The following is a 57671-nucleotide window of genomic DNA, read 5'->3' as shown; positions in this document are numbered from 1 at the left end:
ACTCTCTACCGTAACGGGCAGGAAATCACCAAAGGTTTGGCATTCAACGACGTGGTGTTCAGCCGTGGTGCGACTGGCTCGATGATCGAGTTCGAGATTTTCGTTGATGATCAGTTTGTCTACAGCCAGCGTTCCGATGGCTTGATCGTCAGCACGCCAACCGGCTCGACGGCGTATTCGCTGGCGTCGGGCGGCCCGATTCTGCATCCGACGGTTCCTGCAATCACGCTGGTGCCGATCTGTCCACAGTCTTTATCCAATCGGCCAATTGCCATCAACGATGGTAGCGTGGTTGAATTCATCCTGACCCGTGGTCAGGATGCCCGCGTGCATTTTGACAATCAGTCACATAATGATCTGCACGAATTGGATCGGGTGGTGATCCGACGTTACCGGAATTCACTGCGTATTCTGCACCCGATGAATTACAGCTATTACGATATGCTCCGGCACAAGCTGCACTGGGGCGAAAAACTACTCTGATACCCACACTATCATGCTGCTGACGTTGCGAATTCGAGATTTTGTCATCGTTGACAAGCTGCAACTGGATTTCAAGCCGGGCTTCACGGTATTGACCGGGGAAACCGGTGCCGGGAAGTCCATTCTGATCGATGCGCTGGGGCTGGTTCTGGGCGAGCGCGCCGAGCCCGGTATGGTGCGAGCCGGGGCTGCCAAGTCTGAAATCGAGGCGGAATTCGATATTGTCCACCTCGTGCCCCTGCAGACCTGGCTGGCAGACAATGAGCTGGTGGGCGATGACCATGCATTGCTGATGCGGCGGACGGTGGATAGCAATGGTCGCTCCCGCGCGTTCATCAATGGTCGGTCGGTGACGCTGCAACAGCTGAAGGAGGCTGGCGAGCACTTGGTCGATATCCACGGCCAGCATGCCCACCAGTCGCTGCTGAAAGCCGATGCGCAGCGCCTGATGGTGGATGGCTATGGCGGATTGTTGCCATTGGCTGCAGAGGTCAAAGCAGCGTGGCAAGCTTGGCAATCCTTGCGGCGTACCCGGCTGGAGTGGGAAAAGAATGCCGCTGCCTATGCCGCAGAGCGCGAGCAATTGCAATGGCAGGTCAAGGAGCTGAGCGCGCTAGGCTTTACTGCCGACATCTGGCGGGATCTGCAGACGGAGCATGCGCGGTTGTCGAACGCAGCCAGTCTGCTGGAGGGTGCGCAGTTCGGTCTGGATCTGATCTCGGAGAATGAGCCGAGTGCAGCAGGGGTAGTGGGCAGCGTGTTGTCTCGCCTGCAGGGGTTGGCTGAGTATGACCCTGCCTTGTGTGAAACCATCGAGCTGCTGGAATCTGCGGAGGTGCAGCTTCGCGAGGTGGCCTATGGTCTGCGCCATTACCTGCAACGTGCCGATCTGGACCCGCAGCGGCTTCAGGAGGTGGAAAGCCGCTTGGACGCCATTCACGGCATGGCTCGTAAGTACCGTGTCAGCGAAGAGGTGCTGGGCGAGCTGCTGGCCACCAAGCAGGTACGGTTGGATGAGCTGGGTGGTGAGGACGCCGACGATGGTCTGCTCAAACGTGAGCAGGCTGCAGAGGCGCATTTCAGGCAGGTTGCCATGCAGCTGTCTGCGCGACGGGCTGAGGTGGCGTCTGAGCTGGGGCAGCGGGTGACCACGGAAATGCAGCAGTTGGCGATGGCCAGTGGTCGTTTCGACATCACCTTGAAGCCACAAGCTGAAGGCAGCGCACATGGCCTGGAGCAGATTGAATTCCTCGTCAGCGCCAATGCCGGTATGGCGCCCAGGCCGCTCGCCAAGGTTGCCTCCGGGGGGGAGTTGTCACGGATCAGCTTGGCATTGCAGGTAGTGGCCAGCAGCGTGGCCTCGGTGCCTGTGTTGGTGTTTGACGAGGTCGATGTCGGCATCGGTGGGCGGGTGGCCGAGATCGTCGGCCAGCTGTTGAAGCGCCTGGGCGCAGCCCATCAGGTGCTGTGTATCACGCACTTGCCGCAAGTGGCGGCGAGAGGCGACCAGCAATGGCAGGTGGCCAAGCACATGGCCGATGGCAATACCTTGTCGTCGATTCGTGAGCTGAGCGCCCAGGAGCGTGTGGCTGAGATTGCGCGCATGTTGGGCGGGGTGGCGATCACCGATACAACGCTCAAACATGCCGAGGAAATGCTGGCGGGTTAGGTGCGGTTGATCCGGAGGGCGCCTGGCGCACAAAGGATTTGTAATTTCCTGTATTCGACAGAATGACCGTTCTGGAGAAGCGCTATACTTGACTCAGCGTACTTGGCAAACAGATTGAGGGTGACGGTGACAGCTGCGGAAGACGATATCCAACACGGGCCTTTGGAGTCTTATCTGGGCTTGATCAAGACCCAGGGCGTATCGACGCGTGAAATCAATTTACGCAAGCATTTTTTGCGGCACTTGACTTCAAACCTGCAAGGTTTGCCGGTCAGTGGTGAGCTGTACCGTGAGGTGGTGGATCAGATACTACGCAAGTTTCCGGATGACGCGACCTCGCAGGATATATTCAAGACGGCGGCCCGAGAGTTCTACAACTTCTGGATCTGTGACACCAAATCCTTGTCCAAACTCACCCAGGCGGCGCTGATCGGGCAGGAGCCTATCCATATCCACATTCAAGGGGGGCTGAGTGACCTATTGAATGAAATGGACAGGGCGCGAGGGTGGGTAAGTGCCGATTGGGCCGCGATCGAGCGTTATCTGCAGCAGTTGGCCGCGCATGGCCTGTCTCAGGCAGCCATCGACGTGCGTGAAAGGCTGTTGAAGTTGTTGATGTTCGTCTCACGTGATTATCCCTCCTCTCCTCGGGTCTATCGTGCGGCAGTGGATGCCATGCTCCCCTTGTTCACCACGCCGGAGGGGCAACAGGTATTCGTCTCCCTGGCTCGGGAGTTCTATTACTTCTGGCTACAAGACCCCGCCGCAGGTGTCAAGCTGGAGGGACTGCCCGGCCAGCCCAATGGAAACAACCACCTGGCTTTTTGAGCCGCTGTCATGTCCGCCAAAGCTGTTGAGCGGTCATGGCTACTCAACAGCCGCAGGGGTGGCTTGGTGTGTTCCTTCTCTTATCAGGCATTCGATTCCGTGCTAATTTCAGGCTCTTCTTTGTTCCCTGGCCCCGCGTTGCTCGATGAATCGGTTTTGCCCCCCTCCTTGCGTATATCACCCCTGGCAGCAACATTTCCCTGCGCTGCAGATATTTGCCACCCAGTTTGACCGGGACCACTTTGATCACGAGTTATTGAATGCCTTGCCAGGTATGCTGCCCGACAGCATCCGGCGGTCGGCGGCGAAACGCCAGGCCGATTTCCTGAGTGGTCGGCTGTGTGCCTTATCGGCCATGGCTGCCTTGCAGCTGCCGCCCATGGTGCCAGGAATCGGTGAAGATCGATCGCCGCAATGGCCGGCTGGTGTGGTGGGCAGCATCACGCATGGCGCGGGGTTGGCCCTGGCCGCAGTGGCATGCGCTGCTGACTGCCTGGGGGTGGGCATCGATGTGGAAACCCTGCAAAAGCCCGACACCATGCACAGCGTGGCCGAGCAGGTACTGACCCCTCATGAGCTGCATATCCGGGCCTTGCTGCCGGATATGCAACAAGCAGATTTCATTTCGACGGTGTTCTCGCTGAAAGAGAGCTTGTATAAGGCGTTGTATCCCATTGTCGGAAAATCGTTTTATTTTCAAGATGCAGAGCTGGTGGCCTGGCAGGCCGAGACAGTCAGCCTAAGGTTGTTGACGGATTTGTCGGATGTCTGGTGTGCCAACGCGACGCTGACAGGGCATTACGTTCATATCGATGGCCGCGTGATCAGCCTGGTCGTCATCCTGCCTGATTGATGGTTGGTTATCGTCAGTGAGGCGATAAGCACGCGATATTCACCGCGTACTTGTAGAAGAAACTTCACCCGTCGCACATCAGCCATTTCGAAATAAATTGTGCGGTGACGAGTATCACTATAACTGCATATTATGAAAGGATTATTGAGAAAATAACATTGATATTTATGGGAATGACGTTGTGCTATGCTGGAACTTGCATGCAGGAGTGGAGTCGATCAATAAGGACATGTCAGAAATCGAATTTGGTCTGCATGCCCGCTATAAATCCAATTCAATGAGGAGCGCAACATGCTACAACGTCTCAGGAGTCCATTCCGGTGGTGGCTTGGCTTGGCAATGGTGATCGCCTTGCTGGGCCTTGGTGGGTGCCTGGAGGTGTCCAAACCTGCACAAGGCCGCTATCTGACCGATTCGCAGGGTAGGGCATTGATTCTACATGGATTGAATACCTCGAATGGTGCCAAGCACAGCGGTGATCACATGTCATGGGTCACGGAAAGCGATGTCGAACGAGAGGCCAATGAGTGGGGGTTCAACTTTGTCCGACTGTTGGTATTCTGGGGGGCGATCGAGCCGGAGAAAGGGGTGTACAACTACCAGTATCTGGATGAGGTCCAGAAGCGGGTGGAGTGGTATACCCGGCGTGGTATGCATGTGTTGATCGACATGCATCAAGACATGTATGGCTACGGAGTGGGTGGGAACGGCGCACCTGCCTGGGCGACTGAGACGGACGGCCACAAGCTAGGCAGCTTCAATGTTGGACAATTCTGGTGGTTGAAGAATCTGGACCCTGCTGTCATTGCGGCATTCAAGAATTTCTGGGAATACCGCGATCACCCTGAGCTGCAGGAGCACTACATTGCTGCTTTCCAGCTGGTCGCACAGCGTTTCCGCAGCAATCCAGGCGTCATCGGCTATGACTTGATGAATGAGCCGCATGGCGGGGATCTGGGCAAAGCGATAAGTGGGGACTTTCAACGTACTTGGCTGGCGGATTTCTACAAACGGCTGATCCCTAAACTGCGTGCGATCGAGCCGGATAAATACCTGTTCTTCGAGCCCCAGGCATTTGGCATCAACTTCGGCTTTCCCGCCGCACTGCCCAAGATCGAGGACACCCGTAGCGGCGACAACAAACTGGTCTATGCACCCCACCTGTACCCAGTCTTCCAGCACGAGGGGGTGAAATACAGCGATATCGATCGTAAGCAGATGCGAGATTGGTCGAAATACCGTGCACAGGAGATGGATTTGCATGGCACGCCGCTGGTGGTGGGGGAGCTAGGAGGCAGCGAGCAGATGCCCAACCTTCATCAGTATCTGGATGATGCATTGACCATGCTTGATGATATGGGTGCGGGTTGGGCCTATTGGTCGAGCGACCCAGGTGAGTGGGGGCCGGTCAATGCAGACCGGCAGGAGATGCCTAAGCTCAACCGCTTGATCCGTACCTACCCGCGTGCCATCGCTGGTGCGCCGGTGTCATTCCGGTACGTGCCGGGTGCTGCCGACTTCACCTTGGTGTTCCGTGAAAAGCCTGGCGTGACCGGCCCGACAGAGATCTTCGTGCCACGCCGTCATTACCCGGATGGATTTCAATTGAGTGTGTCGGATGCAGTAGGTACTTGGCGGTCTGAGTACGATGAGAAAACCCAGATTCTGAAATTATGGACCAATCCGGCCAATGAGGAGCATACCGTCCGCATCTTCCGCAAATTCCAGAATCTCTATCTGCCTTACTTCGCCAAGTGTGTTGCAGCACAGCCGGGCAGCCGGGCTGTTACACAGGATTGCAATGGCGAATCCAGCCAAGGTTGGGTCATTGGTAATGATCAGACATTGCGCAGCAAACTGGATGTCAATCAGTGCCTGGATGTCAGCGATGGGCTGGCCTGGAATGCCAAAACTGTTCAGCTCCATGCCTGCAATGGAACCGATGCGCAGAAATGGTACTTTGACAATGGATTGCTGCGCACAGCGCTGAACCCGACAAAGTGCCTGGATGTGGCTTATGGCGCCACCAGCGACAAGATGCAATTGTGGGATTGCACGGGTGGGCGGGCACAGCTCTTTGCCTATCGTGCCGAGGGGGCCAGTCAGGATCACTTGTTGCGTAATGAGGCGACGAACCTGTGTCTAGACGTGAAAGACGGCAAGATGGAAGATGGCAATGATGTGATTACCTACCCTTGCCATGGCCGCGCCAACCAGCGTTGGTTCTATGAACCCAGCTCGGGTTTCGTGCACAGCGTGCAGGACAGACGCTTCTGCCTGGATAACCGTGGTAAGACGGAATCGGGCAGCGCATGGGGCATCTGGACTTGCGAGAATTCTGACAATCTGCGTTTCAACTGGAGCGGTACTACCTTGCGTCCTTACCGCAATCTCGATCTGGCTATGTCGGCAGGTCGGGGGATGGTGGCTGTCACGCAGCAGGAAAACGATGGTTCAGACCCCGCCGTGAGATGGCGGATGGAGTAACCACCGTAGAATCAGCAGCCCTGCGGGTAATACCTGTAGGGCTGTTTGATTGTGCCCCCTGCGCGGTGGCGTGGCGGGCCTGGTGACTTATCGTCTGAGGTCAGCGTTGCTTGGCGCCAACGCACAGTTCACCCACGTAAATCCCCCATTTGCCATTGCCGATGTAGTCACCGTAGGCGTAGATCGTACCGGTGGCGCCAGCATATTTACCCGTACCGCCCACGATCAACGACTGCTCCGTGGCACCTGTGGTGCCCATCGCGCCAGCCTCGGCACCAAACAGATTGCCATCCGCAGTCTTGATTATTGTTCTGCCTGTGAACAACAAACGTGTTTGAGGCATGGGGCTTGGCATGGGTGGTGCTTCACGTTCATTGAGGGCGCCAGGCGTCATGGAACGCGCTTGATTCGCACCGACCATCTGTTCCAGTGTCAGGCCAGCAAAACCATCACCCAGGTTGGACAGCTTGATGGAAAAACAGCTGTTGGGCGCGCCCTGCATGCCCAAGTACAGATTGCCTGGATATTCCTGAGCGATCTTGCAGGCAGGATCAGGCAGCATCTGCACGCCACCAAACAAGGTCTGGCAACTCGGGGCGGCCTGGGCAAGATTTAGGGAAACCGCTGCAACGGCTAGCATCAGGAGTTTGATTTTCATATATCCTCGGAAGTGAAATAGATGGCCTTTCAAGCCCGCGATGTTACTGGCCTAGCGCTTGGCGCAGCAACTACATGTGATTATAAGTAAGTAATGAACCTTTCATGCGTGATGTGAATATCTCGTGCTGATACAAGCTGTTGAGCCACGCCAATTTGAACTCATGGCTACAATGGTTATTCGGATTGACTTGAAGTCTGCTCATGTTTTGCCGCCGATCATTGTCTGAGGGCGCGGCTGGCCCGGCAGCTCAGCTACCATGTCCACCAACCGCGCGCCGGTGCGGGTGCTGATGCGATGTCAATCGAGCAGATCCATGTGGGCTGAAGGCTTGGAGTGTGATGATGAAACCTGCTTTGAACGTATTGGGTTTGCCGCTGGAGTCGTGCAGCCATGCCCCGTTGACTGGCTTTTTCAGGGATGGCTGTTGCCATACCGACGAATCGGACACGGGTGAGCATGTGGTGTGTGCAGAAATGACGCTGGCCTTTTTGAATTTTTCGCAATCGAGGGGTAACGATCTGTCTACGCCACGACCGGAGTATGGGTTTCAGGGACTCAAACCGGGGGATCGTTGGTGCCTGTGTGCTGATCGTTGGATCGAGGCCCTATTGCTCGGCGCAGCCCCCAGGCTAGTCTTGGCGGCAACCCACGAGGCGATTCTCGATAAGGTGTCTCTGGAGACATTGGTGGCCTATGCAGTCGATCGGCCATTGCCCGCTACTGGGCGGTGATCTGTAGCGCCTACGGTAATTGTGCCAAGTGACCAGATCGGGTGGTTGCATGAAAAAGCCCGTGTCATTTGACACGGGCTGATGGCTGCCAGGGTGCAGGGCTTAGACCGTTGCGTCCACAACGGCCAGCGCAGTCATGTTCACCACACGGCGTGGGCTGGCTGTTGGCGTCAGGATATGCACCGGTTTGGCGGCGCCAAGCAGGATCGGGCCGATGGTGACCCCATCGGCTGCCGAGACTTTCAGCAGATTGAAGCTGATATTGGCAGCATCCAGGGTTGGCATGATCAGGATGTTGGCATCCTCTTTGAAGCGTGCATTGGGGAATACCAATTGGCGAATCGCGCCTGACAGCGCAGCATCACCATGCATTTCGCCTTCCACTTCCAGATCCGGCGAGGTCTGATTCAGAATCTCCAGCACCTGCCGCATTTTACTGGCGGAGGGGGTGTTGACCGTGCCGAAGCTGGAATGCGACAGCAGCGCCACCTTGGGGGCAATGCCGAAGCGGCGGACGGTGTCCGCTGCCATCCGGGTGATTTCCGCCAGCTGTTCCGCTGTGGGGTCCGGGTTCACATAGGTGTCAGCGATAAAGACATTGCCATGCGGCAGGATCAGGGCGTTCATCGCGCCAAAGGTCTTGACGCCGGGGCGCAGGCCGATGACCTGCTCAATGAATTCCAGATGGTTTTGGTACTGGCCATAGGTGCCGCAAATCATGGCATCGGCTTCACCGCGACGCAGCATCAGTGCGCCGATCAGTGTCGTCTTGCGGCGCACCTCGCGGCGGGCGAACTGGATGCTGACACCTTTGCGTTGCATGATTTCGTAATAGGCTTGCCAGTATTCGCCATAGCGAGGGTCGTTTTCATTGTTGACCAGCTCGAAATCGACGCCAGGCTTGATCCGCAGGCCCAGGCGTTGAATCCGCTGCTCGATGACATGAGGGCGACCGATCAGGATCGGGTAGGCCAGACCTTGATCGACGACTTCCTGAACCCCGTGCAACACACGCTCGTCTTCGCCTTCTGCATAGACAACGCGCTTCTTCGCGCTCTTGGCCAAGCTGAAGACAGGCTTCATGAATAGATTCGACTTATAGACGAACTGGGTCAGCTCATCGGTATAAGCCTGCATATCTTTGATCGGGCGGGTGGCAATGCCTGAATCCATGGCAGCCTTGGCCACGGCTGGGGCGATCTTCAGGATGAGCCGGGGGTCGAAAGGCTTGGGAATGATGTAATCTGGGCCAAAGCTCAGATTCTGACCCACATAGGCATCGGCAACGACGTCTGATTGCTCGGCCATGGCCAGATCCGCAATGGCGCGGACGCAAGCCAGCTTCATCTCTTCATTGATGGTGGTTGCGCCTACATCGAGCGCACCCCGGAAGATGAATGGGAAGCACAAAACGTTGTTGACCTGGTTGGGGAAGTCAGAGCGACCGGTACAGATGATGGCATCGGGGCGGGCTTCCTTGGCCAGCGGAGGCAGGATTTCCGGCTCGGGGTTGGCCAGCGCCAGGATCAGCGGGTGTGCCGCCATGGTCTTGACCATGTCCTGTGTGACCAGTTTTGGCCCGGACAGCCCCAAGAAGATGTCTGCGTTGACGATGGCGTCCTTCAACGCGCGAGCATCGGTTGTCTTGGCGTAGCGGCGCTTGGATTCATCAAGCTTTTCCCAGTCTTCGCGGGCGGTATGCACCACGCCTTTGGAGTCGCACATGACGATGTTGTCCATGTGTACGCCCAGTGCCACCAGCAGATCCAGGCAGGCAACAGCAGCAGCCCCCGCGCCAGAGGTGACCAGCTTGACCTTGCTGATGTCCTTGCCGACGATGCGCAAGCCATTCAGCACGGCGGCGGCGGTAATGATTGCGGTGCCATGTTGGTCATCATGGAAAACCGGAATCTTCATCTTTTCGCGCAGCTTGCGCTCGATGTAGAAGCATTCAGGGGCTTTGATGTCTTCCAGATTGATGCCGCCAAAGGTTGGCTCCAGCGAGGCGATGATATCGACCAGCTTATCGGGGTCTTTTTCGTTCACCTCGATATCGAATACATCGATACCCGCGAATTTCTTGAACAGGACGCCTTTGCCTTCCATCACCGGCTTGCCCGCCAGTGCGCCGATGTCGCCCAGGCCCAGTACAGCTGTGCCGTTGGAGATCACCGCGACCAGATTGCCGCGTGCGGTGTAGGCGTAAGCGTTGGCAGGATCTTCAACAATTGCATCACAAGCAGCGGCAACACCGGGTGAGTAGGCCAGAGCCAGATCGCGTTGGCTGGCAAGCGGTTTGGTCGGCGCAACCTGAATCTTGCCGGGTTTGGGGAACTGGTGGTAATGCAGCGCACTGCGGCGCAATTCGTCATCCATAAACGGCTCCTGCGTGGGGTTTTATTGAGGAGAGGCCGACATTATAGCGATTCGCTTCCCATGGTGGTGCTTGTGGTTTACACCTACCGGTTGTCGGGGTTTGGGTTGCTGGCAAGCGGCTGATCGGCCTGCCAGCAGACGGCAGTGTCAGGGCAGCCAAGCGGGAATCTGCGCGACCAGCGTCTGCTTCTCACTTTGTACATCGCCAAGCAGTGCAAAGCCAAGCAATTGATCACCGGCTTGGTACAACGCTTTCAAGCCGGTTGCTGTTTCCTGTATCGCCCATTCGCCAGTCGGCGCACCCATGACTGGGCAGACCGTCGTCGGGCAGGCCGGGGTCTTGACCAACACTGGCATGGCGGGATAGGCCAGCGCGGCGGTCTGGCCTGCCAGAATGGGCGCCAGTGAACGGGCTGCCTGCATGATCGGCATCACGAACGGCAGGTTGAGGCCTGCCACCTCTGCGCAATCACCTAGTGCGTAGATGGCTGGGTGACTGGTCTGCAGGTGGCGATCGACGACGATGCCTCGACTGATCGCCAGACCTGCTTGGCTTGCCAAGTCAGTGCGGGGTTGCAGCCCGATTGCGGAGAGGACGACATCGGCTTCCAATGTGTCACCCTGTGCAAGCTCAATGACAAAGCCAGTTGCGGAGCGGCTGACAGCGCGTGCGGCGTGCCCCAGCCGGAGCTGTATACCCAGGTCTTCCAGTCTGCGCTGCATAAAGCGGCCTGCCTGTTCTGGCAGCAGCCGAGATAGCGGCCAGGCTGCCGGGTCCACCAGCGTGATCTCCAGCCCTGCTTGGCTCCAGTCATTGGCAAATTCACAACCGATCAGCCCAGCACCAAGGATTGCCACACGTTTTTTCCCGATAAGGTGGGCGCGGCATTGGCGATAGTCTTCCAGATCATTGACGGTCAGGATGGCATCGGCTGCATCCCCCGCCAGATGGGGGCGGATCGGGTCTGCGCCAACGGCCAGCACGAGTTTCTCGAAATCCAGCTTGCGATCAGCGAGCTGGACTGTCTGCTGCGCTGGGTCAATGTGCGTGACCGCCTGTTGGGTATGGATCTCGGCCCCCAGCTCACTTGCCATCTGGGTGGCGGTCTTCATGGCCAGCTGGTCTGGCTGTTTGTTGCTGGCTAAGCTGCTCGACAGCAAAGGCTTGGAGTAGAACTCTCCTGCATCGCGGGTGATCAGATGTAGCGGGGTGTTTTTGTCCAGCTTGCGGAATTCGCGGGCCAGGTTATAGCCTGCCAATCCCGTACCGATGATGATGATGGGGCGTGTCATGTAGTGTTGGCTATCCGGAAAGGGAAAAAGTGACTAGGTTCTGTTGCCAGAACCTAGGTTAACGGAGCGCAGCCAATTGCGCCAGCCTGCATCGCGTCTGGCCAGGGTTGATGGGTGGCGCCGGTGGCGCAGCTGGGCAGATTTATTGGATCGGATGGGTGCCCGGTAGTTTGCAGCGCAAAATGGCCTGCTTGACGGAGTCGATTGCATCTGGTCGTGGGAAGCTCTTGCGCCAAGCCAGGACAATCCGCCTGGATGGGCTGGGCGAGCTGAACGGGCGCACGCTCAACAGGCGATCATCGGAAAATTTACCCTCGACGGATGAGGCCGGCACGACGCTGACCCCGCTGCCACTGGCGACCATATAGCGAATGGTGGCCAGCGAGCTGCCTTCCAGTGTCGAGTGCTGCCCTTGGGTGGCAAAGGCAGAGCGATTCAGGGCGGGACAGACTTGTAGCACTTGGTCACGGAAACAATTGCCGGCGCAGAGCAGCAAGACATTTTCATCACTCAGGATATTGGGATCAATCGTGTGGAACTTCTCCCACTCATGATTCACCGGCATCGCCACCCGGAATTCCTCGTCATATACCGGCTCGACAACGATGCCTGGCTCTGCGAAAGGCAGCGCCAGCACCACGACATCGACCTCACCTTGCTTGAGCAACTCCGCCAGGCGGGCAGTGTAGTTTTCCTCGATGATCAATGGCATGCCAGGTGCCAGCTCACGCATGGCGGGGATCAGATCCGGCAACAGATACGGGCCGATGGTGAAGATCACCCCCAGCCGCAAAGGGCTGGCCAATTGATCTTTGCCGTGCGCGGCAATCTGTTTGATGACGGCGGTTTCTTCCAGAACCCGCTGCGCCTGCTCGACGATGCGCCCGCCGATGGGCGTGATGGTGATGTCCCCACTGTTGCGTTCGAACAGGATGATACCCAGCTCATCCTCCAGCTTTTTGATGGCCACGGACAGTGTGGGTTGGCTGACAAAGCAGGCTTCCGCCGCGCGGCCAAAGTGTCGCTCTCTGGCAACGGCAACGATGTAGCGTAACTCGGTAAGCGTCATGATGGCTTCCTAATCCCGATTTCTATCACGATAGTCTACGGCTAATATGTGTGGCAAGTCATGTTTAGGGGCTGCTGCTATGGATAAGTCTTTTTTATCTGTCATCGTCAGATTTTTCATTGTTAAATCAATGAATTGATTTGTTGTGTTGGTAATTGGGATCTCACGATGATCGAACAGGGCATGATACTGGCCACCCCGGTATATGCGTTGGCCAGCCCGGGCCCAATAAGGTGGTCTGATGATGCCGTGCGCCGTCCGGCTTGATGCGCAGCCCTGCAGTATCGCACACGGCGCGACAGTGGCCAGTGAAAAAGCAGTCTGATGAAATACTTGGGCGATAAGTGGTGGTATTTCCAGTCAAAGGCGATCGGTCTTCGGCCGGGCCCGGTTCTCGGTTAGAATAGCGCGCTTGTCAATCCTGTCATCTGGAAGGTCAAGGCTTGCAATCGTGTGTTGGCGGGCCTGCCTGGGTTTTATGCGACGTTTTCTACTACCTGTTTTTCTGTTGGCACTGTTGAGTGCCTGTACAACCCTGCCGGACGCCACGGCGGTTGACCCCACCAAGATCAAGCCTGCGGAGCCGGTCAAGACCGCCAAGCCCTATGTGAAGCCCAAGATTGCTCTCGCCCTGGGTGGCGGGGCGGCCAAGGGGTTTGCGCATATCGGCGTGATCCGCACTCTGGAAGCCAATGGCATCGTCCCCGACATTGTGGTCGGCACCAGTGCTGGCAGCGTGGTGGGCGCGCTCTATGCAGGTGGCCTCAGTGGCAATGAGATGCTGAGCATGGTCGGCCAGGTCAATTCCGACAGCATTGCCGATTTCACGTTCTCAACCAAGGGATTCATCAAAGGCGAAGAGCTGCAGTCTTTTGTCAATCGCCTGTTGCATAACCGCCCAATTGAGAAGCTGCCTAAACCCTTTGCCGCAGTGGCAACCGACCTGAGAACCGGCAGAATGGTGACTTTCCGCCAGGGCAACACCGGTCAGGCGGTGCGGGCATCCAGTAGCGTACCGGGCGTTTTCGAGCCGGTGATCATCAGCGGTGCGGAATACGTCGATGGTGGCTTGACCTCGCCAGTACCGGTGCGTGCGGCCAAGGCCATGGGGGCGGATATCGTGATCGCCATCGACATCTCGGCCAAACCCAGCAACACCAAGGTGAATGGCATGCTGGACATCTTGTTGCAGACGGTCAACATCATGGGGCAATCCATTTCCAATTATGAGATGAATGATGCTGATGTGGTGATCCGCCCTGCGGTGGGGCGCATTGGCGGCGCCGATTTCGACTCGAAGTATGAGGCGGTGAGCGCGGGTGAAAAGGCTGCGGTTGCCGCGTTGCCGTACATCCGGCAGAAAATCGGCAACTGGAAGGGCTGAGTGGTTGCCTGCGCCGAGCAGGCCATATCCACTACCTATGACGGGGGCAGTTGCCCCCGTTTTTCATGATATTGGCGTCATGGCAAGGGCGCGGCGGTGGTCTTGTCAGTGGAGACTGCCTGGATGTCGGTGATCACCAACCTGGCCCCTTCCTGGGTTACCGTGAACTTGACCAGATCACCTGGCTTGATCCGGTCAAGCAGCGTAGCGTCTTTTACCCCAAACACCATGGTCATGCCTGGCATGTTCAGATGAGGGATGTTGCCATGTTTGATGGTGATCTTGCCCTGTTCCGGGTTGATCTTCTTCACTTCGCCATCCACCTGATTGGCGGCGGCAGTGGCCTGCGCTGGTTGCTCTGTGGCCGTGGCCGCATGGGCGGGCAGGCCGCTGATGATGGCCAGGGTCATGGCTGTCAACAGACGTGATAGGGTGTGCATTGGATTCCTCGTGGGGTTGACCGCCGATGGGGGCGTCGATCATATGATCAAGGCTTGGTGGTGATGATGCCTTTCATACCAGCCTCGTAGTGCCCGGGTTGCAAACAGCCGAAAGGCACCTGGCCCGCTTGGGTGAAGCGCCAGATGATTTCGCCTTGCGCACCCGGTGCCAAGGTGATTTGGTTGGGTTCGTCATGCTCCATATCCGGGAAGCGCTTCATCACTTCCAGATGCTCAAGCAGCATCTTCTCGGTTCCCAGGCTGAATTCATGTTTGAGCTGACCACTGTTGCGGATGACGAAGCGCACGGTTTCCCCTTTTTTCACCTGGATGGACGATGGCCGGTAACGCATGGTGTCCTGCATGTCGATGGTGATGGTGCGGGTGACCTGGGCTGCCTTGCCAGGCTGGCCGAGGGCGGCCTGCTGGTGGCCATGTCCACCGGTATGCTGGCCACTCGCCAGCGCTGATCCTGTAGGCCAGAACAGCAGGCAGGCTAGGTAGCGGGCGATCCATGCGGTGGTATGCATCTGTGTGCTCCTTGTCGAGGCTGTTCAGTGCGAGTGGTGGCCATTGGGCTTGCGTACCTTGACCTCTGTGACTTCTGACGGAGGGTGGGCAGGCGGGGCGGGCGCATGGCTGGGGAGGGCGGCGCGAGTCGGCTCGGCCAGCGGGCCGGTGTACTCATAGGCGACGGTGCCGGGTGGGTGTTTGAACCAGCCTGGGTCTTGATAATCGCCCGGTTTCTGGTCACGGCGTACCTTGAGCACGCTGAACATGCCACCCATTTCAAGTGAGCCAAAGGGGCCGGTGCCGGTCATCATGGGGGCGGTATTGTCTGGGATGGGCATTTCCATCTCGGTCATGTCCGCCATGCCACGCTCGCCCATGACCATATAGTCAGGGATCAATCGGTTGATCTGTTTGGCGATGTTGCGATGATCCACGCCAATCAAGGTCGGCACGTTGTGCCCCATCGCGTTCATGGTGTGATGACTCTTGTGGCAGTGAAAGGCCCAGTCGCCTTCCTCGTCGGCAATCAGCTCGATCTGACGCATCTGCCCGACCGCAATGTCGGTGGTCACCTCATACCATCGGGTTTGTTTGGGGGTGGGGCCGCCGTCGGTGCCGGTGACCATGAATTCATGGCCATGCAGGTGGATCGGGTGATTGGTCATGGTCAGGTTGCCGATACGGATTCTGACCTTGTCGTTCAGCCGGACATTGAGGCTGTCGATGCCAGGGAAGATACGGCTGTTCCAGCTCCACAGGTTGAAATCCAACATGGTCATGATCTTGGGCGTGTAGCTGCCGGGCTCGATATCGTAGGCATTCAGCAGGAAGCAGAAATCACGATCCACCTCGCTGATGAGCGGGTGCCGGCCCTTGGGGTGGGTGATCCAGCAGCCCATCATGCCCATGGCCATTTGGGTCATCTCATCGGCGTGCGGGTGGTACATGAAGGTGCCTGGCCTGCGCGCCACGAATTCGTAGACAAAGGTCTTACCCGGTGGGATGGGTGGCTGGGTCAGGCCAGAGACGCCGTCCATACCATTGGGTAGGCGCTGGCCGTGCCAGTGGACCGCTGTGTGCTCAGGCAGCTTGTTGGTGACGAAGATGCGCACGCGGTCGCCCTCGACCACCTCGATGGTTGGCCCAGGGCTTTGGCCGTTGTACCCCCATAGGTGCGCCTTGAAGCCTGGTGTCATTTCGCGAATGACCGGCTCTGCCACCAAATGGAATTCCTTGACGCCGTTGTTCATCCGCCAGGGTAGTGTCCAGCCATTCAGCGTGACCACGGGGCGATAGGGGCGGCCTGTCTCGGGTAGCAGTGGTGGCATGGTGTCCGGGCGGGACTGGATCACCGGCTCGGGCAGGGCTGCCATGGCTACGCGGCTCACGGCGCTGGTGGCGACGGCAGCGCCGGTCAGGCTGGTGAGTTTGAAAAAATCACGGCGGGACGGCATGACAGACAACTCCACTTCAGTGTTCGTTATTGGCCGGGCGGGGGGCGCTGGACGGGGCATCCAGTTGAAGCGCGGTCGGTCGGCCCAGCAACGAGGCTTGCAATGCGGCATCCGCCAGCCAGAACTGCTGTTGCGCATCGATGGCACCGATCACACTGTCGATCTGTTCGCGGGCATCGGCCAGCAGCTCGAACACGCCGATCAACATGCCATTGTAGCGGAGCAGATTTTCCTCCGAGATGGCCTTGCGTAAAGGGATGATCTCTTCACGATAGTGCCGCGCCAGGTCATAAGCCGTCCGGTAAGCCGAATACTGCTCGCGCAGGCTGGATGCGGCCTGACGCAGCGTGGCCTCCAATTGGTTGGCGGCGGCCAGCGTGTCGGCACGCCAGCCATCACGCCGCAATCCGCCCCAGTCGAAAATGGGCAACCGCACCGTCACCTCATAGCCACGGGTGATTTCCTGTTTGCCATCATGGCGGTCCATCTTGGTTTGCCGACGTGCTTCCAGCTCGATGTCCGTCCAACTGCTCACTGTATTCACTCCCTGGGCGCTGGCCGTGGCCTCCCACGTCAGCTTGGCCAGTTGCACATCCAGGCGCTGCCGCGATGCCTGTGCGCTGGCGGTTTGCGTGTCCATCGCCTGCTCGGGTAGCGATGGCAGTCGGGCGGGCAGTTGCAGCAACTCCGCCTGCTGGTCATCCAGCCCCAGCTGGCGGATCAGCGCTTCTCGTGAGGCGGTGGCCTGGTGCTGGGCGCGGGCAAGGCGGGTGGCGGCATCGGCGTAGAACGCATGCTCGCGCAACCGGCTCAGTCGGTTGAAATTGCCCGCAGCCTGCATGCGCCGCGCCAGCTCAGCCCCCGCTTCAGCACTGGTATGGATCTGCCGCGCATAGTGCAGTGTCTCTTGTGCGGCCACGGCCCGCACCCATGCTTGGTGCGTCATGGTGATCTGGTCGATCACATGGCCGACCAGCTGCAGCCTGGATTGCTCAATACGTTGCTGGGCAAGCTGGTGGCGCTTGGGCAGCATCAGCAGATCCAGCAGCCCGATTGCCAGCGACCGCCCCAGCTCCAATTCGCTGACGCTGACCATGCGCTCGAAACCAAAGACAGGGTTGGGCAGCCGGCTCATCTGCGCAGCTCGCGTGGTGTCCGCCCAATTTTGCGCCAGCAGTGCCTGTAGCGACGGGCTGTTGATCAATGCCAGCCGCACCGCATCCTGCTGGGTGATTGGGCTTTGTAACAGGGCCTGGGCCAATCGGGCGCGTTCCGCCTGTTCATCCGCTGTGCGGGCCAAGGTCAGCTTGGCGGGGCTCAGTGCCTTGATCTGCCCGTCAACCTGATCCAGATGGGTGGTCAGATCCACATTGGCGCAGCCAGATAGCAGGCCCAGCAGGATCAACAGCCCGCAGCGCCAGCGAGTGGGCAGCACAGGGGCAGTGCATGTGTTCATTTCTGCTCGGTTGGGTGTTGGTGTGGCATCGATGACGGATTGGCATCAGCCGAGGGCAAAGGTTCCGCAGCCGATTCGGCGGCATAGGCACGCCAACCACCGATCCGCCCTACCAACTCATTGGTATCACGCCAGTTGTTGACGGCTGCATCGGTGAAGGCCCGATAGTCACGCAGCGCAGAGGTAAAAGACAACTTGATCGGCGGTAAAGTGGGGGGCTGTGAGGCAGGCTCCTTGGCCTGGGTGGGCGTGGCCAATGGCAATGCCAAGGCCCATAGCAAGGCTGCGAATTGACAAGGTGTCGGACGTGGCATGATTCCCCCATCGCATTGGTATCAGACTCGCCCGGGCCGTTATTGGCTGGGCAAAGGCGGAGTTTGGCACATTTTCCATGTCCATGGTGACGGCTCAGCACGCCGAGTGGGCTGTCAGGCGGGCAGCGTAACGGGCCGCTGCCAGATGAACCGTCAGGCACTCGCCAACGGCCAGCTGGCCAGGGGTCTGTATTGTGGCCCATTGGTAGTGAGTGTGGAGGCAATCAGCTGGAATGTCGTCACGGGCCAGTCGATGGCGGGGCATGGCGGCAGTGGCCCCCTGCTGGGCGGTGCCTTGCGTAGCAGCGTGATGTGGGGTTTGAATGCACGCTGCTCAACTGGCAAGCCCAACGCCTGCAACTGTTGCTGAATGGAGCGATGCAGCTGCCATAACGCAGCAGGGGGCTGTGTGGGCTGCATCCAGCCGATGCCCGCCTGGGGCCAGACCCCGACCTGATCCAGCGTCAGATCGAAACTGGCACAGGATACGGCGGCGAGCCGATCACACAGGGCCGGGACGATGTCATCCGAGGTATCGCCCAAAAAGGCGAGGGTGAGGTGCAGCAAGGGTGTGGCGACACAGCGTCCGCCCACATGTGCTTGCAGCGCTCGGCCAGCCTCAGCCAAGCGCCGCTGGATCGTGTGGCTGGGAAACAGCGCGAGAAACAGCCGCTGGGTTGCCATGGCACCTGTGTCTGCCGAGGGCTAAAGCCCTTGTTCCGCCAGCCAGCCTGCAATACGCTGCGCGGGCTGTTGCCAGTGCGGCTCCAGCATCATGACATGTGCCATGTTGGGAAAGATCTCGGCCTTCACGCCATAGCGGCTGGCCGTGGCATGCACCAGATAGGGCGGGAACAGCCCATCTTTTTCTGCACCCAAGACCAAGACTGGCACCTGATTGGGCACCGCCGTGGGGCGGAATGGCAGAAACGACAGATCGAGAATCGCCCGATGCGACTCAGGCTGGAAACGCGCCAGATAGCGGATGGCTTCCTGCTCAGGCATGCTGTCCGAAAACAGCTGGCGGCGGATACTCGCAATGGTCGATAGCCGACCATCGCTGGCATGGATCAGATTCAGCTCGAAAAACGCCTGCGGCTCACGAAACGCCAACTGCATGGTCGCGCCCAGCAAGCCCTCTGGCGGTACCGAGGCCATCAAGATCGCTGCCGCTGCTGGGTGTTTCTGACAAAAAAGCTGTGCCAACATCCCACCCATCGAATGCCCGATCAGGATGGGCGCCTGCGGCAAAGTTGCCACCACCTGTTCGATGTCAGCCAGATAATCATCGATGCTGGTCAACGACAGATACTCATGCCCCTCGCTGCCACCATGCCCACGCAGGCTCAACGCATGGCAGTCATAGCCCTGCGCGGCAAAGAACGGCAGAAAATGCGGCTCCCAGCACCAGGCGGCGGAATATGCCCCGTGGATGAACAAAATCGGGTGCGGGCGAGGCGCATTGGCAGCAGGGTGATGCAGCACCTCTAGCGCCAGGCTGGGTTTGGCTCGGTAATTGAACATATCGACTCTGTCAGCATGTGGTTACCCCCATTAAAGCACGCCTGACGAGTGGTGTAATGAAATCTGCATGACGTATCCGGCAAGTGCATGGCTCGGTGGAGCGCCTGTGGGCGAGGTGTGGCAGGCAGGTTGTTGAATGGTAAGGGATTGTGGACGTATCCCCTGCCACGGTCATGCCGCCCACCCTGTTCAGGTGAGGGCACCCCACCATCATCGCCACAGCCTGATGGCGTCAATCTGCGTCAGAGCAGGGGCACCCAGCTGAGGGTTTGTGCAATAGGGTCAGGATGGGACAGGAGAGGTGGTGAATGAAGGCACGAGGGGGTATTCAACATCGGTGGGGTCGTTATAGCGCCAGCGCCTTCTGAATCAGCGTTGCTGCAATCCCCCACATCACCAGCCCGTTCAAACAGTCCAGAATCCGCCAGCTGCTTGGCTTTTGGAACAACGGCAATAGTAATTTGGCACCATAACTCAAGCTGAAGAACCAGATGAACGACGCCGTGGCGGCACCCGCCCCGAACCACCAGCGGCCTGTGTCGCCGTGCTGACTGCCAAGGCTGCCCAGCAAGACGACTGTATCGAGATAGACATGTGGATTCAGCAACGAAAATGCCAGAGTGGTCAAAATCAATTTGATGACGCCGGATTCTGTATCAGCTGCAACCAGAGCGCCTGCTGTGGCCGGTCGTAGCGCGCTGTATAGCGAGCGGGCACCGTAGGTGGCCAGGAATGCGGCACCCGCCCAAGCTGCCCACGCCAGTAAAGCGGGGCTGCCGGCAAACAACGCGCCCATGCCCGCGACGCCTATCATAATCAGCAATGCATCACATAACGCGCTGGTCAGCGCCAATGACATGCGATGCCTACCCCGCAAGCCCTGCGTCAGCACAAAAGCATTCTGCGCGCCCAATACCATGATCAGGCTGGCCCCCATCAACAATCCCTGCAGCCAGGTCGTCAACATAACCAATTCCAGGTGTATTCCAATTGCCAACTATCCTAGCAAAGCGATGTATCATTAGAGAAATTGATGTTTCTTCTGTGGTATTAGAAAAATTTATAGACGATGGCGTCACATGAAGATCGATTACAAGCTGCTGGACGCCTTGTCCGGCGTCGTTCGGCATGAAGGGTTTGAAGCGGCAGCCCGCCAGCTGCATTTGACACAATCCGCCATTTCACAACGGATCAAATTGCTGGAAGACCGGATCGGCCAGCCATTACTGGTCCGGAGCACCCCGCCGCAATTGACGCCTGCTGGGCGGCGGCTGCTGCAGCACGGCGAGGCAGTACGTGTCATGGAACGCGAGCTGCTACAGGAGATCAGCCCCGGCGATGACAGCCACCATGCACGCTTGGCAATTGCCACCAACGCCGACAGCCTCGACACTTGGCTGATCGATGCCGTTGCACCCGTGCTGGAACAAGAGCGACTCTTGCTGGAGGTGACGGTAGACGATCAGGATCACACACACCAGCTACTGAAAAATGGCGACGTGGTGGGCTGCATCAGCACCTCGTCTACACCCATGCAAGGCTGCAAAGTGGATTGCTTGGGGTGCATGCGTTACTGGAGTGTGGCCGCCCCCGGCTTTGTCGCCCGGTATTTCTCTGACGGTATGACTGCCGATACCCTGCGCCGGGCACCGGTGATGAACTTCAACCGCAAGGACACGCTACAGTCCGATTTCCTGGCTCGTCATTTTGGCCTGCAGGCCAATGAATACCCACAACACGGTTTTCCGACCAACGTCGGCTTCATCGGTGGCATTTTGGCCGGAATCGGCTGGGGGATGGTGGTGGACGTACAAGCCCAGCCACACATTGAAGCCGGGCGGCTGATCAATCTGGCCCCCGACCGCCCGACCCTGATCACCCTGTACTGGCATCGCTGGCAACGGGAAACACCGATGCTGGAAAGACTGAGCCGCCGGTTGATTGACCATGCCAGAACCGCCCTGTCAGGCCCTAGCGCCACCCACCCGCTGCGTGCCTGATATGGGGGCCACGCCGCAAGGTTCGTCGGACAACAGGCCTGGTGCCTCCCGACTCCCCTCAACCGCCTGCTCGGCGGAAAACGGTCTGCTTATGTGGCGGCTACTTCTTAACCGCCTGCTCGGCGGAAAACGACGAGGCGAATCCTACCAGTGGCGACATGGCCTTCTTAACCGCCTGCTCGGCGGAAAACAAATTATCAAAGAAACATTGACAAGAATGGAACTTCTTAACCGCCTGCTCGGCGGAAAACGAAAGGGTTTAAGCCTGTTGGCTCGCCAGAGCCTTCTTAACCGCCTGCTCGGCGGAAAACTCCGGGGCTTTGAGTCCATCGCGCAACAGTCCCTTCTCAACCGCCTGCTCGGCGGAAAACACGGATGTGCCGCGCCCGAGCTCGCTGCTGATCTTCTCAACCGCCTGCTCGGCGGAAAACTCCACGGAGCGCTCGGTCACAGCCTCGCTGTTCTTCTTAACCGCCTGCTCGGCGGAAAACTTTAGTGTGTTTCAGACCACCGAAGCAGCTCACTTCTTAACCGCCTGCTCGGCGGAAAACATCCGCCTAAATGTGGTGCTAATCAGGTTGGTCTTCTTAACCGCCTGCTCGGCGGAAAACGTGGCGGGTGAGCGCGTCAGTGATGCTGATCTCTTCTTAACCGCCTGCTCGGCGGAAAACACGTAGATGTCGCGCTGGACGGAGATGGTTTCCTTCTTAACCGCCTGCTCGGCGGAAAACGTTTGCGCCAGCGTCCGCTGGATCACATCACTCTTCTTAACCGCCTGCTCGGCGGAAAACTTTCCGCCAACGACACCCTGACCATGCCAGTACTTCTTAACCGCCTGCTCGGCGGAAAACTCCAAGGGCTTCGTAAAGTTCGGCAACTAGGCCTTCTTAACCGCCTGCTCGGCGGAAAACACCCTTTATCCCGCCCAGGTCGAACGCATCCTCTTCTTAACCGCCTGCTCGGCGGAAAACGACCTGGCGCACGCCGCCGGCCTCGGCTTTCACTTCTTAACCGCCTGCTCGGCGGAAAACTAGGCAGCGTTACGACAATGATAACTATGCTTCTTCTTAACCGCCTGCTCGGCGGAAAACCAAGACCGAGCGCAAAGTAGGGGTGGCGTAGTCTTCTTAACCGCCTGCTCGGCGGAAAACAGCGCATCGCTACCAACCGCGCCTCGGGGTCTCTTCTTAACCGCCTGCTCGGCGGAAAACAAGAATGCGATTCCAAGCATCCCTGATTTCTGCTTCTTAACCGCCTGCTCGGCGGAAAACACCATCTCAGACACGGGTGTCGGGATGAACAACTTCTTAACCGCCTGCTCGGCGGAAAACCTCTTCGCCCGAGGTCAGCCGTCCGATAGCGCCTTCTTAACCGCCTGCTCGGCGGAAAACAATGCGGCCGTGGTGCATGCCGTGGCTGATCTCTTCTTAACCGCCTGCTCGGCGGAAAACCCGTTGTGCGTGTTCTGCCAGGCACGCGGCTTCTTCTTAACCGCCTGCTCGGCGGAAAACGATTACACCTGGTGATTTGGTACAAATCGCCACTTCTTAACCGCCTGCTCGGCGGAAAACTCCTTGCCGGTGGGAATGTTGGTTTCGATCGTCTTCTTAACCGCCTGCTCGGCGGAAAACTGGTTTGATCGTACTCGACGAGTGCGCGATGTCTTCTTAACCGCCTGCTCGGCGGAAAACTGATCGCTCGGCAAGATTTCACCGAGTGCGTTCTTCTTAACCGCCTGCTCGGCGGAAAACCCATGCGGCATTACCTTGGTCGCGTTGCGACTCTTCTTAACCGCCTGCTCGGCGGAAAACCTGGAAACCCATTTGAGTACAAGTATCAGCGTCTTCTTAACCGCCTGCTCGGCGGAAAACACTTGGCCGGATTTGGCTTTGATGGAGTGCAACTTCTTAACCGCCTGCTCGGCGGAAAACGTGCCGAGCGGCGCGTCAGGCTCTGGTCGTTTCTTCTTAACCGCCTGCTCGGCGGAAAACAGTCTTTGCCTTTGGACAAGCAGTGTCCTGATCTTCTTAACCGCCTGCTCGGCGGAAAACTCGACTTATCACCATCCTTAAATGCATCCTTTCTTCTTAACCGCCTGCTCGGCGGAAAACACCCACCTTGCCGACCGTCGCTGCGGTGACCACTTCTTAACCGCCTGCTCGGCGGAAAACCAGACGGGTGCAGGGTTTGCACAGCGCCAACCCTTCTTAACCGCCTGCTCGGCGGAAAACAGGATTCTCTCTTCTTTAATAAACACGAGCCTCTTCTTAACCGCCTGCTCGGCGGAAAACGAGAGCAAAACACAGGTGGTTGCCGAAAAAGACTTCTTAACCGCCTGCTCGGCGGAAAACTTGCTATCCGATCTATCTCTTGTTGTAGAGATCTTCTTAACCGCCTGCTCGGCGGAAAACCGTCTGCGACGCAAGGAGCGGGCGCGGCCAAACTTCTTAACCGCCTGCTCGGCGGAAAACCGCTGGATATTTCGCGGAGCTGATGTCTATCACTTCTTAACCGCCTGCTCGGCGGAAAACATGCGCAGTCTCCGGATCCTTACTCTGTCAATCTTCTTAACCGCCTGCTCGGCGGAAAACGATCACGCTCCAGCTCAGAGGGGCAGGGGGGGCTTCTTAACCGCCTGCTCGGCGGAAAACGCCCTCGCCGCCGGGAGGCTCGCCGGGGCAAGCTTCTTAACCGCCTGCTCGGCGGAAAACTCAACCAGCCTTGCTCAACCCATTGTTTGTAACTTCTTAACCGCCTGCTCGGCGGAAAACAGGCACTGATCAACGTAGCAGAGATCCAACGCCTTCTTAACCGCCTGCTCGGCGGAAAACTGATTGTTTGATTCCATTTTTACCATGGAAAACAATTGCTTGTGGTGTTTTTGCGTGTGTGAGCCTTCCTTTGATTAAGGGTTTTCTAAGTGTCTGAAATATATTCATATTTTGATGGGAGATTTTTTGCAAACTCAAACAGATAGTCCAATACATCGTGTCTGTGGAAGCGGTCGATCAGTTCCACCCGGAATTGGTTGTCGGATACTTTCGGGTCGTTTCCCATGATGAATGCCAGGGGCATGACGTGTGCGTCCTTGATCAGGTCTGCAATATCAAATACCAATGCGCCACGTCTGGTTTTACCGTGCAGGAGTGGGAAAGCAAACCCGATGCCAAGCCCATTCAGCGCGACTGCGGCCAAGCCGTAGGCGAGGTAGTTGCCGTGATCCAGAAAACTGTTGACGCGGTCTGCAGGGGTTTCGCGAGATCGCTTGCCTTCTTCCCGGCTGAATTCAAACCCTAAGGCCTTGGATAGGTGGGCATATAGGCGTTTTTCCCAGTCGGCCTCTGCGAGGAGCAGGTCTTGGGTGGTCTGGCAGGCCTGGACTTTTTTCAGAAAACCTGCGGCTGCCAATGCAGGGGGCTTGATGGTGGCCTCCAATAGGTGTTTGTCTTTTGCCCAGGTGGTTTGCATCAGGTTGATCCGCTCATGCAGCAGCAGTTTGGCCCAGGCCAGGCGGACGTGCTCATCCAGCCAGCCTTTGACCCAGGCTTGCATGTACTCGGTTGGCCGATATTCACTTTCTGGACTCAGAAACACGGGGCTGCTTTGCGAGAACAAGGGTGTGCCTCCGCTGCCACAAAAGCCGACCATGACGTTGGATTCCGCCAGTTTCCTGGCGGCGGCGTCGGTCAGCGAGGTGCCTTTGCCCAGCAGGAGTAGCGAGGTGTTACGTTCTGGGATGTTGAAATAGCGGGAGAGGGTGTCGCTGGCCTCGGTGAGGTAGACGACCCGGTCATCCATCTGCATGACGCGGGCGTGCTCCAGGTAGAAGATGTTGGCCCGCTTGGAGAGCAGGATTTGCCTGGGTTTGGTCGTGGGCTTCATGGTAGATCTGGCACGCTGAATGCACGGCTGGAGACAGAGAGGCCATAGGCATCGGGTTGGCAATCGGTGCCGTTGTCGGTGGCCGCCAGCTTGGTGACATATAGCCGGAAGGCATGGCCGTTGCTGTGGCTGGATATCGGGAAATACGGCAGCGCTTGCGCATCTGCCTCTGCCATGCGGCGTAGTCTCAGGGTGCCATCCTGTTTGCGCTCGGCCTTGCGCGATGGGATGCGAAAGCGTTTGAACTGCGCCCACGGGCCAGGGTAGTTGTCGGGCACCGTGGCGGGGTAGGTCAGCTCTCCAAATTGGTGAAGCTTGGTGCTGTCTTTCAGGTAGTCCACCAGCTCGTCCAGCTCGTCGCGGCTGCTGGCAAATACGCGCAGCTTTCTGCCCAGCCCGCGCTCATACTCTGGTAGGGCCAAGGCATAGCGGCCTGGGGCCAGGGTGAAGCCTGCATGCAGGATGCGCAAGACGCCTGCTGCAGCAATTGGGTAGGGCGGGGTTTTCAGCAGGATGTCGGTGTAGAAGAGGGGGCGCATTACTCGTTGCCCCCGCTGAAGACTCCGCCACGGATCAAGCTGGCGATCATGAACATGCCTTCAGGTGAGTTGGGGTCAAGTTTGTTGAGCTGCTTGGCGTATTGGAAGGCGGAGCTTTTCCCGCTCCGGAAGAATGCCTGGGCATCCAGGCTGGCACCGTTGGGCTCAACGGGTAGGATGCGCTTGTGCTCCTTGAAGTCTGGGTACCAGGTGTCGATGGTGCGCAGTGCATTGCTGATTTTCTGGTCGCGTAGAGCGGCCTGGCCCATGATGCGGGTGCTTTTAAAGGTCATGCCTTCGCCAAACGCCATGCGCCAGGTCTCGGCATCGCCCAGGGTATAGAGGGGGCGGGCGAATCCTTTGGGTTTGTTCTCTACATAATTCTGCGAAGGGAAGACTTCAACCGCACCTTGGATACCAAATGCGATGGTGGCGGTGACCTGTAGGGCCGGTTTGCTGAGATTGCCCTTCAGCCCTTTGGCCAGGAAGTCCGCCACAGCCAGCTCTTCTGCCGTGTAGTTGTCGAAGTGGTGGAGTGGGATGGCCAATGCGTCAGCTTGGATCGATACCCCTTGATCGGCAGTCACATGTACGGTGATGGCTTTGGCTATGGTGCGGTTGCGCCATAGCCAGCGGCCATTCAGGATGTTTCTGGCAAACCGACGTGCTACTTCCTCAATGCCTACCGATTCCTTGGCTTTTTTGACGAATTGACACACGATTTCGCGGTAGCTTTGGGTCGATTTGTCGGTGTCATCCTTGGCTGGCGCACACGAAAACAGGGTGTCGGCGAGATCGAGGAGGCGAAGCTGAAATGTCACCACCAGGTGGGAGGCATGGTGATCAAGTTTGGCGGTATCAGTTATCTGCACATTACTGACCCCTTGCCGTTTGGCATTGTTGGTGGTGGAAGTGTTTGCGTCTGCGTCCCCGGATGGGTCTTTGGCGTCGGTTTTGCTGGGTTTATTGATGTTCTGCGTGCCACGAATCCCATGGCGTACAACCTGCAAGGGGGTTTGTTTGCCATCGGCAAATTGGTTGTAGAACGCTGCATCGCTGATCAAGAGACCCCGTTGAAATGCCAGCACGCCGGGTAATTTTGGGAAAGTGATTGGAGTGGTCATGAGGTCTATCCTTGGGCGGAATTGGATTGTTGAGTGACGACAAAGGTGAAATCATCCAGCCAGTGCTGTTGCCAAAACGGCAATGGCCTGGAGTTTGGCCACTGGCGAGCTGGCAGGTACTGCACAAGGCCGATCATCGATTCGCAGTAGGCGTGCAACGGCCACTCGGCGTGGCGGCTCTCGCCACGAGGGGCCAACCTGGTACCCGGACGTTTCTCGAATGGGGTCAAGGTGGAGTAACCAAGTATGGTGGGGATGAGCCAGCTGTCGGGAAGTTTGGCTGCTGAGGTGGCGGCTGGCGCATCGGGTGTGTCCCCATCTGCTGGGCTGTGTTCTTGATCCGTCTCGGTTGTGGCTTGCTGGGCTGGTGGGCTGTCTGCTTGGTTTGGCGTCGTTTTGCCGATGGCGGCAAACAGTGCATCGACAGGGTTGTCGCAAACCTGCATCAGATCTTGCCGCTCGATCACCCAGTAGCCATTGGGCAAAGTCAGCTGAGCCAAGTCGGGAACCAGTTCGATCTCACCGACCTGCTCGATACAACCGCCTGCAATACGGCCACCTTGCAGCAGAAATCGTTCCACTTTCGGCAGGTTGACCGCACCTGTGATTTCTAGCAGCAGCGAAACGGTCAGATTCATGGTGGCGGTTGGTTGCAGCGACAGCGCGTGCTTGTTGGTGCGTGAATAGTCTGCTTTGTCCACCAGAACTGCACCGCGCCGCTGGTGTGGGTGCAGGCCGAAAAAGGGGCTGCCTGACTCACCTTCCAGATAGGCATCGTGATGAAGGATGGCCACCGCTTTCAAAGTACAATCTGTTTCGCAACACAGCGCATGGGCAAACAGATTCATCGCCATGACCGGTGCAGTGTTGATCAGGTATTGTCCGGCCAGGGCGTTGGCGTGCTTGACCACCACACGGGGCAATAGTAGAAATAGAAAACTCATAGCATCCCCCGGATCATAGTGCAGAGTGTCTGGCGCGCTGCGCCATCGAAGTTGAACCCCGGCTGACCTTTGCCAAAGTTGGTTTCCGCGATCTGGTTGGCCACTGTCCAAGCGAATTCATATTTCCATTCCGCCGTCCGGCATGCGGGCAGGGTAAGCCCACGAGCCAGGCGGGGCGCTGTTTCCGCCACTGGGCCATTTGTGTGCTTGGGCAGGCTGCTGTCATGTTCCTGTAGGCATCGTAGATCTTGCTCTGCACGCCACAGCACGGCCCGCACCAAGGCATGGATGTAGGCCAACTCCTGCAGTCGTGTACGCATATCTGTATGACCTCTCCCTTCTTGATTGAGCCAAGTCAAATACTGCATCAGCAGCGGGCGTGGCAGCACGATGCGACTGCCCTGGTAATACAGGGCTATGGCACGTTTGACATCGGGTTGCTCTCGGGGGCCATGGAAGACAAGTGGTCGTCGTAGATCCTGGGCCAGTGACCCGACGTTGATTGGATGGCTGCCGCCGATTCCAAAGACGGCGGTTTGTAGGTATCGCAGCTTGGTCGGCTTGTCAGATGATTTATCACCTTTTTTCACCATTTGGTTGTGTTGTGTCACACGTGTGTTCAGTAGCCGCCCCAAGCCGTTCGATCCAAGAGGAGACAGCGCTACATACCCTTGACCCTTGGGAATGAGGATCTGCTTGGTACGGAGCGATACAGTGCTGGTGTGTATTTCGGCTTTCGTTTGCTTGATCGAGTCCATGATCTCCAACAGATGGCGACGTTCGTCGTCAGTCATCACTGGGGCTGGGTCGTGCTTGGCTGCGTGTAGATGTTTGACGATGGCTGCGGCCTTGTCGGATTTGGCAAGGTAATCCAGATCAAGGTCTACCCCTTGGTTGATCAAATTTCTTACATAGACATAGGGGTAGGAGGTTCGGTTGGCATCCGGTGCCAGCCTTACCCCGCATGCTCGCACCTTGCTATTGGTCAGCTTGGCTGAGAAGTGAACCAGTTGTAGTCCGACGGGCAAATACTGCTCCGGTGGCAGAAGCTCAAATCGCTTGGGTAGAGTGTTTTTCATGTCCTAGCCTAAAATGGTGCACATAATTTAGTTATTTGAACAAAAGCATATTATGAACACGAAGCATTCCACGAAATTCTAAGGGGCCGGGGGGGGATGTCAACAAAGTATGACAATCGGTTTATACGTAGATTGGCAACTTGTTGGGTGGTGCAGCAAGAGATGGTATAAGAAATAAGGCGCAGTCTATGCGCCTTGAGTAATTTCCGCCTGCTCGGCGGCCTAATATCATGTTTAGGTCTTAGCCTAAAATCTTCTCAACCACGATACCGTGGCAAATCACTCCACTGCCAGTATACATGTACATTTCCTTGATTTCTGCGTGTGAGAAACGAGCCCTGAAACGGACGCGTACCATTTTGGACGCCTACGCGATCCGAACCGGTACCAGAAGCTGGATGACCCCCATCACTCACGAAGGATTGCAGACGTTGTGGTGGTTGCTGAAACGTGTTGCCAGCCGACATACCGCAGTGGCCTGTTACCGGAATGATGGCCACAATCGCATGAAGCTGCTCTGGATTGTGGGGTCAAGCAAACCGTTCGGGCCGGAGGGCCACTTTCCGATTGGCTCGACACAACGTCGTCGCCTGCCCGTTCATCCAAGTGTTCGCGGCTTATGCCTGCTGGCAGCTACAGCCGGGGTGGCACATGATTTGGGGAAGGTGATCGACACATTTCAGGCCAAGCTGTGGGCCGCCATTGCGGGTAAGGAGCCGCCTGGAGATCCGATTCGTCATGAATGGGTGTCGATGCGGCTATTGCAGTTGTTGCGCACGGGTATTCCTCTTGACCAGGCGTGGACGGTACTGGCCAAGCCAAACCGGGTCTGTGAGGAGCCCCGATTCTTTTGTGATGGGTTGCGGTCTGTTGACGATGTATTGGATTTTTCCGTTGCCACGCATCATCGCCTATTTGGCCCACGGAATTCGTCAGTGGCCCGTCCGGATGCTTCCGAGCATTGCCATCAAGAACGCCATGTGAAGGAAGCAGCCCCTTTGCCTGCTGATATCGTGCATCGGCTGGCTCGCTTGCAGCAGCGCCTGCAAACGCACTTTGCTGCGCAATCCGTGGCTGGGGCAGAGCGGATTCTGTCCCTGCTCACGCGGGCTGCTTTGATTCTTGCGGATCATGCCGTTTCATCACAATCCTATCCTGGTCTGCCGCCGCGCCAGCCTGTTTTGTTGGCTAATACCCGTCATGTCGATAAGAGACGTATCGCAAACCAACCATTGGGCTGGCATCTGCAGGCGGTGGGCGACTTGGCTGGGAAAATGGCGCTGAATCTGGCACGGTTGTCTTTGCCTGGTCTGCAGCCAGACGCAATAGAGCGCATACTGACGCCCGCCCCGACGAGTGGTCGGTTCGCTTGGCAGAATGAAGCAGTGCGGTGTATCCAGTCTATCCGACAGTCTTCGCAACAGCCGGTGTTGGTGTTTAATATGGCACGGACGGGTGCGGGCAAGACCTTGGTCAATGCCAAAATGGCGTGTGCGTTTTCACCGCGCCCTCGTCTGGCCTATGCGCTCAATCTGCGGACCTTGACCTTGCAGACGGGCGCTAGCTTGAAACGGACTTGGCAGCTTGAGGACGATGAATTATCGGTTTTGATCGGTGAGCAGGTCGTTGCGCGTTTACACGAGCAGGCCAGCGCCTCTGCATTGGCCCCGGATGGTGGACAGGCCGATGAACCGCAATGGGACTATTGGGTGACTGGCGATATGGTGGAATTGCCCGCGTGGCTGGAAGGGTTGGAACGGACCTATCCTAGGCTGCCTGCGTTGTTGGGCAGCCCTATTCTTGTGTCCACCGTCGATTTTCTGATCGGGGCGATGTCGCCTGGATTGCAAGCGCGCCACATCATCCCATTATTGCGGTTGATCGATAGCGATTTGATTTTGGATGAAATCGACAGTTATACCCCTATACAGTTGATCGCCATTCTGGGGTTGATCCAGGTGACGGCTATGCTGGGCAGGAGTGTGATTTGTGCATCTGCAACTTTATCGTTGCCGGTTGCAAACAGCATTCATCGGGCCTTTCAAGCTGGATTCACACAACGGCAAAAGTGGCAGGGGATAGGTGAGCCATCGCATACCGTCGTTGTCAATGATTTGTTGCCGCCTCATGTCATGCAGGCCAATGTGCCCTTTGAGGCAGCCTATCAGGATTGTCTGGGTCAGCTAAGGGCAGCTTTGCCCACGATTGCCTATCGGCGTCCCACCTTATTGGAGGTGAAGGAGCGCTCGGAATCTGCATGGTTGGATTCGATTCAGGAGGGTGCGCAGAGACTCCATGATCATCATGCCTGGACATTCCGGCCCTGCAATCGCCAGATATCATTTGGGTTGGTCAGGGTGGCCAATATCCGGACGGCAATCATGGTTGCGGATTTCCTGGCAGGCAAATTGCCGCATGCTTTTGTGGCTTGTTACCACGCACAGGACTTTTTGATCCAACGTCATTTGAAGGAGCACCGGCTCGACACCTTGTTGCGGCGAAGTCATGGGCAGCGCCATATCGAGGAGGATGAGGAGATCAGGATGAAAGTTGCTGGCAGCAAGTATGCCAGCATCCCCTTTATTGTGGTGGCCACCCCGGTTGAGGAGATTGGCCGTGACCACGATTTCGATTGGGCCGTCATCGAGCCATCCAGCCTGCACTCCGTCATTCAAACGGCTGGTCGGGTGAATCGGCATCGGCTTGTCTCGGTGCAGCACCCCAATGTAGCGATCTTGCAGTTCAATCGGAACTGGGTAGGGCAACAACAGGATGGCCCGGTGTTCATCCGCCCGGGTTTGGAAGCGGCAAATGGCGGAGGTCGGTACAAAAGTGCAGATCTGGCGCAGCTGTTGGATTGGTCTGCTCTGCATGTGCTTGATAATGGCGTTCGCTTCTCGCCTCACCATCAGATGGCGCTAGACGAGGATCGCTTGCTACAACAGCAACTTGATGAGCCGCTGAAGATCATAACGGGTGAAGCGGGATATAACTCATGTTGGATGACACAAGGGTTCTACCATCAGTTTCGCTTGAGGGCGCATGAGCCGATGGAGCAATGGCTTGCTGAGCGTCATGAAGGGCAATGGCGATTCATACGCCAGCTTGAGGACGGCAAATCCATCCCGTGCGAAATGGGCGTCCTCTATACACCCGCTCGCCCGAATCAATGGCTGGCCTACTCGTTGGACGAGCTACATAATGCGTGCCTGACCTGGGGGATTTCCACGGAGCAAGGCCTGTCGGTCAGACTGAGGGTGCAATCGCGTTACTCTCCACCCTGTTATGACGTGTCATTCGGGCTGTACTGGCGTGTGCAAGCAGCCTTGGCGTGATGGGCTGAGGACAACCCATCGAATACCACGGGCGAATGGCGGGCGGCTTGCTTTTTTAAGCTGCATTGCGCAAAGTTCGCACCTCCCGTCATTTTGTTTAGCGTGATTCCCACATGTTGAAAAGCATTCCCCAGCGATTGGCTGATGAGCTCAGCGCACGAGAAGTACAGGTGGCTGCGGCCATTCAGTTATTGGACGAAGGCGCGACCGTGCCCTTCATCGCACGTTACCGTAAAGAGGTGACTGGCGGCCTGGATGACACACAGTTGCGCACGCTCGAAGAACGGTTGCGCTACATGCGTGAGCTGGAGGAACGCCGTGAGACAGTGATCAATTCGATCGAAGAGCAAGGCAAGCTGACAGATGAATTACGTCATGAAATCCTGTTGGCCGACAACAAGACCCGCCTGGAGGACTTGTACCTGCCTTATAAGCCCAAGCGCCGTACCAAGGCACAAATTGCCCGTGAGGCTGGCCTGCAGCCCTTGGCAGATGGTCTGCTGGCTGATCCGACCCAGGAGCCGGACGCCCTGGCCAGCCAATATGTGGATGCCGACAAGGGTGTGGCTGACAGCAAAGCGGCGCTGGATGGCGCACGCCAGATCCTGATGGAGCAGTTCGCTGAGGATGCCGAGCTGCTGGGCAGCCTGCGTGAGCACCTGTGGCAACAGGGCGTGGTGTGGTCCGCAGTGGCAGAGGGCAAGCAGGAGGAAGGGGCCAAGTTTGCCGATTATTTCGATTACAACGAGCCGCTAAAGGCGATCCCCTCACACCGTGCGCTGGCTTTGTTCCGTGGCCGCAATGAAAGTGTGCTGAACGTCACCCTGCGCTTGGCCGATGAAGACCCGAACACCCCTCGCTCGGCCACGCCGAATGCGTGCGAGGCGATGGTGGCCAGCCGTTTCAGCATCAAGGACATGGGCCGCGCGGCTGACCGCTGGTTGCTGGATACCGTGCGCATGGCGTGGCGGGTGAAGATCTTCCTGCATCTGGAGCTGGAGCTGATGAACCAGCTGCGTGAAGCCGCCGAAGCCGAAGCCATCAAGGTGTTCTCGGCCAATTTGAAAGACCTGCTGCTGGCCGCGCCTGCCGGCCCCAAGACCACCATTGGCCTCGACCCTGGTTTGCGCACAGGCGTGAAAGTGGCCGTGGTGGACAAGACTGGCAAACTGGTCGATACCACGACCATCTACCCGCATGCGCCGCGCAACGATTGGGACCAGTCGGTTGCCATCATCGCCGCGCTGGCAGCCAAACACCGCGCCGAGCTGATCAGCATCGGCAATGGCACCGCCAGCCGAGAGACGGACAAGCTGGTGCTGGATCTGCTGAAGCGTCACCCAGAGCTGAAGCTGCAGAAACTGGTGGTGTCTGAGGCAGGGGCCTCGGTTTACTCGGCATCAGAGCTGGCGGCACGTGAATTCCCCGAGCTGGATGTGAGCCTGCGTGGTGCGGTGTCGATTGCCCGGCGCCTGCAAGACCCGCTGGCCGAGTTGGTCAAGATCGACCCGAAATCCATCGGTGTCGGGCAATACCAACATGACGTGAATCAAGGGGAGCTGGCCCGCACATTGGGTGCGGTGGTAGAGGATTGCGTGAACGCAGTTGGTGTGGATGTCAACACCGCCTCAGTGCCATTGCTGACACGTGTATCCGGGCTGACCACCAGCCTGGCCAACAGCATCGTGGCCTATCGCGATGCGAATGGCGCCTTCCGTAACCGTAGCGAGCTTAAGAAGGTACCGCGCCTGGGGGAAAAGACCTTCGAACAGGCAGCGGGCTTTCTGCGCGTCATGGCGGGCGACAACCCATTGGATCGCTCTGCAGTGCACCCGGAAGCATACCCGGTGGTGGAGCGCATCATGGCGCAGTGTGGGCGCCAGATTGACAGTCTGATCGGTGATAGTGCCTTCCTGAAGAAACTCAACCCAGGTGATTTCACCGATGCGCAATTCGGCGTGCCGACCATCAAGGACATCCTGACCGAGTTGGACAAACCAGGGCGCGACCCCAGGCCGGAATTCAAGACTGCTGAATTCAAAGAAGGTGTGGAGGAGATCAGCGACCTGCAGCCGGACATGATTCTGGAAGGCGTGGTAACCAATGTCACCAATTTCGGCGCATTCGTGGATATTGGCGTGCACCAGGATGGCTTGGTGCATATCTCCGCGCTATCCGACAAATTCGTCAAAGACCCGCGTGAGGTGGTCAAGGCCGGTGATGTAGTCAAGGTGAAAGTGCTGGAGGTGGATGCCAAACGGAAGCGCATAGCACTGACCATGCGGCTCAATGATCAGGCCAAGTCCCATGCCACCGGTGAAATCAGCCGGGCACCTGCCAGCCAGCGTGACAAGCAGGCCGTCAATCGTGTCAACCGAGATGCAGGATCAACCCAGTCAGCCATGGCGGCAGCGTTTGCCAAGCTGAAGCGCTGACCATGACCGCCCCCGACCTGATCCGGTCTGGTTGGGGGCGGTAAAAAAAGCTGGTGTTTTATACAGATGATCTGTATGATCACCAGCTTGTTACGCATGGATCATGCGTCGGTTCAGTTGAGCGGTATCCTTCAGTTTCAAGCCCGTCTTGCCTTTCAGGCTACCTTCCCGTCGATGGAAGGGTTCTTCGAAATGCGTTTCGCATTCGTACCAAGTTGGTTTGCACTGATCGAATAGTCAGCTTTTTCACTTGGCTGTGAACAGGCTGCCAGATACATTGCCGGTCGCTTTTCCAATATCACTCATATGCGCTTATTTGCGCATGTCGTTTTTGATTGCGACTAGTGATTTGTTTTATCTGTATTTGCTTTGGAGCGCCTGCTTGATATATCGAATATCTGCAGTTGGCTATGTTTTTTAGGCCTTGCTCTAATCAAAATACCGCGTTAATTTGAACGAAAGTGTCACATTTCTGGCCTATGTTCAGGTGCTGTAGCGCCTCGGACAATCCTGCCCTGGTATCGATATGGGGCCGTGGCTGGAAGGGGGCGCTGTTTTTATCTGACATGTCAAATCAATCGGCATGTTGTCCAAGTTGCGATCACGTTTGTCAATACAGTTTGTGGAGTGCAACAACACAGAAATAGATGAGTAAAGGAAAGACCATGAAAGTAAAAGAACTCCGTCCAGGGGACCATGTTTTGGATGAGCGCAATGGCGCTACTGTTGATTTTGAAGTCGTTTCAATCAAGCCATTAGGCTATTTATTTGAAGTCACCTTCCGCTCGGTGCTGGGTATGGCATCAGCGGCTTATCACGGCAATGCCTATATCAACGCACAGCGTTGATCATCTGGGTTTCCCGTCAGTCCCTCCTGTAACAGGAACGATGCCCGCCTGAAATCGCTGTTCGTCCGGACGTGACAACGCGATGTTTGGCGGGCGGGTATGCTGTGTATTTCCATCGGTGGGCGTACAATCAAGGCCATCTCTGTCTTTGACATATCAATGGATCGAGGGCGAGTGTATGCAACCTGATCTTCCTCCCGTACCACCTGCTGCTCCCGATACGTTGACCGGGCCTGGTGGCTTGACCATGCGGCAGATCCACGAGGCAACATTGAAAAGCTTGGCCGTTGACCAGCGAGCTGCTCCATCTGCTCAGCCGCTGGGCTGGTGGCAGCGGCTGCAGCGATGGTGGGCGCATGTCCGTGCTGATCATTGACCGTTGCGTGTGCCGTCAGCGTACATTTGCAGAGCTGTTGCAAGTGGCCCTGGAATGGGATGGCGATGTGGATTGTGTCATGCTGCTGACCGGGGCAGGGCTGCAGTGCGGGCGTTGTCGGCCTTGGCTGCGTCAGGCGCTGCAGCAGCGGGTGCCTGAGATCGTGGTCGACTTGGCCGGGCAACGGGATGCCACCGTGCTTGTGGCGCATTTTTCCAACCCCTCATCAACACCATGAAACCAATCGTTCGAATCGAATATTGCACGCAGTGCCATTGGCTGCTGCGGGCTGCGTGGATGGCGCAGGAGCTGTTGACCACCTTTGACATGGAGCTGGGCGGCGTGACGCTGGTGCCTGGCACAGGGGGGGTGTTCCAGATTGCCGTCGATTCCACGCTGATCTGGGATCGTAAAGCTGAGCAAGGCTTTCCCGATATCAAACTTCTGAAGCAGCGCGTTCGCGATATGGTCGCACCTGACCGTGCCCTTGGGCATATTGATCGCCCCTCGGTTGGTGATCGGTGAAAAACAGAGCCTGGCAATTTGCCAGGCTCGATGTTCGTGTTGTTTTGGGCTGCCGGACGGTTTCATGCGCTCGGCGTCAATGCGGGCGGCGTTCAGCAATAGGCGCTGAAGCGTTGCTGGCGATGCTGGTGTGACTCGATTTCATCAAGCACCGCCAATGCATAGTCTGCCGTGCTGATGGTGGGGTTTGCGGTGATCAGCAGCGGTGAGCGGTCGATCGTCGTCTCATATTGTCCGGTGCGTTCGCCGGGCTGCAGCAGCGGGGCGGGCGCCAGAAATGTCCAAGGCAGCGTCGATTGCCGCTTGAGCAGGCGATACGCCTCACGCGTAGCAAGCGCACCTTGTCTGTACTCAGCCGGGAATTCTGGTGTGTCGATCAGATCGTGCCCGGGTGCGATTTCCATGCTGCCTGCGCCACCCACTTGCAGGAAGTAACCGATCTGGGCTTCGGTTGCCGCCTGAATGATGCTGGTGTGCGCTTTCACACCATCTAGGTAAATATTGGGGTTTCCCCAGCCGCCGTTATAAGCATTGATCACCCCATCATGTCCCGCCAGTAGCGATGTCAGTGTGGCGGTGTTGAACACATCTTGTTGAACGGCACGCAGTTGAGCGTGTGTGGGGAGTTTGCTGGTGGTACGGGCGATGGCGGTGATGTGGTGGCCTCGTGCCAGTGCTTCCTCCAGAATGGCTTGGCCGACAAAACCTGTTGCGCCAATCAGTGCGATTTTCATGGTGTCCTCAATTGTCTGGTGTTGGTGATGGGCGTATCTTCCCAGTCAATATTGATCTGATAAACTGTCTGAAATGGTTTTTACTGTTCTCTAAAGCAGAACAATTGAGCATTGCATATGCGACCGGATATCAACAGGCTGGCATTGTTTGTGAATGTGGCACAGGCTGGCGGGTTCACCGCAGCAGCTGATCGACTTGGCGTCGCAAAATCGATGGTCAGCCAGCAGATCGCACAGCTTGAAGCGGAATTGGGTGTTGCGTTGTTTGCCCGTACCACCCGACGTGTCACATTGACAGAGGCGGGTGAGACGCTCCTTTCACAATGCGAGCCGTTGCTGAGTGCATTGTTGGATGCGGTATCCGATATTGGTAGCGGAACAGCCGTGTTGCGAGGGCGCCTGAAAATCACTGCCCCATCGGATTACGCAGCACGAGTGCTTGCACCGGTTCTGGCTCGATTTGCGCTGAAACATCCGGACTTACAGCTGGAGCTGCTGGCAACCGACCAGCAAATTGATCTGGTTGCCGAGGGCGTCGATTTGGCACTGCGGATGGGGGCGTTGGCGGATTCCAATCTACGTGCGGCACGGTTGGGGCAGTTTGCGCAGGTTCCAGTCGCGTCGCCCGATCTGGTACAGCGCGTGGGCAGACCCACGGCACCGGAAGCACTGGCCGATATGCCTTGGCTGGCGCTGACCGCGCTTCGTGCACCCTTGTCCTGGCGTTTTACTGGGCAGACGGGGCAGGTTTGTGCCGTCAGGCTCAAATCTGTATTCCGCGCCAATTCGACAGGGGTGCTTCTGGAAATGGCGCGGGCTGGCCTGGGTGGTGTCGTCCTACCTGACTATATGTTGGCCGATGACATTGCACGGGGCACGCTGATCCATCTGGTGCCAACATGGCAGCTGCCGATGGGTGGGATCTATGTTGTTTACCCAGCGGTGCGGCAGGTGCCGGTCAAAGTCAGGATGTTGATCGATCACCTGCGGCAGTATTTCACTTGATTCATGTCGGAGAGTCCTTTGCCCAGCACCTGCTCTGATGATTGTGGATCGTAGCGACTGCCTCGTCTTCGTGAGCGGGCCGTCTTATGTCACCAGATTGTGTGGCTGGCCTGCGACAAATGATTCAATGTTGCCGATCAGCTGTCCGCTCAGCTCCGCGAGCGCACCAGAGCCCAGCCAGGCGCAATGCGGGGTGATGATCAGGTTGGGGTGCCTGAGATCGAGCAGTGGATTGCTGTCCCGAGGCGGCTCCTGGCTGATGACATCCAGCCCTGCGCCACCGATCCGATGCTGGCTGAGCGCCTCAGCCAGCGCGAATTCATCGACCAGGCTGCCCCGTGCAGTGTTGATCACTAGCGCGTCACGCTTCATCAGCGCAAATTCACGATGGGACAAAGTGTGCTGCGTGGCATCACACGCGGGCAAATGTAGCGAAATCACATCGGCCTGTGCCAGCACCTCGTCAAATGGTATGTAGCCGGGTCGAGTGTGGGCCTCGCCTTTACGTTCGGCAAACAAGACCTGCATGCCAAATGCCTGTGCCAGTCTGGCGACCCCTTCACCCAGTGAGCCCTTGCCAAAGATGCCGATGGTCATGTCCGCCAGGTCCCGCACCGGGTGCTGGAACAGACAGAACTGGGACGACTGCTGCCATTCGCCCGCATCAACTGATTGCCGATAGGCCAGCAGATTCCGCGACAGCGCCAGGATCAGCATCATCACATGTTCTGGCACGGTATGCCGGGCGTAGTCGCGGATATTGCAGACGCTGACGCCGTGATCCCGGCAGGCCGCCAGATCGATTGGGTTGACACCGGTTGCCGCTACTGCGATCAGCTGTAGATCCGGTAAAGCCTGCAACATGGCGCGGGTGATCGGCACCTTGTTGGTGATGGCGATCTGTGCCCCTTGCAAGCGGGCTGTGACCTGATCGGGCGATGTCTGTGGGTAGTCCTGCCATTCATGGGCAAACCGGGGCGCGCGGAGGGTGGCAGGCAGGCTGCCACGATCAAGAAATACAATCTTGCAAGTCATTCCAGCATGAGTCCTTATCTTGTATAGAAGAGCGCTGTACCGCAGGTGTGATCAAAGCGCGGGGCGGATCAGTATGTCATAAGTGTGCTATCTTTTGAGAGCCCGGGGTGAGTGGCCGCTCATGACGCTGTCCCCACCTCATATGAGCACCACCAGGGTATCGAGTACCAGTAGGGTGGATTGTGATTTTGGTTGACTTGAAGTCAGTGGAAAGGATAGTTGATGTACACGTTCTCGGTAAGATTGGGTGTGATGGTGATGGCTGCCGCATTGGCTGGTTGTGCTGCCGTAGCGGGGAAGACCAATATGCTGTCAGATGATGACATCAAGTCCAAATCCGCAGGGGTATTGGGTTATCAACCCAATGAACTGACGCTGCTGAACAAGCGGGTGGACGGCACCGACACCTATGTCAATTTGAAAACCAAGGATGGCAAGGAATTCACTTGTTTGATCAATGGTGGCAACCTGCTGACGCTTGGCATGACCAACCCGCCAATGTGTAATCGCAAAGGTGAGCCGGTAAAGGCAGAGCCTTTCAAGAAAAAGTAAGCTGAATGGCGGGGGCGTGCATCCGGTAAAGGTGTTCGCCCCCGGTTGCAATACAAACCGCCTCTTCACAGATGCCACTCATCGTCATCAGTAGTGGAAGCAAACGCTGATCGTACCGATGGTTTGTAATAGAATGCCCACCAATCAAGTATCACCGAGCAAGCGATAGGTCGGAAACTGTGGGTCTGGGTCATGAGTCCGCCACGCTCCCTCGCAGGGGCTCTGATATGCGATTCGACGCAGGCTGAAAATCATGGCAACTGAACCTGATAGGCGTAGCACAGGTGACAAACAGGGAGATCTGGTAAAGATGTTGCAAGGCAAGCGGATATGGATTACAGGCGCATCAAGCGGAATCGGTGCCGCGACTACGCGTGCGCTTGCTGACAGCGGGGCGGAACTCGTTCTGACGGCACGCCGGGAAAACCTGCTGGACAGCCTGGCGCAAGAGGTGGCTCAGGCAGGTGGGAAGGCGTTGACCCGCCCGGTGGATGTATCGGACCGGGCAGCCATGGAGGCATTGGGTAAAGAGCTGGCCACCTTGGGTGGGGTCGATATCCTGATCAATAACGCGGGCGTCATGCCGCTGTCACCAATGCACATGGTGCGGGTCGATGAGTGGGAGCGGATCATCGATGTCAACCTGAAAGGTGCGCTGTATGCCATGGCGGCAGTATTGCCTGGCATGAAAGAGCGTAAGCGTGGCCACATCATCAACCTGAGCTCGGTGGCGGCCACGGTCACGTTTGCCTCTGCAGCCGTGTTCTGTGCAAGCAAAGCAGGGCTTCGGGCCGTGTCAGATGCGTTACGCAAAGAGGCGCTGCACTATGGGGTAAGGGTGACAGATATCCAACCCGGCGCGGTGGCAACCGAGCTGCCGAAGAGCATCCGTGTCGATCCGATCCGGGAAGAGGTCACATCCAAGGGTGGGGTATGGGGGCCGGATGCTGAAATCCTCAGGCCAGAAGACGTTGCCTCAGCCATCATGTTCGCCATTTCACAGCCCGACCATGTCGATGTCAGCGAAATCCTGCTCAGGCCCCGATTGCAAGAGCATTGAGCTAAATTCAGGCCCCGCATCAGCGGGGCTGCGCCATGTCCAGCCCGGCCTGGCGATCACAACTGATCAACCAAGTCCCGATAAGCGTGCCAGCTGGCCAAGCCGATGATCGGCATGGTGATGATCAGGCCGATGTAGTAGGTCAGAAACCCGATGAGGCAAGCGCTGACCACGATCAGCCCCCAAACGGTCATGGCCGCTGGGTTGCGCCACATCGCCAGGCTACTGGTGAAGATGGCGATCAAGGTGTCTCCATCGCGGTCGAGCAGCATGGGGATGGATACCACGCTGATGGCGAACACCAGCAGGGCAAAGATGAAACCGCTGCTGAAATACACCAGCAGAAAAGACAGATTGTCCTCAGTAAAAAAAGTCGTCGATAACATACTGTCCAGCGTGGGGATCTGATCTGTGTAGAAGAGAGCGAAGACCACCACTGACACCCGCATCCAGCCTGCAAACATCAACGCCAGGATCATGGCAAACAAGCCGATTCCAGACAGATTGTTGCGCCACGCCGTCAGCGTCGTCAGCAAGGAAACCTGTTCGTGGGCCTCCAGCCGCCGGCTGGTTTCATACAGACCCATCGCCAGAAAGGGGCCGACCAACATGAAGCCGGTTGCCAAGGTGATGGTCTGATGTGGGGCGGCAACAAACATCCAATGCAACAACAGCCCCATCAGGCTGAACACGACCCCATAGAACAAACAGGGGAAAGGCGCACGGCGTATGTCCCGGAGGGCGAGGTGCAGCCACCTGAACGCGGCCTGGATCGGAACATTGCGGATCGTGGGAAAACTGGGTACAGCCTGCTCCTGCTGCAGCATGTCCTGCATGGGGTCGTCTCCTCGGGAATCGTTCTTGTTTTCCATCTTGACGTCAGCGGCCTGATGGGCCGGAACCGCAGGTTGAAACATTGGGTGACTGCCAATGCTATTTAGCGCCGCTATGCCTGAAATTGCAAGCGATGCCTTGATGGCATCTATCCATGCCCCTGTCAGACCCTGTTTGCATGCGGGGGCGCTTCATGCCACCGTAATCGGATGGTTGAGCCTGCTGCGTTGCGTCACTACAATAGGGCCTCTTTTTTGTCGCCCGGATTTTGAAATCCCATGTCGGACATCCTGAATACCATCCTGAAGGTCAAACACCAGGAAGTAGCCGCTGCGCGTGCTGCTAAATCACTTGAACAACTGCGTGAGCAGGCTTTGGCGCAAGCACCCGCCAGGGATTTTGTCGGTGCGATCCGCCAAAAATTGCAGCAAGGCCTGCCCGCTGTCATCGCTGAAATCAAAAAAGCCAGCCCCAGCAAAGGGGTGATCCGACCGGATTTTCAGCCAGCGGAGATCGCCGGCAGCTATGCTGAGCATGGTGCGGCCTGTCTGTCAGTGTTGACTGATCGTCAGTTCTTTCAAGGCGATGTCAGTTACCTGCAAGCCGCACGGGCCGCGTGTAACCTGCCCGTGTTGCGCAAGGACTTCCTGGTGGACGAATACCAAGTGGTCGAAGCGCGGGCAATGGGGGCTGATTGCATTCTACTGATTGCCGCCGCCCTGGATCTGCCCACCATGCAACACTTCGAACAGGTCGCAGCATCGCTGGGCATGGCCGTGTTGGTTGAAGTGCATGATGAGATGGAATTGCAAGCCGCATTGCAACTGCAAACCCCGCTCATTGGCGTCAACAACCGCAATCTACGTACTTTCGAAGTGTCATTGGACGCTACCCTGGCGCTGTTGCCCAAGATCGGATCCGATCGGATCGTGGTGACAGAAAGCGGCATCTTGACGCCAGCTGATGTGCTACAGATGCGCACACATGCCGTCCACACCTTTTTGGTCGGTGAGGCATTCATGCGCGCCCCATCGCCTGGACAGGAGCTGGCAAGGCTATTCTTCTGATGATCCGCTTGAGCGCATGTTGTCATCGCCCTGTAATGCATGGATAAGACAATATGTCGGCAGAGTGTTGCGAAAATGCAACGCGGGCGCGGATAAATTCGTCGGAAGCCGCGTGCAAGCTTGCCGTTTTTTTAAACCATTTGGCAAAATGAATATCAAGTTTCCCTCTAGGGAGCTGGCCGTGCTGAGACACGGCTGCCAACTAAGATAGAAAATATCAAGGAGCATCGAATGAACAAGAAATTGATCGCCCTCGCAGTTGCTGGCGCAGTTGCTGCCCCTGCTGTCATGGCTGAGAACAGCGTTACCCTGTACGGTCAGGCTCGTGTGGGCTTGGAGCAAATCAAGGCGAATTCGACCGATACCGCTGCTTCGATCTCCAAAACGCGCGTTGCTGACTGGACCTCTCGCCTGGGCTTCAAGGGCCAGGAAGAGCTGGGTGGTGGCATGAAGGCAGTTTGGCAGGTTGAACAGGCTGTCAAACTGGATGATGGCACCAGCGGCACCTTCGCTTCCCGTAACTCTTTCATCGGCTTGGCTGGCGGCTTCGGTGCCGTAAAGCTGGGTCGTCACGACACACCTTACAAGCTGACCGGCGATTTGACCTCCGGTATGGTGGGTTCCGCAGACATCAACGGTGCGAAGGGTCTGATGCACCGTGCTGACCGGCGCGCCGACAATGCAGTTTGGTATGAAAGCCCCAGCATGGGCGGATTCACTGCATCGGTGATGTATGCTACCGCTGAAAACAAAGAGCCTGCAAATGCTACAGACAAGGCAATTGATACCAGCCTGTGGTCTGCAAATGCAGTCTTCAAGGGGAATATGTTTGAAGGTGGCATCGGTTATGTGCACCATGAAGATGCTGGTTTGGATTTCGTAGGTATTAAGGAATCTACTGTTAATGGCACAACAGTAAAGCAGCGCGTTGGTGCCGATGTTAAGGCTGATGCGTTTATTGGCTTTGCTGCAGTCAAGTTCGGCCCAGCCAAGATCACCACCGCGCTTGAGCACACTGAAGAGAAGCGGCCTGCAGCTGGCGCCAATTCTTCCTTTAAGCGCAAGCGTGACAGCTGGATGCTGGGCGCTACTTACGACATCGGCGCAGTACAACTGCGTGCAGCATACGTAGAAGCGCGTAAGCTGAAGTCTGCTTCGTTCGAAACGACTGATGACACTGGCGCTAAGCAATTCATGATCGGCGCGGGTTATGCGTTCTCCAAGCGCACCGAAGCAATGGCGTTCTTCACCAAGATCGACAACCAGAAGAATGCAGCATTTGACTTCGACACCAACTCGCTGGGCGTGAAAGCTGGCCAAGACCCACAAGCCTTTGGCGTAGGTCTGCGTCACAAGTTCTAAGTCTGACTTAGTACGTCCTACAAGAAACGGGTGCCTTCGGGCACCCGTTTTCCATTGCTGGTTGCATATTCGCAACATGCGTGCAAGTGAACTAGACTGATCAGAGTAAAAGCACTTGTCACCTTTCCGTGGCGCTTGGCACAATCAGTAGAAACCCGAATTGGGTCTATGAAAACGTATGTGCTGGCATCATCCAGACATCAACAGGGAGACACATTATGCAAATCAAGCGTTCCGTGCTGGCAGTCAGCCTTGCATTGGCAATGCCTGTGGCATTTGCTGCGGATTCAGTGACCGTGTATGGTCACGTCGCGATGGGGTTGGAGCAAGTTCAAGCCAAAGGCGCAACGCAATATGACGCAAATTCACCTTACAACACACCCATCAATGCCTTGTTGGCAAATGGGCAAAAAGATATTCCAAGCCGTACCCGTGTGACCGATGCGTTGTCTCACCTGGGGATCAAGGGGCAAGAAGATCTCGGGGATGGCATGTCCGCATTCTTTCAGATTGAATCCGCCATCAAACCTGACGATGGTTGCGGCTATGTTGGTTGTGCATTCTCTGATGTGTCCAAGCCAGCCTCTGGGCAGGCAACGATCGGTACCCGCCAGTCCTTTGTGGGCTTGAAAGGGCGTTTCGGCACGATCCAGGCTGGTCGCCTGGACATGTACTTTGACAAACATGTGCCCAATGAATTGCACTTATTGCGGTCTGGCAATAACTCCACAGCGTTGGCTGTTCTCGGTTATGCATTCAACTCTGGTGGTGCGGCTGCGGGCTTCCTGCCCAATACCGCTGCGCTGCCGACCAACCCGCTGGGTGCCTTGTCGAGCTTTGCTGTACCGTTTTACAACGTCGGCAACCGAGCCAGCAATGTTGTGCAATACCGCACACCGAATTTCAAAGGGTTGTCCGCACTGGTGGCTGCGACCGCCCCTGAGTCCAAAGGCAAATACAACCTGGAAGATACCGGCGCCAATGGCTTGGCCCAGATTGCTGGCGGCTTGAATCGCCTGACCGGCGGGCGTGAAGTCAGACCACAAGCCACTGAGGTCACTGTGGCGTATTTCCCGGGTTGGTTGTTCACCAGTCTGGCCTTCATGCAGGAAAAGGACCCGGTGCCGTTGGTGGCGGGCGGCATCATCGACAAGGCTTATGGCGTCAAGTTTTCCCTGGGTGCCAACCTGAGCCAGGCGTTCCGCATCGGCATGGTGTTTGAGCGGCAGGTCAACAAATACAATGCCAACTTTGCTCAGGCCGTCCAAAACCTGAGTCGCTTGACTGGCAACCCACAAATTGTCAGTGATGCCAGCCGTGAAACCTGGGTACTCAGCACCAGCTATAAGTTCTCGGATGCCTTTGATATGTTTGCCACCTACGCCAAGGCCAACGATATCAAACAATGGAATGGCAGTACCGATAACGATTCTGGCGCTCAATACTATCAACTGACTGGTTTCTACAATCTGTCGAAGCGTACCAATTTGTTTGCGACGGTTGCACGGGTTGAGAACGAGGCCAATGCTGCATACAACTTCTTCATCAATGGATCGGTTGGAACGGACAGTGGCAGGCAGTCTCCTTTTGTCACCACGCCGCGTGGCTCGGACCCAAGCTCATACCAGATTGGCATCAGCCACAATTTTTAATGGTCATCATGCCGATCTGTCGGCGGGTGGCATGGTCGTTGTGTCCAGCCATGCCAACAGAGCCTGACGACAGATGGGTTTGGATGGATAAGGCTGCCTCTTTTGAGGCAGCTTTTTTTTGACAAGGTGAGTATGCGGTTATTGAATCAGTTGGTTTGCATGGCAGTGCTGGGGTGGTCATCAATATGTGCGGTCAAGGCAGAGCCTTTGTCCAGAGAGTTCAAATTACCTTTGTTGTTGGCGCCTTTCCAGGCTGAAAACCTCGATAGATCCATCCAGGAATATGCGCGCCAGTTTGTACTTGCCACCGAGGTGGAGCTTGCCGCCCAGACCAGGGGGAAGGTAAAGAAGGGCAAACGACGCGCAATCCAGTTTCTGGATGTGCCGGGACAATGCACGCTGCAACAGGCTGGTTACATTCTCCGAGAGCGGTGGGATGCCAAGCGCCGTGTCATGACGCTAAAGACCCGCTCTGCTGATCAGACCAGGGTCAATCAGCTTCATCTGGGGGACGGTAGCGCAAAGGGTAAACTGGAAGAAGACATCAGCCCGCCTTTGGATATCAAGTTGTCCCGCTCTGCGTCAATCAATGTGGATCGCACCCCTGGCTCAGTGGAAGAGGCTGCGGGGATGTTCAGCATACTGAAAACCCTGCCAGGCGACGCAAAGCTTCAGGCGGTCAATGGCTTGCATATTCAGGAGCATACCTACACCTTACCGAGCATCGACTTGGGTGGGGCGTGGGCAGAAGCAGGTGTGACTCTTTGGTATGAGCCTGATTCGCAGCTGCGTTTTGCCGAAATGTCATTTCGCTATGACACCCCAGCCGATCCCACATTGGCAAAGCGGGTGGCAACACGGGCCGAACAACTGTTCACTGCTTTACAACGGGGCGAATGGGCTGCAGATGGGGTGACACAGACCAAGACGGAGTGGGTTTACCGGAGCGGAGACTCGCCTTTTTGCCGGTGATGATCGGCATGGTTATGGGGCTAGGCGCACTGCTCAGCGATGGACGATTGCCGCCATGACCCGACGGCCTTCGGTCGTCAGGATGTTGTAAGTCCGGCATAGTGCAGCCGTGTCCATCATCTCAATCCCGATCTGCTGCGCGGTCAATGCCTTGTATAGCCGAGGGTGTGGAAAGCGCAGGCTTTTGCCGGTGCCCAGCAGCACGACTTCCGGCGCATATTCGAGAATGGTTGCGAAATGACTTTCATCCAGGCTGGCGAAGTCGGTGACTGGCCACCTGACAATCACATTGCTGCCAACCAGCAGGCTGCCCTCATGCCGCTCTCGATTGATTTCGACATGACCCTCGCCATAGCCCGTGAAAAGGTTTCCTTCAGTCGTGGACAAGTGCAGCTTCATGATATTGCGTCTTCAAAAAACAGAGTTCGGAAATTTGCTTGTTGATTCAAATGGAAGCGCGCGGCTGGGCGAGGCCAGTCTTTTCTTTGCAGTGCACCATTTAGTCAGGTAGGATTATACCCCGATTCCACTGCAAACCATTTTGCTGTTTTTTCTGAAATCCAAGGAAAATTGCGTGATCGCCTGTCTGTTTTCAATCATCCGGCCCTGCCGGAAAAGTGTCGAAGCGCGGCGTTATGTCTGCGCGACCGCGATGGCCCGTGGCGGGCGCTGATACTTTCTTCCCGCCCGGTTCGTCCCCGTTCAAGCGACGCCAGATTTTGAAAAACGACACCAGAAAGGCCACTCATGCAACCAGTCCTCAAATCCAATAAATTGCTCAACGTCTGCTACGACATTCGCGGCCCGGTGCTGGAGCGCGCGAAGCAGATGGAAGACGAGGGGCATCGCATCATCAAGCTCAATATCGGCAACCCTGCGCCGTTCGGGTTCATGGCGCCCGATGAAATCATTCAGGATGTGATCCACAACTTGCCGGATGCATCCGGGTATTGTGATTCAAAGGGCTTGTTTTCTGCGCGTAAAGCGATCATGCATTACACGCAACAGAAAAAGATCGCTAGCGTCGCCATTGATGATATTTATATCGGCAATGGTGTGTCCGAGCTGATTGTGATGTCAATGCAGGCGCTGCTGAACAACGGTGATGAGGTGCTGGTGCCCATGCCAGACTATCCCTTGTGGACTGCGGCTGTCAGCCTCAGTGGGGGCCATGCCCGGCACTATGTCTGTGATGAGCAGGCTGGTTGGTTGCCGGATATCGACGATATCCGGAACAAGATCACCCCCAATACCCGAGCCATCGTGGTGATCAACCCTAACAATCCGACTGGCGCGGTGTATTCAGATGATGTGTTGAAAGAGATTCTGGCCTTGGCCCGCCAACACCAATTGATCGTCTATGCAGACGAAATCTACGACAAGGTGTTGTTTGATGGCCGCACGCATACCTCGATTGCCTCGTTGGCTGAAGACGTGCTGTGCATTACTTTCGGTGGCTTGTCCAAGAATTATCGGGCGTGTGGCTACCGGGCTGGCTGGCTGATTGTCTCCGGTGAGAAGAAACACGCCCGCGACTATATCGAGGGTTTGAATATGCTGGCATCGATGCGCCTGTGTGCCAACGTCCCGGCGCAGCACGCCATCCAAACCGCTTTAGGTGGCTATCAGAGCATTGATGATCTGGTAGCGCCAAGCGGGCGCCTCACCCGGCAGCGCGATCTTGCCTGGCAGATGTTGACCGATATTCCCGGCGTCAGCTGCGTCAAGCCGCAGGGTGCGCTGTACTTGTTCCCCAGGCTTGATCCCAAGCTCTATCCGATTGCCGATGATCAGCAATTCATCCTGGAATTATTACTGGAAGAGAAAGTGCTGTTGGTTCAGGGAACAGGGTTCAATTGGATGAGCCCAGACCATTTCAGGGTGGTATTCCTCCCGAATACCGATGATCTCACTGAGGCCATCGGTCGCATTGCACGCTTCCTTGAGCATTATCGAAAACGACACGCGGTATAAATCATGCATATTCTGGCGATTACGGATGGTCACAAACGGTTGGTTGAGGCAGACTGGCTGGCGCGCGCGGAGCTGGTACATCGTCAGCTGCGGCCACAATTGCCCTCGGATTATCTGAGTGCCATGCAGGGTGTGGTGAAGGATGGCGGCGAGATCATCGTCGCCATCGATGGCCAGCTGGTGAAAGGGCTGGCCGTTTTTCGCAGTTTTCTTGATACATTCAATGGACTACGATTTTATGTTGACGATCTCGTGACGGACGAGACGCAACGCTCGCAAGGCATCGGCCACGCGCTGATCGCTTGGCTTGAAGCTGAGGCCAGAAGGCGAGGGGCAACCAGCCTTTCGCTGGAATCCGGTACGCAACGCACCCAGGCGCATAAGTTCTATTTTCGTGAGGGTTTCATCATCCCCTCGTTTTCATTCAGAAAACCTTTATAAGCCGGACATTCGTACACCATGAAACCGATCAATGTAGGCCTGTTGGGCATTGGTACTGTGGGTGGCGGCACCGCCACCGTCCTGAAACGCAACGCCGAGGAAATCAGCCGCCGTGCTGGTCGTGCCATTCAACTGAGAATGGTGGCGGATCTCAATACCGACCGTGCCCGTGAGGTGGCAGGTGAGGGTGTCGAGGTCACAAATGATGCCAACCAAGTGGTCTGCCATCCAGATATCGATATCGTTGTTGAATTGATTGGGGGCACGGGCATTGCCAAGGACATGGTGTTGAAGGCCATCGAGCATGGCAAACACGTTGTGACCGCCAACAAGAAATTGCTGGCCGAATATGGCAATGAAATCTTCGCCCGGGCACAGGAAAAAGGCGTGACCGTGGCCTTCGAGGCGGCGGTAGCGGGTGGCATCCCCATCATCAAGGCGTTGCGCGAGGGGTTGACCGCCAATCGCATCGAATGGATCGCTGGCATCATCAATGGTACTTCCAATTTCATTCTGACCGAGATGCGTGAGAAAGGGTCGGATTTTGCTGACGTGCTGCAAGAGGCGCAGCGACTGGGTTACGCGGAGGCTGATCCTACATTTGATATCGAAGGACACGATGCGGCGCATAAATTGACCTTGATGTCTGCGATTGCCTTCGGGATTCCAGTGCAGTTTTCCAAGGCTTATCTGGAGGGCATCTCCAAGCTGACCAGTCAGGATATCAGCTATGCCGAGCAGCTCGGTTACCGTATCAAGTTGTTGGGTGTGACCAAGCGCAAAGCCAATGGTATCGAGTTGCGTGTACACCCGACACTGATCCCCGAGAAGCGCCTGATCGCCAATGTGAATGGCGTGATGAATGCCGTGTTGGCCAAGGGTGATGCAGTAGGTCAGACCATGTATTACGGTGCTGGCGCCGGTGCCGAACCGACCGCCTCCGCGGTGGTGGCCGATCTGGTCGATGTGACGCGCTTGGCAACGGCTGATCCCGAGCACCGTGTTCCTCACTTGGCCTTCCAGCCCAATCAGATGGCAGATCTGCCGATTCTGCCGATCGAAGAGATTGAAACCTGCTACTACCTGCGTCTGGACGCTGCAGATCGTCCAGGCGTGTTGGCGGATGTGACGCGAATCCTGGCTGATGCAGGGATATCGATTGATGCCATGATGCAGAAAGAGCCCGAGGCTGGGGTGGATCGCGCCACTGTGATCATCCTGACGCACTTGGCGGTTGAGAAGCAAGTCAATGCTGCAATGGCCAGAATCGAGGCGCTGCCGACCATCCATGGGACGGTGACCCGTATTCGCGTAGAAACACTGGATAACTGAGAGGCGAGTCATGCGGTATATATCGACACGTGGCGGCATGCCGCCAGCGTCTTTCAGCGATATCCTGCTAGGAGGGTTGGCCCCCGATGGCGGGTTGGTGGTGCCTGAATCCTATCCGCAGATCAGCACAGACATGTTGCTTGCGTGGCGATCGTTGAGCTATCCGGAATTGGCCTTTGAGATCGTTCGTCTGTTCGCAACGGATATTCCAGAGGCCGATCTGCGCGGTATCATTCAGCGAACCTATACCGCTGACGTATTTGGTAGCGCGGACATCACGCCACTCAGAACCTTGCGAGCTGGACTGCATATTCTGGAATTGTCGAACGGCCCGACGCTGGCTTTCAAAGACATGGCCATGCAGCTGCTGGGTAACCTGTTCGAATATGTGCTGGGCAAACGCAACGAGACAGTGAACATCGTCGGTGCCACCTCGGGCGACACGGGCTCGGCGGCGGAGTATGCCATGCGGGGCAAGCGTGGGGTGAATGTATTCATGCTGAGTCCGCATGGCAAGATGAGCGCCTTCCAGCGAGCCCAGATGTATAGCCTGCAGGACGCCAACATCTTCAACATTGCCGTCCAGGGCATGTTTGACGATGCTCAAGACATGGTGAAAGCAGTCAACAACGACGCTGCATTCAAAGCACGTTACAAAATTGGTGCGGTCAACTCCATCAACTGGGGTAGGGTGATCGCGCAGGTTGTGTATTACTTCAAAGGCTATTTTGCCGCAACACGCAGCAATGACGAACAGGTCAACTTCGTCGTGCCATCAGGTAATTTCGGTAACGTCTGTGCAGGGCATATTGCCCGCCAGATGGGGTTGCCGATCAAGCGGCTGGTGGTGGCCACCAATGAAAACGACGTGTTGGACGAGTTCTTCCGCACGGGCGTGTATCGGGTCAGGGGGGCTGCACAGCCGACTTCCAGCCCGTCGATGGATATCTCCAAAGCATCCAACCTGGAGCGCTTTGTATTCGACCTGGTAGGCCGTGACAGTACAAAGTTGGCAGCCTTGTGGCAACAAGTCGATCAGCAAGGTGGTTTCGATCTGTCTGCGACATCATGCTTTGGGGAATTGGCGACCACATATGGGTTTACCTCTGGGCGCAGTACCCATGCTGACCGTCTGGCGACCATCCAACAAGTCAAACAGCAGTTTGGCGTGGTGATTGATCCACACACAGCTGATGGCATGAAGCTGGCACTGGCTCAGCCTGATTCAGCGGTGCAGACCGTAGTGCTGGAAACCGCCCTGCCCATCAAGTTCGAGGACACCATTCTGGAAGCAATTGGCGAGCGCCCCGCCCGTCCTGCCTTTGCGGATGGGATGGAAGGCCTACCACAGCGGGTCGATGTCATGGCAGTTGATGTCGAAGCATTGAAACACTATATAGCTGAACGGATTGCCTGAGCGGCGGACGTGTTTGGTGAATAGTCAAAACGGCAGCTTCAAGCTGCCGTTTTGTTTTACGTACACATCATGAGCCAGCTTGCTGGATACCCGTCCAATTCCCCACTTCCAAGATGGGCAGCCTGCTGTCTTGACTCAACTCGTGCTTACCAGCACGGGTTACACACAGATTTGATCCATCAATATCACGCACAGTCAGCTTGACTTGTCGGATGGGGCCGATGCGTCGGTGTGTCATGGGTGCATTCGTTATCGCACCATCAGTGCATTTCCAATGTCAAGTCGCCTCAAGCTCATCACATTCCACCTCTCTGGTTTTCCATCACTCTTTGAAGAAACCAGTTTTTTCCGTCCCAGTGGATGGCTCGATATGACGTAGGTGTGGTCAGAACACTCAGCAGGTAAATGCCTCATTAAAAGCACCTTTGAGACTGAGTTAAGTGCAAATATGCCAATTTAGTAATACTGACTGGTATTCAGTTATTTTATTGATGATATTGTATACCTTTTAAATTTCATTAAAAATCAATTGGTTAAATATTTTCGATAACAATCTTTTACCAAATTTAGAATATTTTTTCTGGATATCAACATGCTGCTGCTGAACTAACTTCATCTTGCAGAAACTAATCTAGAAACAGTGCAAGAAAAGTGCTTGATATTAACTAGAACAGGCACTTGGATCATAGGAGTTAAGCAAGAGACCATTGCAACAGCTCTTTATGAAACTCAATTCAATCATAAATTTATGGCTGCCGTGTCAAATGTGTGTATATCTGATTTGATATGCATCGATCATATTTCATTTTCAGTATTAGAATGTATTGATGTTGTGATTTTTACGGTTTTTTGCATTAAAAAAATACTATCTCATTCGTGATACCTGTTGTGTCAGTGAGTTTTAACTGAAAACTTCAATGGTCATGGATTTTCACTGAGTATTTTAAGCTGTGCATCTGATTGGTAAATGTTTGTTTTTGTGTTTTTTATAAATTTAATTAACTTTTATGTAGATATAAGAAATTTGATGTATCTGAGGGGCTGTGCCCCACAGAGTAGGAGGCGCGCCAGATCCAGCTTTGCAAGGTTTTCCTGGTGAGGGGTGCCGTTGGAAGGACCAAAAATCTTTTTAAGCCATGGAAGGAAGCTAGCGTACCACTGCAACAACGGACTTCGTTCGGATTGAATGAGATTGCAATGTAAGTGAGATGGTCACTACAGCTGTTGCTGAGATGAAAAGTGTTGCTACGTGTTTGATTGATAATGGTTTTGATTGGGCCGTGGCGAGATGGTCGGATGTAATCAGCTGCTGGTGGATCTGACGTATTTTTGAAATTCATAGCGAGCATGTTTCGGGTTGATGATGCCAGTGGAGGAACCTACTGGCTGGTTTCGAAAGGAAGTAATGATGGAAAACAACGTGGAAAATCAAGTTCAGAATGTTCTGACTCAGCTGACCTCTGAGGAGCGGACTCAGATGGAGTCATTGGTGGCAGACGTTTTTGAGGGCGCGATACTCAGCAGGCGATGGGATGCTGCTGTGAGCAAGCTTGCCGAAGCCAGTGGTCTGACTGGGTGGAATGCGTTGTCCATGGTCAATTCTGGGCCTGCTGGGGATGAGATCGCGTTCATCAATCCAGGCACTACCGAGGTGCGTTGGGTGCCTGTAAATGAGCCGATTTTTCGTCAATTCAGCGACTTCACCAGGGACAAAGCGGTTGCCATCAGTCAGGGGGTGAAATATGACGCCAAGACTGGTGCGGTGACGATGGATGAGGAGGCCCCTCCTTCCGTTCAAAATGCGACTCAGAGCACTGCCTACCTGATCCGTTCAGTGATGGGGCTTGAGCATACTGATATGAGCAAAGCCAATTGGGCGATGCAGGCTGCAACTTACTTTCAGCTTTCCAGAGGCATATACAATGTAGCCAAGGATGCCGTCAAGATTGTATCTGTCGTTCGCGCATTCATCGGGGATGCACCAGTTACCGGTGTCTTGAGCAAGGTGGCGAATGTTGTCGGAAAACTCTCAACCGGTTTGACAGGTTTGTTCTCGGTTGCAGACGTTGTGCTTTCTGGTCTCAATGCTGCCTATGCAACTGATCCTGTGGCAAAAGCCAAAGCTGAAACCCAGCTTGGATTTGCTGTGGGCAGTCTGGGGATTTTTGCAGGTTCGACTGCTGCGGGCTTTTTTGGGGCCGCCGCCGCATCGAGCTTCTTGGACAGTATTGCGGTTCCACTCGGCGGCATTGCCATTGGGGCAACTGCACTCGCTGAGGCGTATGCAATAAATTATGGTAAATATGACGCCATAAAATTGTATTTTGACGGCGTCGAAAAGGCGCTGAGTAACAATGGTATTGTCCAAGGTACTCAGCCTGGTGTGCTGCAATTCAATGGCGATACTGCCATTGCGGACATCAATTTCAAAGACAAGTCCATGCGCTTTGGAGATGTCAAAGCATCGGCCACCAAAGACTACGGCGGCAGAATGTCTGCAATCGATACATTTCCCCAATACTCCGGGGTCGGGCCCGACAGTGATTTCGATGCGACGCCGGTGGATGTCTACTATCAGTTGCGTGACCATAAAATGGATCAGAGCTTTGATCCCAATCAAGCAACGACATTGGTATTGCCCTCTGGGATGTCACGTTTCGTCAAGCTTTGGAATGTGCAGGCCATATTAGGCCGGCGCGGCGCCTGGGCTGAGTCTGCGGCCAGGGATATTTTCCTGAAAGATCCTCGGTTCAAGATATTGTGGTATGCCTTCGGTGGGGATTTTGGCTTTGCCTCAATTGACTATGGTTACAAATACACCCCCGTCAATGTCACGCTCGACAACGCCTCCCGTTCAATTGTAATGCCTGTCATGGCAACCGATACGGATGCAGCAAGAGCGGCTGATGTCAATGTACGCACATATTTGCAGTACATCTTGAATGGCGGCGGCGGTCATTATCAGCTGATGCTGGGTGAGGCGCCATTCAACTATGCGGTCAAGATCAATCAGTCCGACGACAAAGGCGAGGCCTGGTTCATCGACCCGACTCGGCGCCTTGCTACGAGCTGGTCGAATGCGCCAACATTTGCGGAGAAGGTGTCTGGGCCTGTTCAGGATGTGTTGAGCAGCTTACAGATCGGTGATGCCTCTCTGGTCGTCAAAACGCAGAATATAGTCTTCAACGGCAAGCCACATAATGTCACCGTTGGCCTGCCGGATGCCACCGGCAGTGGCACGCATTTGATGGCCCTGATCGACTTCGACAGCAAGAAGATGAGCATATCGGCTTATTTTGATAAGCCTTTCTATAGTGGCTCGCCATTGAGGAGCATGCAATATGTTGCAAAAGTCTTGCAAAGCTCGGGTGTGGCCAATGATCCTCGCGTTACCAATCCAACGACGATCGGTTTCGCGTTCACGGACAATTTCAGCGGGTTCTACAATGCCAAGTCGGATGTCATCACCTTTCTCAAGCGTGATGCGAATGGAAAAATCAGTGGTATCTGGGTAACCAACGAAAACGCACTCTATACCGAAAGCCTCAGCCCGCAAGGTGACGAGCTGAAGACCTTTGATGCCGTGGTTGCCAACCGATTCATGCCGGTGCATGACGGTGAGATGTTCAATAAGGACGGTCGCCTGTTCTTGAAGTCCAATTTTGACAACGGTATTGCCGGGCACTATGTAGCTGAGGTCACGGCTGGTGGGTTGACTTGCAACTATATCGAACTCGAGTCCTTCAAGGCGTTTTCAACGCAGTATATGAAGTCTGATGAAATTGGCATTTCTGATGCATTGCTTGCGCAGGTCAGCCAAGGCAGCAAAGGTGTGCCGATTGCATCCGATGCCACTCTGGCTGTTGTGGATGGTAACAATGCGCTTTACTTCCAGAATGCCAATGGTAAGTATGGCTTGGTACAAGGCAGTATTACAGACGGTGCCGCCCGCTACTCATACAGCAATCTTGGTTCGGATCGGTTCATCCTGGTCATGGATAACAGTTCTGATGAAGCAAATGAGCTGTCAATCAATGCGCGCTGGTTGAAGGCTGGGAATTGGAATGTCGCTGACACTGAACTGATGGTGGCAACTGAACGGGCCAGTATCAATATTCCGGTGGATGCTTTGCAGTTCAAAGGGCTTTTCATTGATATTGCCTCTTCTGGAAGCGGGCAGAAGGTGAATTTCCAGTTTGACCAGCGTGATTTGAAGAATCTGAGGGTGGTGCAGAACAATGGCGATCTCGTCATGACGTTCGACACCCCCGGTGCTCAGGGGCATGTATCCCACATTCGTTTCGGCAATGTGCTGAGTGCCGGTGTGCAGCCAACCCAGATCCAATTTGGCCATGATCAGGCGCTTACGCCAGCTTCATTGCTGAATCAATTCAATGGCAATACGAAGTCACTCAGCGACTTGAATACACTGCAACTGTTAGCGAGCAATCAATCGCCCAACACGCAAGTTGCAGTCGATAAATTGATCCAATCGATGGCGAGTCTGCACAGCAAGGACGTGGCCACGGATGTCTTACACCATCCGTTGACCAGTCAGTCAGTCCTGATGAATCTGGTGCCTTCTCGGGTTTGATGGCATTGAACCCTTGTTTGGTTAGTGTGTAGTGCCATAGCGGCCCCGTTGGTTGTCAGCCAACGGGGCCGCTGTCATGTGAGGGTTGCCACACTTGGCCGCTCGCGATGCATCCCTTCTTTCGGTAATGGCATGGAACCCCTGTGCGCGGTCTGTTGGGTGGATAAGCCGACTTCTTACCGAAAACATGCTTTTCAGTCATTTTTCCGATTGCAATCTGGATGGTCAGGGCATGTGGCCGAGTATACGGATCGAAACGTGTCAGTGCTGTTTTGTAAACGATACATTACTTTTTGTTTTTGAAAAACCATTTAAAATCAATAAATTAAATTGTTTAAAACGTTGTTTTGTAAATTTATTTCGATATTTTGATAGGAATGTGCGTAATGAGATGGAACTAACCTTAATGCATAACGACTAATCAGTTATGGTGCTAAGAATGCATCTGATGTTCAGAATTTAATTGTTAACTTGTACGTAGTGGTGGAAGTTAGGTTGCTTGATTTTGTTAAAATAAAATTTAATAAAAACAATAAATTATAGAATGCAGCCTGCCGATTGCTGCTCATTGATCTGATACTTGTCCTGGTGTTTTCGTTGGGATTGGTTTTATAGATTCGAACTTGGTAATTTGATTGTGTTTTTTGGATTTCTATACTGACTGAAAAGCAAACTCGTGAAAAATAGCTACCCAGGTGGTATGTAGGGTGTAGGTTGCTGGTTTGGTTGGTTGCCTTTTGTTTTTTTATCTTATTGATTTTAAATTGTTTTTATTGTTTGGTGCGCAATGGTATCTACTTGGTTATGCGTATTTTTACCAATGCAGGCGACTTTGCGTTGATTAATTACTTTCTTGATGCTGATTCAATTACCTCTGAATGAGGTAATGGGGCGTGTATATATCCATTCTAAGAGTTATTCATCATGTCATCACAAACACTCCCCCCCGAAGCGGAAGGTCCTGAAGTGGACCATGCGGCCAGTGGTCTGGCCTGCCTGGCGACCCTGTTGCAGTTCT

General features: G+C 55.9%; 48 protein-coding genes and 1 CRISPR repeat array (1 of these 49 running past the window's edge). Of the genes, 26 read left to right on the top strand and 22 right to left on the bottom strand.

Going from position 1 to position 57671, the window contains the following annotated elements:
* From HNQ59_RS08595 to HNQ59_RS08575, 5 genes are all read left to right on the top strand, one after another.
* A protein-coding gene (locus HNQ59_RS08595; RefSeq protein WP_184037814.1) for an NAD kinase crosses the window boundary here: on the top strand, positions 1–483 show its 3' portion. 393 nt of this gene lie to the left of the window's left edge; the window shows 483 of its 876 coding nt (coding positions 394–876); its start codon lies off the left edge, out of view; it ends in the stop codon at positions 481–483.
* Positions 484–496: 13 nt separating this feature from the next.
* Entirely contained in the window at positions 497–2152 is a 1656-nt protein-coding gene (recN, locus tag HNQ59_RS08590; protein ID WP_184037811.1) for a DNA repair protein RecN, read from the top strand.
* A gap of 120 nt (positions 2153–2272) precedes the next feature.
* Entirely contained in the window at positions 2273–2980 is a 708-nt protein-coding gene (locus tag HNQ59_RS08585; RefSeq protein ID WP_184037808.1) for a hypothetical protein, read from the top strand.
* Positions 2981–3125: 145 nt separating this feature from the next.
* Positions 3126–3833 carry a 4'-phosphopantetheinyl transferase family protein gene (locus HNQ59_RS08580; protein ID WP_184037805.1) on the top strand — a complete coding sequence of 236 codons (708 nt, stop codon included), beginning with the start codon at positions 3126–3128 and terminating at the stop codon, positions 3831–3833.
* 291 nt (positions 3834–4124) lie between these two features.
* Positions 4125–6320, top strand: a complete 2196-nt coding sequence (locus HNQ59_RS08575; RefSeq protein WP_184037802.1) for a ricin-type beta-trefoil lectin domain protein — start codon at positions 4125–4127, stop codon at positions 6318–6320.
* A gap of 100 nt (positions 6321–6420) precedes the next feature.
* Here HNQ59_RS08575 and HNQ59_RS08570 read toward each other — a convergent pair whose 3' ends face one another.
* Positions 6421–6978, bottom strand: a complete 558-nt coding sequence (locus HNQ59_RS08570) for a hypothetical protein (protein WP_184037799.1) — start codon at positions 6976–6978, stop codon at positions 6421–6423.
* A 344-nt stretch (positions 6979–7322) separates the two neighbouring features.
* Between HNQ59_RS08570 and HNQ59_RS08565 the strand changes: the two genes are divergently transcribed.
* Positions 7323–7712: a DUF2237 family protein gene (locus HNQ59_RS08565; RefSeq protein ID WP_184037796.1), complete on the top strand. Its 390-nt coding sequence runs from the start codon at positions 7323–7325 to the stop codon at positions 7710–7712.
* Positions 7713–7814: 102 nt separating this feature from the next.
* On the opposite strand, the gene HNQ59_RS08560 is transcribed toward HNQ59_RS08565, so the two are convergent.
* From HNQ59_RS08560 to HNQ59_RS08550, 3 genes are all read right to left on the bottom strand, one after another.
* Positions 7815–10088: an NADP-dependent malic enzyme gene (locus HNQ59_RS08560; RefSeq protein ID WP_184037793.1), complete on the bottom strand. Its 2274-nt coding sequence runs from the start codon at positions 10086–10088 to the stop codon at positions 7815–7817.
* A gap of 147 nt (positions 10089–10235) precedes the next feature.
* Complete coding sequence (locus tag HNQ59_RS08555) at positions 10236–11381, bottom strand: NAD(P)/FAD-dependent oxidoreductase (protein WP_184037790.1); 1146 nt, start codon at positions 11379–11381, stop codon at positions 10236–10238.
* Between the two features lie 142 nt (positions 11382–11523).
* Positions 11524–12450 carry a hydrogen peroxide-inducible genes activator gene (locus HNQ59_RS08550; RefSeq protein WP_184037786.1) on the bottom strand — a complete coding sequence of 309 codons (927 nt, stop codon included), beginning with the start codon at positions 12448–12450 and terminating at the stop codon, positions 11524–11526.
* Between the two features lie 478 nt (positions 12451–12928).
* Between HNQ59_RS08550 and HNQ59_RS08545 the strand changes: the two genes are divergently transcribed.
* A complete protein-coding gene (locus HNQ59_RS08545) occupies positions 12929–13834 on the top strand; it encodes a patatin-like phospholipase family protein (protein WP_184037783.1) in 906 nt (301 codons plus the stop codon).
* Between the two features lie 77 nt (positions 13835–13911).
* Here HNQ59_RS08545 and HNQ59_RS08540 read toward each other — a convergent pair whose 3' ends face one another.
* The 8 genes from HNQ59_RS08540 to HNQ59_RS08505 all read right to left on the bottom strand — a co-directional run bounded on the left by HNQ59_RS08540 (position 13912) and on the right by HNQ59_RS08505 (position 20502).
* Entirely contained in the window at positions 13912–14274 is a 363-nt protein-coding gene (locus tag HNQ59_RS08540; protein ID WP_184037780.1) for a copper-binding protein, read from the bottom strand.
* Positions 14275–14321: 47 nt separating this feature from the next.
* Positions 14322–14804, bottom strand: a complete 483-nt coding sequence (locus HNQ59_RS08535; protein ID WP_184037777.1) for a cupredoxin domain-containing protein — start codon at positions 14802–14804, stop codon at positions 14322–14324.
* 24 nt (positions 14805–14828) lie between these two features.
* The gene (locus HNQ59_RS08530; RefSeq protein ID WP_184037774.1) at positions 14829–16241 is read right to left on the bottom strand and encodes a multicopper oxidase family protein; all 1413 of its coding nucleotides are present in this window, start codon (positions 16239–16241) and stop codon (positions 14829–14831) included.
* A gap of 16 nt (positions 16242–16257) precedes the next feature.
* Positions 16258–17697, bottom strand: coding sequence for a TolC family protein (locus tag HNQ59_RS08525; RefSeq protein ID WP_184037772.1), 1440 nt, complete (start codon positions 17695–17697; stop codon positions 16258–16260).
* Complete coding sequence (locus HNQ59_RS08520) at positions 17694–18011, bottom strand: hypothetical protein (RefSeq protein WP_246490918.1); 318 nt, start codon at positions 18009–18011, stop codon at positions 17694–17696. The genes HNQ59_RS08525 and HNQ59_RS08520 overlap by 4 nt, the downstream gene beginning before the upstream one ends.
* 153 nt (positions 18012–18164) lie before the next feature.
* Positions 18165–18695, bottom strand: coding sequence for an RNA 2',3'-cyclic phosphodiesterase (gene thpR / locus HNQ59_RS08515; RefSeq protein WP_184037769.1), 531 nt, complete (start codon positions 18693–18695; stop codon positions 18165–18167).
* 21 nt (positions 18696–18716) lie between these two features.
* Positions 18717–19535: an alpha/beta hydrolase gene (locus HNQ59_RS08510; protein ID WP_184037766.1), complete on the bottom strand. Its 819-nt coding sequence runs from the start codon at positions 19533–19535 to the stop codon at positions 18717–18719.
* Between the two features lie 346 nt (positions 19536–19881).
* Positions 19882–20502, bottom strand: a complete 621-nt coding sequence (locus HNQ59_RS08505; RefSeq protein WP_184037763.1) for a LysE/ArgO family amino acid transporter — start codon at positions 20500–20502, stop codon at positions 19882–19884.
* Between the two features lie 112 nt (positions 20503–20614).
* On the opposite strand from HNQ59_RS08505, the gene HNQ59_RS08500 reads away from it, so the two are divergent.
* Entirely contained in the window at positions 20615–21535 is a 921-nt protein-coding gene (locus tag HNQ59_RS08500; RefSeq protein ID WP_184037760.1) for a LysR family transcriptional regulator ArgP, read from the top strand.
* 54 nt (positions 21536–21589) lie between these two features.
* Positions 21590–24366: direct repeats of the CRISPR family, unit length 28 nt; unit sequence CTTCTTAACCGCCTGCTCGGCGGAAAAC.
* Positions 24367–24451: 85 nt separating this feature from the next.
* On the opposite strand, the gene cas1f is transcribed toward HNQ59_RS08500, so the two are convergent.
* The 5 genes from cas1f to HNQ59_RS08475 are packed head-to-tail and all read right to left on the bottom strand — an operon-like array spanning position 24452 to position 29103.
* Complete coding sequence (cas1f, locus tag HNQ59_RS08495) at positions 24452–25417, bottom strand: type I-F CRISPR-associated endonuclease Cas1f (protein ID WP_184037756.1); 966 nt, start codon at positions 25415–25417, stop codon at positions 24452–24454.
* Entirely contained in the window at positions 25414–25956 is a 543-nt protein-coding gene (locus tag HNQ59_RS08490) for a type I-F CRISPR-associated endoribonuclease Cas6/Csy4 (RefSeq protein WP_184037753.1), read from the bottom strand. Before HNQ59_RS08490 ends, cas1f begins: the two co-directional genes overlap by 4 nt.
* Positions 25956–27080 (bottom strand): type I-F CRISPR-associated protein Csy3, encoded by a 1125-nt coding sequence (csy3, locus tag HNQ59_RS08485; RefSeq protein ID WP_184037750.1) that lies wholly within the window; start codon positions 27078–27080, stop codon positions 25956–25958. The genes HNQ59_RS08490 and csy3 overlap by 1 nt, the downstream gene beginning before the upstream one ends.
* Positions 27081–27085: 5 nt before the next feature.
* The gene (locus tag HNQ59_RS08480; RefSeq protein ID WP_184037748.1) at positions 27086–28024 is read right to left on the bottom strand and encodes a type I-F CRISPR-associated protein Csy2; all 939 of its coding nucleotides are present in this window, start codon (positions 28022–28024) and stop codon (positions 27086–27088) included.
* Entirely contained in the window at positions 28021–29103 is a 1083-nt protein-coding gene (locus HNQ59_RS08475; protein ID WP_184037746.1) for a type I-F CRISPR-associated protein Csy1, read from the bottom strand. The genes HNQ59_RS08480 and HNQ59_RS08475 overlap by 4 nt, the downstream gene beginning before the upstream one ends.
* Positions 29104–29402: 299 nt before the next feature.
* Between HNQ59_RS08475 and HNQ59_RS08470 the strand changes: the two genes are divergently transcribed.
* From HNQ59_RS08470 to HNQ59_RS08445, 6 genes are all read left to right on the top strand, one after another.
* The gene (locus HNQ59_RS08470) at positions 29403–32438 is read left to right on the top strand and encodes an HD domain-containing protein (protein ID WP_343074220.1); all 3036 of its coding nucleotides are present in this window, start codon (positions 29403–29405) and stop codon (positions 32436–32438) included.
* A 113-nt stretch (positions 32439–32551) separates the two neighbouring features.
* Positions 32552–34873, top strand: a complete 2322-nt coding sequence (locus HNQ59_RS08465) for a Tex family protein (RefSeq protein WP_184037743.1) — start codon at positions 32552–32554, stop codon at positions 34871–34873.
* A 75-nt stretch (positions 34874–34948) separates the two neighbouring features.
* Positions 34949–35110: a hypothetical protein gene (locus HNQ59_RS08460; RefSeq protein ID WP_184037742.1), complete on the top strand. Its 162-nt coding sequence runs from the start codon at positions 34949–34951 to the stop codon at positions 35108–35110.
* A gap of 428 nt (positions 35111–35538) precedes the next feature.
* Positions 35539–35721, top strand: a complete 183-nt coding sequence (locus HNQ59_RS08455; RefSeq protein WP_184037741.1) for a hypothetical protein — start codon at positions 35539–35541, stop codon at positions 35719–35721.
* 356 nt (positions 35722–36077) lie between these two features.
* Positions 36078–36335 carry a hypothetical protein gene (locus HNQ59_RS08450; protein ID WP_184037740.1) on the top strand — a complete coding sequence of 86 codons (258 nt, stop codon included), beginning with the start codon at positions 36078–36080 and terminating at the stop codon, positions 36333–36335.
* Positions 36332–36622 (top strand): Rdx family protein, encoded by a 291-nt coding sequence (locus HNQ59_RS08445; RefSeq protein WP_184037738.1) that lies wholly within the window; start codon positions 36332–36334, stop codon positions 36620–36622. The genes HNQ59_RS08450 and HNQ59_RS08445 overlap by 4 nt, the downstream gene beginning before the upstream one ends.
* Before the next feature lie 92 nt (positions 36623–36714).
* On the opposite strand, the gene HNQ59_RS08440 is transcribed toward HNQ59_RS08445, so the two are convergent.
* A complete protein-coding gene (locus HNQ59_RS08440) occupies positions 36715–37356 on the bottom strand; it encodes an NAD(P)-dependent oxidoreductase (protein ID WP_184037736.1) in 642 nt (213 codons plus the stop codon).
* Between the two features lie 117 nt (positions 37357–37473).
* Here HNQ59_RS08440 and HNQ59_RS08435 point away from each other — a divergent pair, with 117 nt between their 5' ends.
* Positions 37474–38361: a LysR family transcriptional regulator gene (locus HNQ59_RS08435; protein ID WP_184037733.1), complete on the top strand. Its 888-nt coding sequence runs from the start codon at positions 37474–37476 to the stop codon at positions 38359–38361.
* Between the two features lie 84 nt (positions 38362–38445).
* Here HNQ59_RS08435 and HNQ59_RS08430 read toward each other — a convergent pair whose 3' ends face one another.
* Entirely contained in the window at positions 38446–39396 is a 951-nt protein-coding gene (locus HNQ59_RS08430; protein ID WP_184037730.1) for a D-2-hydroxyacid dehydrogenase, read from the bottom strand.
* A 222-nt stretch (positions 39397–39618) separates the two neighbouring features.
* Here HNQ59_RS08430 and HNQ59_RS08425 point away from each other — a divergent pair, with 222 nt between their 5' ends.
* Positions 39619–39948: a hypothetical protein gene (locus HNQ59_RS08425; RefSeq protein ID WP_246490917.1), complete on the top strand. Its 330-nt coding sequence runs from the start codon at positions 39619–39621 to the stop codon at positions 39946–39948.
* Positions 39949–40201: 253 nt separating this feature from the next.
* Entirely contained in the window at positions 40202–41008 is an 807-nt protein-coding gene (locus HNQ59_RS08420) for an SDR family oxidoreductase (RefSeq protein WP_246490916.1), read from the top strand.
* A gap of 56 nt (positions 41009–41064) precedes the next feature.
* Here HNQ59_RS08420 and HNQ59_RS08415 read toward each other — a convergent pair whose 3' ends face one another.
* Entirely contained in the window at positions 41065–41925 is an 861-nt protein-coding gene (locus HNQ59_RS08415) for a DUF2189 domain-containing protein (RefSeq protein ID WP_246490915.1), read from the bottom strand.
* Between the two features lie 195 nt (positions 41926–42120).
* Between HNQ59_RS08415 and trpC the strand changes: the two genes are divergently transcribed.
* The 4 genes from trpC (at position 42121) to HNQ59_RS08395 (ending at position 46895) form a co-directional block, all read left to right on the top strand.
* Positions 42121–42909: an indole-3-glycerol phosphate synthase TrpC gene (gene trpC, locus HNQ59_RS08410; protein WP_184037728.1), complete on the top strand. Its 789-nt coding sequence runs from the start codon at positions 42121–42123 to the stop codon at positions 42907–42909.
* 231 nt (positions 42910–43140) lie between these two features.
* The gene (locus tag HNQ59_RS08405; protein WP_184037725.1) at positions 43141–44271 is read left to right on the top strand and encodes a porin; all 1131 of its coding nucleotides are present in this window, start codon (positions 43141–43143) and stop codon (positions 44269–44271) included.
* A gap of 218 nt (positions 44272–44489) precedes the next feature.
* Complete coding sequence (locus tag HNQ59_RS08400) at positions 44490–45923, top strand: porin (protein ID WP_184037722.1); 1434 nt, start codon at positions 44490–44492, stop codon at positions 45921–45923.
* Positions 45924–46055: 132 nt separating this feature from the next.
* Positions 46056–46895 (top strand): hypothetical protein, encoded by an 840-nt coding sequence (locus HNQ59_RS08395; protein ID WP_184037719.1) that lies wholly within the window; start codon positions 46056–46058, stop codon positions 46893–46895.
* A 33-nt stretch (positions 46896–46928) separates the two neighbouring features.
* Here the strand turns inward: HNQ59_RS08395 and HNQ59_RS08390 are convergent, their stop codons facing one another.
* Positions 46929–47294, bottom strand: coding sequence for an Mth938-like domain-containing protein (locus HNQ59_RS08390; protein ID WP_184037716.1), 366 nt, complete (start codon positions 47292–47294; stop codon positions 46929–46931).
* Positions 47295–47642: 348 nt separating this feature from the next.
* On the opposite strand from HNQ59_RS08390, the gene HNQ59_RS08385 reads away from it, so the two are divergent.
* From HNQ59_RS08385 to thrC, 4 genes are read left to right on the top strand one after another with little or no spacing between them, the layout of a single operon-like run.
* A complete protein-coding gene (locus HNQ59_RS08385) occupies positions 47643–48869 on the top strand; it encodes a pyridoxal phosphate-dependent aminotransferase (protein WP_184037714.1) in 1227 nt (408 codons plus the stop codon).
* A gap of 3 nt (positions 48870–48872) precedes the next feature.
* Complete coding sequence (locus tag HNQ59_RS08380) at positions 48873–49310, top strand: GNAT family N-acetyltransferase (RefSeq protein WP_184037712.1); 438 nt, start codon at positions 48873–48875, stop codon at positions 49308–49310.
* 18 nt (positions 49311–49328) lie between these two features.
* Positions 49329–50642: a homoserine dehydrogenase gene (locus HNQ59_RS08375; RefSeq protein WP_184037710.1), complete on the top strand. Its 1314-nt coding sequence runs from the start codon at positions 49329–49331 to the stop codon at positions 50640–50642.
* Positions 50643–50652: 10 nt separating this feature from the next.
* Positions 50653–52059 carry a threonine synthase gene (gene thrC, locus HNQ59_RS08370; RefSeq protein WP_184037708.1) on the top strand — a complete coding sequence of 469 codons (1407 nt, stop codon included), beginning with the start codon at positions 50653–50655 and terminating at the stop codon, positions 52057–52059.
* Positions 52060–52126: 67 nt separating this feature from the next.
* On the opposite strand, the gene HNQ59_RS08365 is transcribed toward thrC, so the two are convergent.
* Positions 52127–52297: a hypothetical protein gene (locus HNQ59_RS08365; protein ID WP_184037706.1), complete on the bottom strand. Its 171-nt coding sequence runs from the start codon at positions 52295–52297 to the stop codon at positions 52127–52129.
* 1182 nt (positions 52298–53479) lie between these two features.
* Here HNQ59_RS08365 and HNQ59_RS08360 point away from each other — a divergent pair.
* Positions 53480–56653, top strand: a complete 3174-nt coding sequence (locus HNQ59_RS08360) for a TcdA/TcdB pore-forming domain-containing protein (protein WP_184037704.1) — start codon at positions 53480–53482, stop codon at positions 56651–56653.
* Positions 56654–57671 lie beyond the last annotated feature (1018 nt).

Source organism: Chitinivorax tropicus, assembly GCF_014202905.1.
GTDB classification, from domain to species: domain Bacteria; phylum Pseudomonadota; class Gammaproteobacteria; order Burkholderiales; family SCOH01; genus Chitinivorax; species Chitinivorax tropicus.
This window is presented reverse-complemented; position numbering and strand designations above follow the sequence as displayed.

What these genes read in the sequence shown, in the direction of transcription:
- HNQ59_RS08470 (WP_343074220.1), top strand. Translation starts at nt 29,403, where the DNA reads ATGTACATTTCCTTGATTTCTGCGTGTGAGAAACGAGCCCTGAAACGG.
- HNQ59_RS08430 (WP_184037730.1), bottom strand. Translation starts at nt 39,396, where the DNA reads ATGACTTGCAAGATTGTATTTCTTGATCGTGGCAGCCTGCCTGCCACC.
- trpC (WP_184037728.1), top strand. Translation starts at nt 42,121, where the DNA reads ATGTCGGACATCCTGAATACCATCCTGAAGGTCAAACACCAGGAAGTA.
- HNQ59_RS08450 (WP_184037740.1), top strand. Translation starts at nt 36,078, where the DNA reads ATGTCCGTGCTGATCATTGACCGTTGCGTGTGCCGTCAGCGTACATTT.
- HNQ59_RS08400 (WP_184037722.1), top strand. Translation starts at nt 44,490, where the DNA reads ATGCAAATCAAGCGTTCCGTGCTGGCAGTCAGCCTTGCATTGGCAATG.
- HNQ59_RS08475 (WP_184037746.1), bottom strand. Translation starts at nt 29,103, where the DNA reads ATGAAAAACACTCTACCCAAGCGATTTGAGCTTCTGCCACCGGAGCAG.
- HNQ59_RS08440 (WP_184037736.1), bottom strand. Translation starts at nt 37,356, where the DNA reads ATGAAAATCGCACTGATTGGCGCAACAGGTTTTGTCGGCCAAGCCATT.
- HNQ59_RS08460 (WP_184037742.1), top strand. Translation starts at nt 34,949, where the DNA reads ATGATCACCAGCTTGTTACGCATGGATCATGCGTCGGTTCAGTTGAGC.
- cas1f (WP_184037756.1), bottom strand. Translation starts at nt 25,417, where the DNA reads ATGAAGCCCACGACCAAACCCAGGCAAATCCTGCTCTCCAAGCGGGCC.
- HNQ59_RS08420 (WP_246490916.1), top strand. Translation starts at nt 40,202, where the DNA reads ATGGCAACTGAACCTGATAGGCGTAGCACAGGTGACAAACAGGGAGAT.
- HNQ59_RS08540 (WP_184037780.1), bottom strand. Translation starts at nt 14,274, where the DNA reads ATGCACACCCTATCACGTCTGTTGACAGCCATGACCCTGGCCATCATC.
- HNQ59_RS08575 (WP_184037802.1), top strand. Translation starts at nt 4,125, where the DNA reads ATGCTACAACGTCTCAGGAGTCCATTCCGGTGGTGGCTTGGCTTGGCA.
- HNQ59_RS08415 (WP_246490915.1), bottom strand. Translation starts at nt 41,925, where the DNA reads ATGTTTCAACCTGCGGTTCCGGCCCATCAGGCCGCTGACGTCAAGATG.
- HNQ59_RS08445 (WP_184037738.1), top strand. Translation starts at nt 36,332, where the DNA reads ATGAAACCAATCGTTCGAATCGAATATTGCACGCAGTGCCATTGGCTG.
- HNQ59_RS08480 (WP_184037748.1), bottom strand. Translation starts at nt 28,024, where the DNA reads ATGAGTTTTCTATTTCTACTATTGCCCCGTGTGGTGGTCAAGCACGCC.
- HNQ59_RS08510 (WP_184037766.1), bottom strand. Translation starts at nt 19,535, where the DNA reads ATGTTCAATTACCGAGCCAAACCCAGCCTGGCGCTAGAGGTGCTGCAT.
- HNQ59_RS08550 (WP_184037786.1), bottom strand. Translation starts at nt 12,450, where the DNA reads ATGACGCTTACCGAGTTACGCTACATCGTTGCCGTTGCCAGAGAGCGA.
- thrC (WP_184037708.1), top strand. Translation starts at nt 50,653, where the DNA reads ATGCGGTATATATCGACACGTGGCGGCATGCCGCCAGCGTCTTTCAGC.
- HNQ59_RS08535 (WP_184037777.1), bottom strand. Translation starts at nt 14,804, where the DNA reads ATGCATACCACCGCATGGATCGCCCGCTACCTAGCCTGCCTGCTGTTC.
- HNQ59_RS08380 (WP_184037712.1), top strand. Translation starts at nt 48,873, where the DNA reads ATGCATATTCTGGCGATTACGGATGGTCACAAACGGTTGGTTGAGGCA.
- HNQ59_RS08390 (WP_184037716.1), bottom strand. Translation starts at nt 47,294, where the DNA reads ATGAAGCTGCACTTGTCCACGACTGAAGGAAACCTTTTCACGGGCTAT.
- HNQ59_RS08505 (WP_184037763.1), bottom strand. Translation starts at nt 20,502, where the DNA reads ATGTTGACGACCTGGCTGCAGGGATTGTTGATGGGGGCCAGCCTGATC.
- HNQ59_RS08385 (WP_184037714.1), top strand. Translation starts at nt 47,643, where the DNA reads ATGCAACCAGTCCTCAAATCCAATAAATTGCTCAACGTCTGCTACGAC.
- csy3 (WP_184037750.1), bottom strand. Translation starts at nt 27,080, where the DNA reads ATGACCACTCCAATCACTTTCCCAAAATTACCCGGCGTGCTGGCATTT.
- HNQ59_RS08365 (WP_184037706.1), bottom strand. Translation starts at nt 52,297, where the DNA reads ATGACACACCGACGCATCGGCCCCATCCGACAAGTCAAGCTGACTGTG.
- HNQ59_RS08570 (WP_184037799.1), bottom strand. Translation starts at nt 6,978, where the DNA reads ATGAAAATCAAACTCCTGATGCTAGCCGTTGCAGCGGTTTCCCTAAAT.
- HNQ59_RS08545 (WP_184037783.1), top strand. Translation starts at nt 12,929, where the DNA reads ATGCGACGTTTTCTACTACCTGTTTTTCTGTTGGCACTGTTGAGTGCC.
- HNQ59_RS08425 (WP_246490917.1), top strand. Translation starts at nt 39,619, where the DNA reads ATGTACACGTTCTCGGTAAGATTGGGTGTGATGGTGATGGCTGCCGCA.
- HNQ59_RS08530 (WP_184037774.1), bottom strand. Translation starts at nt 16,241, where the DNA reads ATGCCGTCCCGCCGTGATTTTTTCAAACTCACCAGCCTGACCGGCGCT.
- recN (WP_184037811.1), top strand. Translation starts at nt 497, where the DNA reads ATGCTGCTGACGTTGCGAATTCGAGATTTTGTCATCGTTGACAAGCTG.
- HNQ59_RS08375 (WP_184037710.1), top strand. Translation starts at nt 49,329, where the DNA reads ATGAAACCGATCAATGTAGGCCTGTTGGGCATTGGTACTGTGGGTGGC.
- HNQ59_RS08465 (WP_184037743.1), top strand. Translation starts at nt 32,552, where the DNA reads ATGTTGAAAAGCATTCCCCAGCGATTGGCTGATGAGCTCAGCGCACGA.
- HNQ59_RS08520 (WP_246490918.1), bottom strand. Translation starts at nt 18,011, where the DNA reads ATGCCACGTCCGACACCTTGTCAATTCGCAGCCTTGCTATGGGCCTTG.
- HNQ59_RS08455 (WP_184037741.1), top strand. Translation starts at nt 35,539, where the DNA reads ATGAAAGTAAAAGAACTCCGTCCAGGGGACCATGTTTTGGATGAGCGC.
- thpR (WP_184037769.1), bottom strand. Translation starts at nt 18,695, where the DNA reads ATGGCAACCCAGCGGCTGTTTCTCGCGCTGTTTCCCAGCCACACGATC.
- HNQ59_RS08565 (WP_184037796.1), top strand. Translation starts at nt 7,323, where the DNA reads ATGAAACCTGCTTTGAACGTATTGGGTTTGCCGCTGGAGTCGTGCAGC.
- HNQ59_RS08395 (WP_184037719.1), top strand. Translation starts at nt 46,056, where the DNA reads ATGCGGTTATTGAATCAGTTGGTTTGCATGGCAGTGCTGGGGTGGTCA.
- HNQ59_RS08490 (WP_184037753.1), bottom strand. Translation starts at nt 25,956, where the DNA reads ATGCGCCCCCTCTTCTACACCGACATCCTGCTGAAAACCCCGCCCTAC.
- HNQ59_RS08580 (WP_184037805.1), top strand. Translation starts at nt 3,126, where the DNA reads ATGAATCGGTTTTGCCCCCCTCCTTGCGTATATCACCCCTGGCAGCAA.
- HNQ59_RS08405 (WP_184037725.1), top strand. Translation starts at nt 43,141, where the DNA reads ATGAACAAGAAATTGATCGCCCTCGCAGTTGCTGGCGCAGTTGCTGCC.
- HNQ59_RS08500 (WP_184037760.1), top strand. Translation starts at nt 20,615, where the DNA reads ATGAAGATCGATTACAAGCTGCTGGACGCCTTGTCCGGCGTCGTTCGG.
- HNQ59_RS08525 (WP_184037772.1), bottom strand. Translation starts at nt 17,697, where the DNA reads ATGAACACATGCACTGCCCCTGTGCTGCCCACTCGCTGGCGCTGCGGG.
- HNQ59_RS08560 (WP_184037793.1), bottom strand. Translation starts at nt 10,088, where the DNA reads ATGGATGACGAATTGCGCCGCAGTGCGCTGCATTACCACCAGTTCCCC.
- HNQ59_RS08555 (WP_184037790.1), bottom strand. Translation starts at nt 11,381, where the DNA reads ATGACACGCCCCATCATCATCATCGGTACGGGATTGGCAGGCTATAAC.
- HNQ59_RS08435 (WP_184037733.1), top strand. Translation starts at nt 37,474, where the DNA reads ATGCGACCGGATATCAACAGGCTGGCATTGTTTGTGAATGTGGCACAG.